Genomic DNA, 57,671 nt, shown 5'->3' on the forward strand with positions numbered 1-57,671 from the left:
GGACCGCCAGGCGCACGCAGAAGCCGCACCCCGCGAGCGGCTCGTCGGGCATGTTGAGGAGCGCGGCGAGCTCCGGGCTCGCGCCGAGCGGGTGCGCGATCCGCACCCGGCTCACCGCGCCCCACTCGAGCTGGTCGAGGGGCCGCCCGCCGTTCTCCTGCTTCACGGCGGTCATGGCCTTCTCCAGCGCCGCGAGGACGAACGCGTCCCATCCGCCTGCCGGCGCCGGCGCCAGATCGGCGGAGCGCGCGTGCGTGTCGAGGACGCGCTGGAGGGGCGTGTCGATGTCGGGCAGCGCGAGCTCGAGGTCCGGCTCCGCGGCGCGGCTCGCACCGAGCCACGCGGCGAACACGTCGTCGGCCAGGACGCGCCGGAACCGCACAAGGAGCGGCAGCCCGACGCTGGACACGTCCGCCCGGCCGTCCCACGCGGCCACCGCGCGCCGCGCCTCGGCGAGCGCCGGCCGCTTCGACACGGCCTCTCCGGTGAGCGCGCGCAGCGCGAGGTCGCGGTAGAAGCCGAAGAACTCGGCCCGCGTATCGAGCTGCAGCTGGAACAGGTCCGCCTCGGCGACCTGGCGCGCCTCGCGCAGGCGCTCGGTGATGCGGTAGGCGCGGTAGCCGTTCACGTAGTCGTGGCCGAGCACCGGCGCGCCCTCGCCGAGCGGCATGCGGTGGTTGGCGTTGACGATGAACCCCGACGGCGGATCGACGATGCGCGGCAACGTTGCGGGGGCCAGGTAGCCGTCCCAGCCGGCGCGCCCGTCGGCCCAGGAGACGCTGACCGAGCCGTCGAACCCGCGGCGCCGGGGCATGCGCCCTGTCACCGTCCACGCCACGCGGCCGGCTCGATCGGCCAAGAGGACGTTGCACCCGGGCCCGCCGGCGGCGCTCATCACGGCGACGGCATCGTCGACGCTCCGGACGCGATCCATCTCGAGGAGCCCGATGTCGACCCCCTCGGGATCGAGCGCCGTCCAGCGGATCGCGACAGGCGCTCCGAGGAGCGGCCGCGCCGCGACGGGCCCCCAGATCGTGCTGCGGACGGTGACGCTCGCGTCGGGCTCGCCGCGGACCTTGATCGTCTCCTGCGCGACGTCGAACCGCCTCCACCCGGAGGGCGTCCGGTACTCGCCCGGGCGCTCGGGGAGGGTCTCGAGCCGCACGAGGTCCATCACGTCGCCGAGGAGGCTTGTCAGCCCCCAGGCGACATGGCGGTTCGTCCCCACGATGACCACGGGCACGCCGGGCAGCACCACGCCCGCGACCTCGCGCTCGCCGTAGCGGAGCTCGGCGCGGTACCAGATGTTGGGCACGCCGAGCTGGAGGTGCATGTCGTTCGCCAGGATGGCGCGGCCGTCCCGCGTCCTCTTGCCGGCCACCGCCCAGCTGTTCGAGCCGATCGGCGCCTCGCCGGCGTCCTCGCTGAGCACGCGTCGGCTCGGCGGGCGCTCCTTCCGCTCCTTCCGGCCCTGCGCCACCAGCGCTCGCAGCGCCTCGGCCGGCAGCGGCGGAGGCGCGGCGGCCTGCGCGCCGAGCAGCGACCTCGTGTACGGGTCGACGCTCTCGAGCAGGAAGGGCATCACGCCCTTCGGGAGGCTCTGTGTCAGGACCGTTTGCGTCCGCTCGATGTCCTCGCTCTCGCTGAGGGCGTTGAACATCCCCAGCACGACGAGGACGCTGTCCTCGGGGCGCCACGGCTCGGGCCGATAGCCCAGCTTCTGGAACTCGACGGGCAGCGCCTCCGGGCTCCGGAGGTACGCGTTGACGCCCTCGGCGTACGCGTCGAGCGCGGCGCGCTGGCTCTCCGGCAGGCGCGCGAGGATCGCCGCCGCGGCTTGCGGGACGCCGAACTGGCGCTGCCGGGTATCGGCCTCCAGCAGGCCGCGCCCGAGGATCTCCGCGAGCCGCCCTCCGCTGCTCCGGCGGAGCAGGTCCATCTGGAACATCCTGTCGCGCGCCGTGATCAGGCCGAGGGCGCGGAGCGCGTCCTGCCGGGAGGCGGCGCGGATCGTGGGGATCCCCAGCCGATCGGACGTGACGGTGACGGTGTCCTCCAGGCCGGACAGCGTCGTCGCGTTGCCGGCGCGCTGCGCCGGGGCTCGGGTCACGCCCGGGGCTCTCTCCGCGCAGCCGGCGGCCGCCAGCGAGACGAGCGCCGAGGCGAGGAGTGATCGAATGTCACGCTTCATGCTTCATGCTCCGTTGCTCTGATGGCCTCATGGCCGCTGGCGCTGGGCTCCAGCGCGGCCTGCCGCTCGACGGGGAGGCGATGGAACTGCGCCGAGCGGGCCCGACCGCTTTCGTCGACACGGGGGCTCGCGGCGTGCTCTCTCGGCGCCGATCGCGGCTCGGCGGCGGTCGCGGGCAGCTCCGACAGGCGGCCGAAGTCGAGCCGCAGGCAGCGATCCGCGAGCGCGAAGTACTGGTCGTCGTGCGTGATGACGAGGGCCGTCTTGCCCCTCGCCCGGAGCTCGGGGAGCAGCTCCGTGTAGAAGAACCTCCGGAACTGGGGATCCTGGTCGGACGCCCACTCGTCGAACACGTAGAACGGCCGGTCCTCGAGGTAGGCGGTGATGAGGGCGAGGCGCTTGCGCTGCCCCTGCGACAGCCCGGTCACGCGGAGGGCGCCCTGCTCGACGCGCACCCTGTGATCGAGCTGCAGCCGCTCGAGGTAGCGCCGGGCGCGCTCGTCGAGGTCGGGGCCGTTCAGGCCGAGCAGCTGCTCGAAGAGGTGGAAGTCCGCGAAGACGACCGAGAAGAGCTGTCGATACCGATCGCGGCTCGCATCGTCCACGGCCGCGCCGTCGAGCCGGATCTCGCCGGACTCCGGCGCGTAGAGCCCGAGCAGCAGGAGGGACAGCGTCGTCTTGCCGCTGCCGTTGCCGCCGACGAGGTACACGATCTCGCCGGGCCGGAACGCCAGATCGATGGGCCCGAGCTGGAAGCTGCCTTCTTCCTTCTCCCGGTAATAACGGTGCGTGACGCTGGCCAGCTCGATTGACTCCCACGTCGCGCGCGCGCCCTCCGCGCCGCCTCCGCGCGGCGGCGCCGCGGCCTCGGGCGTCAGCGCGAGTCCGAGCTGGCTCGCCTTGTCGAGCGCGATGCTGGCGCGCCCGACGGACGGCAGGAGCTCGACGATCTGCGCGAACGGCGTCATCAGGAAGAGCATCGCCAGCACCACGCCGGAGCGCGCCGGCGTCGTCAGGCCTGCCCAGACGGGGAGGGCGAACAGGGCGATCCCGAGGACGGCGTAGAAGAGCAGCGTGCCCCAGCCCATCGCGACGGCGTATTCGGTCGTGCCCGCCACGAACGCCCGCTCGTACGTCGTGACGCTGCCGCCGAGGACATCGGACAGGAACGCCCTCCCGCGCCCGCGGTGCATCTTGAGCTCCTTGATCCCGCCCGTCAGCCCGCGGAAGTGCTGGAACAGGGCGTCGCTCGTCTCGCGGGCGAGCGTGAACGCGCGCATCGCGCGCCGCTGGTGCGTCCGGAAGAGCAGGGCGCCGAGCGCCATCGCGCCCAGCACGATCGCCAGCGCCGACCACGCGATCCGCCCGATATAGGCCAGGCAACCGAGGACGGTGGCCAGGTTGACGCACAGGAGGGGCAGGTGGATGTACGCCTGCGAGATCACGGCCGGATCGTCGTTGAGCGTCGCGAGCAGCCTGTGGGGGCCGACCTGCTCGATGTGGCGCAGCGGCGCTTCGAGGATGCGCTGGCTGAGCTGCACGCGGAGCTCGGCGATCAAGGCCTGTCCCAGCCGGGTCAGGAGCACCTGGGAGACGGCCCTGCTCAGCACGCCGGCGACGGCGAGCCCTGCGAAGGCCCAGGCGAGCTGCGCAGCGGGGCGGTCGTCCGCGGAGAGCGCCTCGTGGACGAGCGCGATGACGCCGGCGGCCGCGAGGCCGCTGATCACGCCGGCGGCGATGGCGAGCAGGAGGGACCGGCGGGACCGGCGCACGAGGAAGCCGAGCACGCTCACTTTCGTCCCTTCGCCTTCGAGCCGCCCGGCTCGCCGTCCGGGAGCGCCGGCGCCTTGGGGCCTCCGGCGCTGGGGAGCCGGCGCGCGGTCCGGGGCAGCGCGACCAGGGCCGGCTCGGGGCTCGCGGGCGCTTGCCCTCGGGCCTGCTGGACGCGCTCCACGAGCGCGGCAACGGTGGGCCGCTCGAGGAACTCGCGGAGCGACAGCTCCACCTGGAACGTCTCGCGGACGCGGTTGAGGATCTGCAGGGCGAGGAGCGACTCGCCGCCGAGGTCGTAGAAGCCCTTTCCGGGCTCGACGTGCTCGATGCCGAACGCCCGCGCCCAGATGGCCGTCACCTGCGCCGTCACCGCGTCGGGCGACAGGCCCTCGGCAGCGCCGGCGGCCACCTCCTCGGCCGCGGAGGTCCCGACCGAGGTTGAGGTCGAACCGACCGAGGTTGAGGTCGAACCGACCGAGGTTGAGGTCGAGCCGACCGAGGTTGAGGTCCCGACCGGGGTTGAGGTCGAACCGACCGAGGTTGAGGTCGAACCGACCGAGGTTGAGGTCGAGCCGACCGAGGTTGAGATCGCCCCCCTCGCTCCGGGGCGCTCCAGCCAGTACCGCTTTCGCTCGAACGGGGTCGCCGGCAGCGCGACGCGCCGCCGGTGCCGCCCCGCCTGCAGGCCTGCCCAGTCCACCGCACCGCCGGCCGCCCAGACCTGCCCGGCCGCGTCGAGCAGCGCCGCCCCCGCCGCGCCCTGGTGTGCAGGCTCCCGCCCCATGGGCATCGACGCGAGCGCCAGCGCCTCCCCCGCGAGCTGCCGGCTCAGCGCCGTGAGCGTCTGCCCCGGCCCGACCTCCAGGAAGATCCGCTCCGCCTTCTCCCGCAGCGTCCGCACGCCATCGGCGAAGCGGACCGTGCTGCGGAGGTGCCGGACCCAGTACTCCCGGTCCTGCGCCTCGGCCGCCGTGATCCATGTCCCGGTGACGTTCGAGACCCACGGGATGCGCGGCGTCCGCAGCGTGACCCTGCCCACCGCCTCGCGGAACGCCGCGAGGGCGCCGTCCATCAGGTGCGAGTGGAAGGCCCGCGCCGTGCGCAGCCGGCGCGCCTCGATCCCCCGGCCCGCGAGCTCCTGCTCGACCCGCTGGATCGCCGCCGCCCTTCCGGACAGCACGCACTGCCGCGGCCCGTTGACGGCGGCCAGCGCCACCTCGTCGCCGATCCAGCCCGCGATCTCCGCCTCAACCGCGGACACCGCGAGCATCGCGCCGTCCGGCGTCGCCTCCATCAGCCGCCCCCGCGCCGCCACCAGCGCCACGGCGTCCTCGAGCGACAGGCACCCCGCGAGGCAGGCGGCCACGTACTCGCCCACGCTGTGCCCGAGCATCGCGTCGGGCGTCACGCCCCACGCCATCCACAGCCGGGCGAGCGCGTACTCCACGACGAACAGCGCCGGCTGCGTCATCGACGTCCGATCGAGGCGCCGCGCGGCCTCCTCGACGTCCGCGGGCGCCGGGAACAGCAGCGTCCGGAGGTCCGTGCCCAGGTGGCGCTGCAGCAGCGAAGCGCAGGCGTCGACCTCGGCCCGGAACACGGGCTCCGTCTCGTAGAGATCGCGGCCCATGTCGGGGCGCTGGGTGCCCTGCCCGGGGAACAGGAACGCGATCGCCCGCGGTCCGGCCACCGGCCCGCCCGTGCGCACCGCGTCGCTGCGATCGCGCAGCGCGCGCGCGGCCTCCTCGCGCGAGCGGCACACCACCGCGCGGCGGTACCCGAACGCCCGGCGCCCGAGCTGCTGCGTGAACGCCACGTCGCCGAGCTCGAGATCGGCGTGGGTCTCGAGGTGCTCCGCGAGCGCGTCGGTCAGGCGCTCGAGCGACGCGCTCGACCGGGCCGACAGCACGAGCAGCTCGCACGGCCGGGGCGGGTCCGCCTCCGGCGGGGGCGGCGCCTCCTCGAGGACGACGTGCGCGTTCGTGCCGCCGATGCCGAAGGAGCTCACGCCGGCGCGGCGCGGGGCGCCGGGCGTCGACCACGCCGTGAGCTCGGCGGCCACGCGGAAGGGGCTGTTCTCCAGGTCGAGCGCGGGGTTCGGCGCGCGGAAGTGCAGGCTCGGCGGGATGCGCCCGCGGGCCACGGCGAGCGCCGCCTTGATCAGCCCGGTGACCCCTGCGGCCGCGTCCAGGTGCCCGACGTTGGTCTTCACCGAGCCGATCGCGCAGAAGCCCTTCCGGTCGGTCGTCGCGCGGAAGACCTGGGTCAGCGCGGCGATCTCGATCGGATCGCCGAGCGGCGTCCCGGTGCCGTGCGCCTCCACGTACGTGATGGAGCCCGCGTCCACGCCCGCGGCCGCGTGCGCCGCGCGGATCGCGCGCGCCTGCCCGTCGATGCGCGGCGCGGTGTACCCGACCTTGGCCCGGCCATCGTTGTTGACGGCCGATCCCTTGATCACCGCGATGATCGCGTCCCGATCCGCGATGGCGTCGTCGAGCCGCTTCAGGAGGACCACGCCGACGCCGCTGCCGCCGACGGTGCCGCGGGCGGCGGCGTCGAACGCGCGGCAGTGCCCGTCGGGCGACGCGATCGCGCCTTCCTGGTAGAGGTACCCGCTCTTCTGCGGGACGCTGACGGAGGCGCCGCCCGCCAGCGCCAGATCGCAGTCGCCGGTGAGCAGCCCCTGGCAGGCCAGATGCACGGCGACGAGCGACGTGGAGCAGGCCGTCTGCACGGCGATGCTCGGCCCTTCCAGGTTCAGCTTGTACGACACGCGGGTCGTGAGGAAGTCCTTGTCGAGCGCGAGCAGCGCCGCGATGTCGGCCGCCGATTGCAGGCGCGGCCCGTCGGGGAAGAGGTGGGGCAGGTACCCGCTCAGGCTCGATCCGGCGTAGACGCCGACCGGGCCGCCCGCGCGCTCCGGGTCGATCCCGGCGCTCTCGAACGCCTCCCACGCGCACTCCAGAAACAGCCGGTGCTGCGGATCCAGCGCCGCGGCCTCGCGCGGCGTGAACCCGAAGAGCTCCGCGTCGAACAGCTCGATGTCGTCGAGCACCGCGCGCGCCCGCACGTACTCGGGCCGCGCGATCAGCGCGGGGTCCACGCCCGCGCCGAGGAGCTCCTCGTCGGTGAGGATCGAGACCGACTCGACGCCCGCGCAGAGGTTTCGCCAGAACGCCGCCACGTCCGGCGCGCCCGGGAAGCGCCCGGCCATGCCGATGATCGCGATGTCCAGACCCGGGCGGGGCTCGCCGCCGATCGGTGTCGTCATTTCTTTGTCTCCAGTCCGCCGCGCCGCCGCGCGAAGATCTCCCCGCGCCGCTGCTGCGCGGCCCTCGCCCGCTCGCCGTCCGGCGCACCGCCCTGCGGCGCCGCCTCGGCGCCGGGATCCCGGCTCAACGCCGCCGCGAGCGAGGCGATCGTCGGGTGCTGGAACAGCACCAGCAGCCGCAGATCCCGGTCCACCGTGTCGCGCAGCCGGCTGTGGACCTTGGCCAGCAAGAGCGAGTGTCCGCCAAGATCGAAGAAGTTGTCGTGAATGCCGACCTGCGGGACCGACAGCACCTCTCGCCAGATCGCCGCGAGCGTGCGCTCCAGCTCGGTGCGCGGCGGCGTCGTGTCCCTGGCGGTCGCGGCGAGCGCCTCCGGCGGCGGCAGCGCGCGCCGGTCCACCTTGCCGTTCTGCGAGAGCGGCAATCGCTCCAGCACGAGGATCGGTGTCGGCACCATGTAGCCCGGGAGCGCCTTTGCGGCCCACGCCCGCAGCGCCTCCTGCTCCGGCGCCGTCCCGTCTCGCCCCGTCACGTAGCCGACGAGTCGCCTGTTGCCCGGCGAGTCCTCCCGCGCCACCACCACGGCCTCGCGCACGCCCTCGTGCTGCATCAGCACGCTCTCGATCTCGCCGAGCTCGATCCGGTATCCGCGGATCTTCACCTGGTGATCGAGCCGGCCCAGGTACTCCAGGGTCCCGTCCCCTCGCCACCGGCACGCGTCGCCTGTCCGGTACAGCCGCGCTCCCGCCTCCGCGCGGAACGGGTCTGGCACGAACCGCTCCGCCGTCAGCGCAGGGCGGTTCAGGTAGCCGCGCGCCACCCCTGCTCCTCCGATGTACAGCTCGCCGGAGACGCCCACGGGCACGGGCTCGAGCTTCCGGTCGAGCACGTAAAGCTGCGTGTTGGCGATGGGCCGGCCGATCGGCACCGAGGCCGCGTCTCCCTCGCCGCGACCCGCCTCATGGATGCAGCAGCCGACCACCGTCTCGGTCGGCCCGTACTCGTTGATCAGCCGCGTCTCGGGCGCGTTCTGCTGCCAGAACTGCAGCGTCGACCCGCTCAGCGCCTCTCCTCCGATCACGAACGCCCGTGTGCGCTGCGCCGCCTCTTCCGGCCTGACGAGGTGGTTGAGCACCGCCAGGTGCGCGGGCGTCAGCTTCACCAGGCTCAGGCCCTGTTGCTCGCAGAGCGCCCGGGCCAGCCCCTCGCCCTCCACCTCGCCTGCCAGGATCACCCGGCCGCCCGCGAGCAGCGGCGCGTAGAGCCCCGTGATCGTCAGATCGAACCCGATCGACGAGTGCACGAGCGCGCCTTGCCCCTCCGACACCCGGTACGCCTCCACGCACCAGCTCAGGTAATTGACAAGGCCCCGGTGCGGGATCATCACCCCCTTCGGTTTTCCCGTCGAACCCGAGGTGTAGATCACGTACGCCAGGCACTCCGGCGTCCCCCGGCGCTCTGGATTGCCGCCCGGCGCTCGCTCGATCCTCTCTCGCTGCGTGTCCAGGCACAGCGTCCTGGCTCCTCGCCCTTCCAGCCTCGCCGCGAGGTGCTGTTGCGTGAGCAGCACCGGCGCGCCGGTGTCCTCCACAATGAACTGGAGTCGATCGTCGGGGTAACTCGGGTCGAGCGGCACGTACGCGCCTCCCGCCTTGAGCACGCCCAGCATGCCCACCACCATGTCGATCGACCGCTCCACGCAGAGCCCCACCGGCACCTCGGGCCCCACGCCGAGCGACCGGAGGTGATGCGCGAGCTGGTTCGCTCGCCGGTTCAGCTCGCGGTAGGTCAGCGCCTCCGCGCCGGACACCACCGCCACCGCCTCCGGCGTCCTCTCCACCTGCGCCTCGATCAGCTCATGGGCGCAGCGATCCAGCGGCGCCTCGGCGTCCGTGGCGTTCCACCCGATCACGAGCTGCTCCCGCTCGGCCGCGTCCATCACCTGGAGATCGGCCAGGCGCACCTCCGGCCCGCCGGCGAGCCCGTCGAGGATCGCGAGCAGGTGCCGCCCCATCCGTGCGGCCGTGGCGCGATCGAAGAGATCGGTATTGTACTCCCACGCTCCCCGCGCACCCCCCTGCGCGTCCAGGGTGAGGCCGAGCGTCAGATCGAACTGGGCCGTGCCGGTGTCCACCCGCTGCACGCCGATCGTGAGGCCAGGGATCTCCGGCGCCTGCTCCGGCGCGGGATCCATGGCGATCATCACGTTGAACAGCGGCGTGTGGCTGAGGTTCCGCTCGAGCGAGAGCGCCTCGAGGACGCGCTCGAACGGCGCCTCCTGGTGCGCCTGCCCCTCCAGGACCGCCGCGCGGACGCGCGCGAGGAGCTCGGTCACGCTCGGATTGCCCGAGAGGTCGACCCGCAGCGCCAGCGTGTTGAGCAGGCACCCGACGACGCCCTCCAGCGCCGCCCGCGGCCGCGCGGTGACCGGCGTCCCGATGCACACGTCGCTCTGGCCCGTGTACCTGTGCAGCAGCGAGAAGAGCCCCGCCGCCACGATCGTGAACAGCGTCGCGCCCGTGCGCCGCCCGAGCGCGCTCAGCCGCGCCACGAGCTCCGGTGAGAGCGCGAGCTCCTCGCGCGCCCCAGCGTAGGTCTGGACTGGAGGCCTCGGTCGATCGGTGGGGAGCTCGAGGGGAGGCACAGGCCCCTTCAGCCGGTCGCGCCAGTACGAGAGCTCCTGTTCGCGCGCCGCCGCCCCTTCGTTCCGGCGCTGCCACAGCGCGTGATCCGCCTGCTGCAGCGCGAGCGGCGCGAGCGCCGGGGACCGCCCCGCGGCGAAGGCGCCATAGAGCAGCGAGAGCTCCCGCAGGAGCACGTTCATCGACCAGCCGTCCGCGATGAGGTGATGGCAAGTCACGGAGAGCACGTGCTCTCGCTCGCCCGTGCGGAGGAGCGCCCAGCGCACGGGCGGCGCCTCGGCGAGGTCGAACGCGCGCCGGGCCTCCTCGCGCAGGCGCGCTTGCAGCGCGGACTCCCGCGCTTCGTCTGCAAGAGCGCTCATGTCCTCCAGCGGCAGCGCGACCGGCGCGGGCGGCGCGATCCTCTGGACGGGCCTCCCTTCGACAGAGGGAAAGCTCGTGCGAAGGGCCTCGTGGCGCGCCGCGAGCTCCGTCACCGCCTTCTCGAGCGCCCCCGCGTCGAGGCCCCCGGCGAGCCGCACGGCCGCCGCGATGTGATAGACCGGCGCCCCCGCGACCAGCTGCTCCAGGAACCAGAGGCGCTCCTGCACGAGGGACAGCGGAAGCCGCTCCGGCCGCTCTACTGGCGCTACCGGCGCGCTCCCGCCCGCGGGCGCGCCGGCCTGCCTCGCCTCGATCCAGGCCGCGAGCGCCGCGACGGTCGCCGACTCGAAGAGCTGCGCCGGTCCCACGTCGATGCCGAGCGCCTCGCTCACCCGGCCGCTCACCTGCATGGCCCGCAGCGAATCGCCGCCCAGGCTCAGGAACTCCTCGCTCCGGCCGACCTGCGCGCGCCCCAGCACCTCGGCCCAGATGCCTGCCAGCGTCGTCTCCAGCGCCGTTTGCGGCGGCTCCGCGCTCTCGGCCTCGACGCGCGCGTCGAGCGCCGACTGCCACACCACATCCAGCGATCCCTCCAGGAACCGGCCGCGGCACGCCCTCCGCTGCACCTTGCCGCTCGTGGTCCGCGGCAGGCTCCCCGGCTTGATGAGCACCACCGCGTGGACCGCGACCTCGTGCCGATCGGCCACGGCGCGCTCGATCGCCGCCCCGAGCTCCGCCGGCTCCGCCGGCCCCGACGCGGGCGCGCGCCGCCCGAGCTCCTGGACGATGACGATGCGCTCCTCGCCGTCGACGTCCACCGAGAACGCCGCGCCCCCGCCGGCGCGGAGGCCCGGGTGGCTCTCCTCCGCGGTGAGCTCGATGTCCTGCGGGTAGAGGTTGCGCCCGCGGACGATGATCAGGTCCTTGAGCCGGCCCGTCACGTACAGCTCGCCGCGTGAGAAGAACCCGAGATCGCCCGTCCGCAGGAACGGCCCTCCTCCCGTCGAGAGCCGGGCCTCGAACGTCAGCGCCGTCTCCTCCGGCCGCTCCCAGTAGCCCTGGGCCACGCTCGCTCCGGCGACCCAGATCTCCCCGACGCGCTCGTCCTTGCAGGGCCTGAGCGTCTCCGGATCGACGATCCGCACCTCGTCGCCCGCGGGTGATCCCCCGCAGCCCACGAGGGACACACCGTCCTCCGGCCTGCGCGGCTCGAACGCCGCGTATCCCTGCGCCAGACCCGCGCGGTCGACGGCGCGCACGACGGGCGGCGCATCGGCCGCTCCGCCGGTCACGAGCAGCGTCGCCTCGGCCAGCCCGTAGCAGGGATAGAACGCGCCGCGCCGGAACCCTGCAGGCGCGAACGCCTCGGCGAAGCGGTCGAGCGTCGCCGCCCGGATCGGCTCGGCCCCGTTGAAGGCCACCTTCCATGAGCCGAGATCGAGACCTTCCCGCTGCTCCGGGGGGATCTTCCGGATGCACAGCTCGTAGGCGAAGTTCGGCCCGCCGCTCGTCGTGGCCCGGTAGCGGGAGATCGCCTCCAGCCAGCGCCGCGGCCTCATCAGGAAGTGCTCGGGCGCGAGCTGGATGCACGGCACGCCCACGTAGAGCGGCTGGAGGATGTTGCCGATGAGCCCCATGTCGTGGTGCGGCGGCAGCCACCCGACGATCACGCTCTCCTCGGTGTGCGCGAACGCGCGCTGGATCATCAGCTCGTTGCGCAGCAGGTTGCCGTGCGTGAGCACCACGCCCTTGGGCGTCCCGGTCGAGCCCGACGTGTACTGGAGGAACGCCACGGTCTCGGCGGTCACGCGCGGCGCTCGCCACGCGTCTTCCTGGCCGCCCCGGATCGTGTCGACGGCCATGCAGCGCAGGTGGCTCAGCTCGGCGAAGCTCGGGTCGTCGCGGAGCATCGTCACCGCGCCAAGGAACGCCTCGGTGGTGAGCACGACGCTCGGCCGGCAGTCGCGCACGATGGCCAGCACGCGCATCAGCCCGCTCTTGCGCTGCGGCAGCGGGACCGGCACCGCGACGAGCCCCGCGTAGAGGCAGCCGAAGAAGGCGGCGATGAAGTCGAGCCCCGGCGGCACCAGCAGGAGCGCGCGGTCACCCGCCCGCGCGCCGCCCTGGAGCTCCGCGGCGACCGCGCGCGCCCGCCGATCGAGCTCGCCGTACGTCATCGCGCGGGTGTCCGCCTCCCCGTCGACAAGGAAGGTGGTTGCGTGCCCCGACGGGCGCTGCTCCGCGCGGCGCTGGAGGAGCGCGACAAGCGTCGCAGGCTCGTTCGCGCCGCCGCCGCGCTCGTTGATCGCACGCCCAGGGGATCGGTTCGACTCCATCGCCACCTCAGCTCCAGACCGAAAAAGAAAGCCCGGTGAAAAGCAGTCGCGTTCACCAGGCCCCGGGCTTCGAGCCTGCTGACGCAGAGCGTCGCGAGCTCGAAATGCCTGACGGCTCCCTCAGCGACCGCGACACGCGCCTGTCGACGTGCTGATGAAAATGAAAATGATGATCAAGTTCTCAGAGGCGGTTGTATGGAATACCGATCCGACTGGTGTCAAGGCAAAAACCGACACCGGCCGGCGACGATGCGCGACGAGGGCGAGCGGAGCGGCGGACGGGGGCCGGCTCCGGGTGCCGGAGGAAGCTCTGTCGGGGCGTGGCCGGACGAGGAGCGGCCCGGTCAGCGGGGCGCTCCAGGTCCACCTCGGAGGGATCAAGTCACGGCCCGGAGGCGCACGGAGAATCCACCATAGATGGAATCTTGAGTTCTGGACGATGCGTCCCGGTCAACGAATGAAATTGAATTCTGTTTTCATCTTGGGTACCGAAAAGTTCGGACATGTTGGTCAGTTCGGTTCCCCAACCGCCGCGTCCCGAGCCGCGGGCCAGGTTCAAGGTGGACGCGGTGGCGCGAGGTGCTCTCGCGCTTCGAGGCCCACTTGCAGGCGTGTTGACCTTCCTGCTGCTCGGCCTGCAGGCACCGGCGCACGCTCAGGATGGAGGCGCGCCCGAGCGCGCGGGGGGGGACAGAGAGCCGCGCGTGGACGCGCCTGCCACCGGCTCGCCCGACCTGGAGCGCTCACCGCCCGGCGCTGAAGGCCCCCGGATCGAGCCGCCGCGGCTGCTCGAGCTCGCCGAGGCCGAGTACCCCCAGGAGGCCCGAGCGGCACGACGGGAGGGCAAGGTCGTGCTGAAGCTCCTGATCGATGCGACGGGGCGCGTGACCGAGGCCGAGGTCACGGGTCCAATCGGCGACGGCTTCGACGACGCCGCCCGCGCCGCGGCGCTCCGATCCCGCTTCACGCCGGCGCGCCGGGGCGGCACGCCGATCGCTGTACGGATCCTCTACAGCTACGAGTTCCGGCTCCCCGAGGAGCCCCCGGCCGAGCCCGCCTCCCCGGCGACAGGTGGAAGCCCGGTCGCGACAACGGGCACGGCGGCGACCACGCTCCCGCCGGCCACAGGGCCCGACCAGGCCAACAACAACGCAGCTCCTCCGCCGGCCACAGGGCCCGACCCGGCCAACAACAACGCAGCTCCTCCGCCGGCCACAGGGCCCGACCAGGCCAGCGACGCAGCGCCCGCCGAGGTGACCGTGCGCGGCGCCGCGATGGCCGAGCGCCTCCGGCAATCCGCGCAGGCGATCACCGTCATCGAGACCGAGCAGGCGCAGCGCAGAACCGCCGATCTGGGCGAGGTGCTCGCCCGCACCCAGGGCGTCGGCGTGCGGCGGAGCGCGGGGCTCGGCTCGTGGGCGCGGTTCTCGCTGAACGGCCTCACGGACGAACAGATCCGCTTCTTCATCGACGGCGTGCCGCTCGATCTCGCGGGCTACCCGTTCGGCGTCTCGAACGTGCCTGTGAACCTCGTCGAGCGCGTCGAGATCTACCGCGGCGTGGTGCCTGTGCGCTTCGGCGCCGACGCGCTGGGCGGAGCCGTCAACCTGGTGACCGATCGGGACGTCCGCGGCACCCACGGCGCGGCGTCCTACGAGGTCGGCTCTTACGACACCCACCGGCTCTCCCTCACGGCGAGGCACCTGCACGAGCCGAGCGGCTTCTTCACCCGCGTGAACGGCTTCTTCGATTACGCGAAGAACGACTATCCGGTCGACGTCGTGCTGGCGAACACAACGACCGGACGCGAGGACTCCGAGCCCACCCGTGTTCGCCGCTTCCACGACGCCTACCGGGCGGCGGGCGGGAGCGCCGAGCTCGGCTTCGTGAATCGGCCCTGGGCGCGGCGGCTGCTCCTGCGCGCCTTCGTCACCGACTACGACAAGGAGCATCAGCACAAGTTCGGCGTCATGAAGACGCCTTATGGCGAGGTCACGAACGGCGAGACCGTGCCGGGCGCGACGCTCCAGTACGAGCACGGGATCGGCCGAGGCGTCGCCCTCGAAGCGCTCCTCGGGTACACGTACGGGCGCGCCACCTTCCTCGATGTCAGCGAGTGCGTCTACGCCTGGTCAGGCCGCTGCATCAGCAAGCGCACCATCCCAGGCGAGGACGGGCCGCGCCCCCGGGACCGGGTGTTCCGGGAGCACAGCGGCCTCGGCCGCCTGAACCTCCGCTACCGGCCCCACCCGGAGCACGCGCTGCAGCTCTCCGTGTCTCCGACGTTCATCGCGCGCACGGCGGAAGAGCGCAGGTTGGACAACGACGACCGCGAGCAGCTCCGGGGCGGACACAGCCTGTTCACCTGGGTGCACGGCGTCGAGCATCAGCTCAACCTGTTCGACGATCGCCTGGAGAACAGCGCCTTCGTGAAGGACTACGTGCAGCTGCTCCGCATGAAGGGGCGCCTCCCGGGGCTCGACGGGCGCTTCGGCCGGCAAGAGCGCGACACCCATCGCATCGGCGTCGGGGATGGCCTTCGCTATCGCTTCTCCGAGTGGCTCTACGCCAAGGCGTCGTACGAGTGGGCGACGCGGCTCCCGCGGCCCGTCGAGGTGTTCGGCGACGGGGCGATGATCGTCCCCAACCTCGAGCTCAAGCCCGAGACGAGCCACAATGGAAACCTCGGATTCACGATCGACGCGTGCGACACCGCGTGGGGCGCGTGGCGGCTCGACGCGAACGGCTTTCTCCGCGCGGTCGAGCGGCTCATCGTGCTGAACAACCGCACGGACTCGATCCAGTACATCCACGTCTCGGGGGCCCGGTCGCTGGGCGTCGAGGCCGCCGCCGGCTGGACATCGCCGGGAGAGCACGTCGCCCTCGACGGCAACATCACCTACGACGATTTCCGCAAGACGTCGGACGAGGGGAACTTTGCTCGCTCCGAGGGCGAACGGATGCCGAACCGGCCGTGGCTCTTCGCCAACGGCTCGGCGCGCTTGCAGCTCCAGGAGATCGTCGCGCCGCGCGACGCGATCTCGCTCACCTGGGATACGCGCTACGTGCATCGGTTCTACCTCGGCTTCGAGAACTGGGGGCGGCCCGACTCCAAGGCCAAGGTGCCCTCGCAGCTCCTTCACTCGCTCGCGCTGACCTACGTCGCGCGTGACGCGCCGCGCACGGTGAGCTTCACCATCGAGGCGCACAACCTCACCAACGAACCGGCCTTCGATTTCTACGGTACCCAGCGACCCGGGCGGACGCTGTTCTCCAAGGCGACGCTGGAGATGTGATGACGACGATGTCGAGGCGAGCTCTCTCGCTCGCGCGACAGAAGGAGACTCAGATGCGTGGGATTCAGCGGAAGCAGCGGCCATCGAACCGGACGAGCGCGACGGCCTTCGCGCTCGTGCTCCTGACCGGCGCGCTCGGCGGCGGCTGCGCGGACGACGAGACGTCGAGCCCCGTCGAACAGGGCGGTACCGGTGGTGGCAGCAACGGCGGCGACGCGTTCGTCGTCGCCACACGCGTCTGGGACGACACCGCGACCAACTCTTACTTCCACGTGGTGTCGTCGCTCGAGGCAGGCACGCCGGTCGACCCGACCCAGGCGCTCGAGATCCCCGGATCGGCCAGGCTGTTTGCGTTCGAGGGGCAGGGCTGGTTCGGCATCGGTGACGGCCAGTCGCCGACGATCTCCCATTACACGCTCGGCAACGGCGACGCGCTCGTCAAGGGAGACGCGATCAGCCTCCAGCCCTTCGGCGTGCAGGACCTCTGGCAAACGAATTACATCATCTCTCCGACGAAGGCGTACCACCCGGATCGCGCTGGCGAGCAGATCGTCGTGTGGAACCCCACGACGATGGAGGTAGAGGGGACGATCCCGCTGCCGGACACCCACCGCGAGGGCCACCTGGCGGTGTACGGATATGGCTCGGTCCTGCGCGGCAAGACGCTGCTCTTCTCGGTGGGGTGGTTCGACTGGCAGACGACCGACACCATCGTCCCGGAGACAGGGCTCGTCGTGATCGACACCGAGACCGACACCGTCGTGCGCTTCGACGTCGACGACCGGTGCGCCGGGATCACGCAGTCCGTCGAGACGGCCTCCGGCGACGCTTACTTCGTGAGCTCGGCGCTCGCGGGAGCGTCCTATCACATCGAGCGGCTGGAGACCGAGCCCTGCGCGCTGCGCGTCCTGAAGGACGCAGACGCCTTCGACCCGGACTTCGCCCTGAGCCTGGGCGAGCTGGCCGGCGGTGCGATCGTGGGTGATCCCATCCCCGCGGGCGGGGACAGCCTCTTCCTCCGGGTGTTCGAGGAGAGCCTCGCCACGATCGACGAGGAGACCAAGACCTTTCAGATCACGAGCCAGCCGGCGTGGCGCTGGTGGCGGTGGGATACAGCGACGAACGAGGCCAAGGAGATCCAGGATCTGGCTCCCTCGCCCGCGAACGTCTCCTTCTTCGAGGTCGATGGCCGCGTCTTCACGATCGACGAGAAGAACGGCTCCACGGAGAGCACGCTGATCGAGCTCACGGCCGAGGGCGGCCCGAAGCTCGGCCTGACGGCGCCGGGGTACCTGCACGGTCTGGCGAAGGTGCGATGAGGACGAGCGGCGCGCGGCGCTCCGCGTGAGGGGACAAGGTGACTCGCGATGGCCAAGAAGCTCTCCCGCCATGCCTTCACGACCTTCTGGGACGTACACGCGTGGGTCGGCGTGATCGGTGGGCTCTTGCTCTATGTGATGTTCCTGTCGGGGGGGATCGCGCTCTTCCGGAGGCAGCTCGAGGTGTGGGAGGAGCCGTTGACCCAGCAGCGCTCCTCGATCGAGCAGGTGGGGCTCCAGGCCACGCTCGATCAGGGGCTCGCCGCCGCGGGGACGACGCCCGAGCAGCTCTGGCTCTATCCGCCGGAGGGCGGGCTGGGCGTCGCGCGGCTCCTCTACTTCTCGCAGGGTGAGCGGGTCTCGCGGTGGGTAGAGGAGCCGCTCGTGCCCGAGCGCGAGCGGCTGTCCGACTTCCTCTTCGAGCTGCACTACCTCTGGCACAGGGTCACCGGCGTGTGGCTCTTCTATGTGGCCGGCCTCCTGTGTGTCGCGCTCCTGCTCGCGCTCGCGACCGGCGTGCTCATCCACCTGAAGGATATCGTCCGGCAGTTTCATCAGTTCCGGCCGGACAAGACGCGCCGTGTCCTGTGGTCGGACATGCACAAGGTGCTCGGCGTGATGGGCCTGCCGTTTCAGGTCCTCTTCGCTTACACCGGCGCGTTCTTCGTGTTCCTGGGGTTGCTCGTGCCGGTGTTCACGAATCCCGTGCTCGGCGGAGACGCTGCTCGAGCGGACCAGGTGGCCTGGGGAGCGTCCTTTGCGGACGAGCCCGCGCGCGGGGCGCCCGCCCGCGGCCTGACGCTGGACGAGCACCTGACCCGCGCGCGCGCCGCCGCGCCCGGGCTCGTGCCGGAGGTGTTCTCTGTCCGGCACCACGGCCTCGACAGCGGGACCGTCGATATCCGCGGATCGATCGAGGGCGTCCCGTTCTCGCGCAGCATCGTGCGCCTGCGGGCCGTCGACGGCGCGGTCCTCTCGCTCGACGCGCCGGGCGCCGAGGGCGGGCGCAGCGGCGTGATTCGCTGGATCTATGGGCTCCATTTCGCGAATTTCGGCGGCGTCACGCTTCGCGTCCTGTTTTTCGCGCTCGCCCTGGCGACGTGCGCCACGATCCTCACCGGCAACTGGATCTGGCTCGCTCGACGGGAGGCGCGGCAAGAGCGCGTCGGCAACCGCCTCCTCGCGCGGCTCACCGTGGGCTTCGGCGCGGGGACCGTCGTCGCGATCGCGGCGCTGTTCCTCGTGAGCCGGGCATTCCCGCTCGACTGGAGCGGCCGTGTCGTAGCCGAGGAGCTCACGTTCCTCGTTGCGCTCGGGCTCTGCGTCGCCTGGGCGCTCGCCGCGCGGGACGGCGGGCGCCTCTGGTCACGCCAGCTCGGGCTCGCGGGGCTCTTGCTGCTGCCGGTCCCCGCGCTCGCGGCGCGCTGGTCGGGGGCGGGGCTCTTCGGCGCGGGGCCGAAGCTCGGCGCCGTCGTCGCCGTCGACGTCGCGCTCCTGCTGGCGGCCGCGGCGCTCTGCGCCTCGGCGTGGGCGCTTCGCCGGGCGAGCTCGCGACCCGAGGCGCGGCTCCTGCCGACGCGGGGCGCGCCGCCGCCCTCGCTGGCTCACGGCGGGGCAGGGCTCGTGGCCAGGCGGCAGACGGCGACCCATGGTTGAGACAGCGTCGGTCCTCTCGGCGTACCTCGCCTTCGCGCTGCTCCACGGGGCGCGGCCCGAGCGCCTGCCGTTCGGCGTCGCGGCGCGGCTGCGCGCGAGGCGCGAATGGCGCGCCTCGGCCCGGGCCCTGGCCGTCGCCTTCTTCTCGCTGTCGGTGTGGCTGTGGAGCCGAGCCGAGGCCGGCGCGGCGGCGCTCCTCGTGCCTTTCGCGGCGCTCCTCTGCTCCGCGAGCGCGTTCGTCCTGCTCGCGCCGGTCTGGCCGCGCGCCGTCTGGGGCCTCGCCCTCCTGTGTCCGCCGGCCATCGCCGCGCTCTCGCTCCTCGGAGCGCGCCATGGTTAGTCGCCACCTCGCCCGCCTCGCCCGGCTCGACGCCGCGCTGCGCGTGCTCGCGGCGCTGGTCGGGACGCTCCCGCTCGCCGTCCTGGCGAGCGTGTGTCTCGCGCGATTCGCGCCGTTCGCCGAGAGCACGCGGGCCGCCCTCGGTTTTTCGCTCGTGGTACCGCTCTGGCTCGCGGCGATGTGCTTCGCCTTCCTGGCCCGCAGCGCGGCCCGCGCGTGGGGGGTCTGCGCGGCGCTCGGCGCCGTATTGCTGGCCCTGGCCTACGTGGTGCCGCAATGACGGACGCGCGATCCTGGCGACCTCCTGGCGACCTCCTGGCGACCGGCGCTGGCCCGGCGCCTTCGGCGCCCCTCGTTCGTCGACGGTTCCCGGCCGATCCGAGCGCCAAGGGCCGAGCCTGACGGCCCGCTTCCCGCGCCGTCCGTCCCGCCCCCGCGAGATCCGTCGCCACCGGCATCCCCCTGCACGATCTTTTGTGCACGGCGACAACCTCTTTGGTATGTTGCCGCTCCCTCGCCGCCGCGCCGAGCGTCGACGAGCCAGCGTTCTTTCTATCGTCATGTATCGAGGTCCGCGCTGCTCCTGCGCTGAGCACGGGGCGGGCGGACCATCCTGGGTACCAGGAGAGGTGGCCGAGTGGCTGAAGGCACACGCTTGCTAAGCGTGCGATCGGGAAACTGATCCGCGGGTTCGAATCCCGCCCTCTCCGCCGCGAGAACGCTCAGCGCTACGCCCATCGTGCGGCGGCCTGAGCACCGCGAACACGCGAAACACGCGAACACAAACGGACGACCCGCGGCGATGCGGGCCGCGCTCGCTCGTGCCGCTGCGGTGCGCGACGCGTCGGCGGTCATCGCGCCGTCGCGGCCTCGCGCGGCCTCACACGGGACCGCATGGCCCTCGCGGCCGCGGCGCTCAGGCCGCCCTGGTCCTCAGCACCCGCGACTGAAGGAACTGGTAGATCGTCTTGATCGCGTCGAACGAGCCGACCGCGCTCTCCTTGATCACCTCGTTCACCGTGCGCGAGCCGTTGACAGCGCCGAGCACGAGCTGCTCGATGCGCGTCAGCTTGCCGGAGCCCACGCCGTCGAGCGCGACCTGGTCCACGACCACCACCTGGTCGAAGTTGATCGTCCCCTCCATGAGCCGCCACTCGTCGACGCGCCGGAACCCCTCGAGCACCAGCGCGGACACCGGGAGGCCGAGGTGCGCCTGCTCGACCTCGGGGCGGAACGGCTCGCGCGTGAACGAGAAGCGCCCGTACGGCCAGCGCAGCACCTCGTAGATGAGCTCGCTCGACTGCCGCTCCAGCACGGCGATGAGGTCGTCGTTCGTCGCGACGCCGGCCTCCACGAGCACCTGGCCGAGCAGCGCGTGCGGCCGCTTCGCGCGGAGCAGCGCCTCGAGCCGCTCCCGCGTCAGGAGCCCGCGCTCGATGAAGTAGCGCCCCAGCTTGAACTCGTCCGACGAGTTGCGCGCCTGCACCAGATCGATGAGCCCCTGGCGGAGCGAGATCGTGACCGACGCGCGGTTCGTGGTCACGCGAAGCACGCCCGTCTGCCGCTGCATCTGGAGCAGCTGGAGGATCTCGGCGAGCGGGATCGCGGAGACGTCGCCGCTCATCACCTCCTTCGCGTCCGCGGGCGTGTCGTCGAGATCGCGGAGCGTCAGGGTCAGCTTGGAGACCACCTCGCTCGTCATCACGCGGGCGACCGCCTGCATCACCGCGGCCTCGTTGGTCCGCGCCTCGAGCGAGAGGCTCATGATCGCCGGCGTCATCACCGTCGACAGCTGCTGCGCGAACTCCGCGCCGGCGCGCTGGCGCATGCTCCTGGCGAGGAGGCTCGGCCGCACGCTCTCGGCGATCGTGTCCTCGTCGGGCATCTTCGCGCCCTCGGGCACGGGCCGCGCGCGCCCCTCCGCCGCCTTCGAGAGCGCGCCCTCGATCACCGCGACGAGCGCGCGCGCGTCGAACGGCTTGGTGATCGCGTCGACGGCGCCGGTCTGCTGGACGAACTGCCCCCTGAGCTTGTCGCCCTTGGCGCTCATCAGGACCACGGGCACGTTGCGGTGCGACGGGTTCGAGCGGAGCTCCCGGCAGAAGGCGTAGCCGTTCATCCTCGGCATCACGAAATCGAGGAGGACGAGATCGTACTTCGGCCCCTTCTTGACCAGCTCGATCCCCGCGAGCCCGTCGCGCGCCACGGTCGGGTCGAACCCATTGCGAGCGAGGATGGCGCTGACGACCTTCAGGATGGTCGGGCTGTCATCGACAACGAGGACTCGCGCCGGGGAGGCCATGGCGAAGGATACAGGCCCTACCCTACCAGAAGTGCGCGGCCTGCAAACATAAAGGCCAACGCGACCGGCCGCGCGCGGCGAGGCAGAGCACAGCGCGCGCGGTCGCGGCGGCGGCGGTGGTGCGGCGGCGCGGCGAGGGGCCCGCCGCGCCGCCGCGCCACCGGAGGTGCGTCCGATCGCGCGCGTGCCCCCCCGGCCGGCATCAGGCGCCGGCGCTGCCGGTGCCCGTCGCGCCCTGCCGGGGGTCCGCTGCCGCGACCGCCGTCTTCACGTGAACCTCGGCGAGCTGCGCGGCGTCGACGATCACGGGCGCGCCCGTCATCTGATCAGTGCCCTGGTTGGTCTTCGGGAACGGGATGACGTCCCTGAGCGTCGGCGCGCCGCTGAGCAGCATCGCGACCCGGTCCATGCCGAGCGCGATGCCGCCGTGCGGGGGCGCGCCGCTGCGGAGCGCGTCCAGGAGGAACCCGAACTTGTCGCGCGCGTCGTTCTCGTCGATGCCCAGCGTCTTGAAGACGCGCGCCTGCACCTCGGGATCGTGCAGCCGGATCGAGCCGCCGCCGACCTCGAACCCGTTCAGCACGAGATCGTAACGGTAACACTCGACGCGCGCCGGATCGGTCTCGAGGAGCGGGACGTGCTCGTCGATCGGCCGCGTGAACGCGTGGTGCGCGGCGGCCCAGCGCCCCGTGTCCTCGTCGAACTCGAACAGAGGTGGGTTCGTCACCCAGAGGAACCTCCACTGGTCGCCATGCCCGTACTCCGGGATGAGCCCCATCTTCTTCGCGACGTCGATGCGGAGCTTCGCCATGACGGTGTGCACGACGGCTTCCTTGCCGAACTGGAAGCAGAGGACGTCGCCCGGCTTGGCGCCGAGCGCCTCGTTCAGCTTCTGCCGGAGCTCCGGCGTGATCGACTTCGTGAGGGGCGACTGCGTCCAGGAGCCGTCCTCGGCGAGCTTGGCGCGCGCGAGGCCGCGGAAGCCCTTCACGTCGCGGAGCCCGCGCTCGAGGTCCTCGGTCTGCTGGCGGGACAGGTTGGCGCTCGCCGGGATCACGAGCCCCTTCACGATCTCGGCCGGCAGGTCGCGCCGCAGCTTGCCCGACTTGAATTTCTCGGCGAGCTCGACCCAGAACGGCACCCCGCCGCCGTTGTGCTCGATGATGAGGTCCGTGAGGTCGGTGTGCTCGATCCCGAAGCGGAGGTCGGGCTTGTCGTTGCCGAAGCGGCGCATCGACTCGGCGTACGGCATGCGCGGGAAGCGTCCCGTCGGGTAGAGCTCGGTGAGGTCCTTGCCGAGGGCGGCCTTGAACACCGCGAAGACGAGCCCCTCCATCAGCCCGAAGACGTCGTCCTGGTTCACGAACGACAGCTCGACGTCGATCTGGGTGAACTCCGGCTGCCGGTCGATGCGCAGGTCCTCGTCCCGGAAGCACTTCACGATCTGGAAGTAGCGGTCGAAGCCCGCGACCATGAAGAGCTGCTTGTAGAGCTGCGGGCTCTCGGCGAGCGCGTAGAACTTGCCGGCCGAGGTCCGCGAGGGGACGAGGAAGTTGCGGGCCCCGCCCGGCGTGTACTTCACGAGGAAGGGCGTCTCGAGCTCGAGGCAGCCCTTGTCCGACAGGTAATTCCGCGTCGCCCGGTTGATCTCGTGGCGCATCCGCAGCGCCCGCTGGAGCGGGGCCCGGCGCAGGTCGAGGTACCGGTGCTGGAGGCGGATCTCCTCGCGCGTCTCGATCTCGTCCGCGATCTCGAACGGCGGCGTCTCCGCCCTGTTGAAGATCGTCGCCTCGGCGACCCAGACCTCGATGGCCCCCGTGTCGATCTTGTCGTTCACGTTGCCTTCTCGGCTGACCACGACGCCCCGGACGCCGACGACCCACTCGGACCGGGCCTTCTCGGCGGCGGCGTGCGCGTCGAGGAGGTCCTTCTCCTCCGCCTTCAGGCCATGCTTCCTGATCGCCTCGAGGTAGCTGCGATCGAACACGATCTGCGTCACGCCCGTGCGGTCGCGGAGGTCGATGAAGATGCAGCCGCCGTGATCGCGGCGCCGCGCGACCCAGCCGAACAGCACGACCTCCTTGCCGATGTCCGCCTCGCGCAGATCGCCGCAGCGGTGCGTCCTCTTGAGCTCATCGATGAAACGGGACACGAGACGACCTCCGATTTTCCGTGGAAGGGGCGACTCTAGCCCAGGTCGCCGCTCACCGCCTCTCCGTATCCTCCGCGCCCTGCGCGCGCGGATCGGCCTCGCGCGCGTTTTGGCGGCGGCGCTTCGGCGGCGGCGCGCGGCGCGGGCCACGCGCCGCCGCCGAGGCGCGCGCCGGGGTGCGCCGGAACTTGGCCCGGCCGCGGCCGATCTGGCATGGCCGCTCGGTGGGCTCCGGAGAGAAACGCTGCTGGCTCGATCGGTCGCTCGCCTTGCTTTCGGCCGCGCTGCCCTTCGGGCTGTCGCTGGCCCGCGCCGCCTCCTCGGGGCAATGGCGGGAAGATCTCACGGCCGTCCGGGATCTCGGCCTCGTCGCGGTCGGCGTGGGCGGCGGCCTGTCGACGGCGCTCTCGCAGGCGCTCAGCCTGCTCCCGCTGGGCTCCCGCACCTTCCGCACCGCCCTCGGATCGGCGCTCGCGCTCGCGCTCGCGTCGCGCCTGCTCTACGGGATGGTCCGCCGCCTCCTGCTGGAGTCCGCGCGGCCGGCGCCCCTCCCCGGGCTCGCGCTCTGGCGCAGGCTCCGCGGCGGCGCAGCCGAGGAGACCCCCGCCGGCGCGCGATCCGCGTCGGGCGCGCCCGCCGAGCCGGACCTGCTCGGCGGCGCCGTGAGCCCGCGGCTCGCCTCCGTGCTCTCCGCGATCGCCGTGCTGACGGCGGCCCTGTCGCCGACGTGGCAGCGCGAGGCGACGGTCGGCGGCGGCGCCATGGTCGCCACCTGCTGCGCGCTCGTGACGCTCGCGCTCGCGTCGACCTGCGCCGAGCAGGCGCGGCACGCCGGGCGCGCGTGGATCGCGCTCGGCGCGCTCCTCGGCGCCACGTTCGCCGAGAGCCCCCCCGCCGGTCTCGCCGCGCTCGCGGCCTCGTACGCGATGTTCCTCGCGCGCGGCGGCGCACAGCACGCGGGCGGGCGCCCCGCCGAGGCCTCGGCCGGCGGCCCGCCCCGGCGCCTGCTGGGCGCCGCCGCCGGCGCGGGGGCGCTCACGGCCGCGCTCCTGCTCGCGCCGCTCGCGCTCAGGCCCCTCGCGCCGCGCGCCTGGGCCGACATCGGCCGCGCGCTCACGGCCGGCAGCCTCGCCGCCCTCGACGTCGCGAGCGCCCGCACCACGGCGCTCGCCGCGTGGAGCCGCGAGATCGGCGTCGTCTCCCTGCTCATCGCCGCGGCCGGGCTCTCGTTCTCGCTCCTGCGCCCGCGCGCGCGGTGGCTCGTCGCGCCCTTCCTCGTCCTGCTCGCGCTCGACACCCTCCTGCCCGCGCGGGCTGCCGGCGTGCTCTCCGCGGATCCGCTCACCCCCCTGCGCTCGCTCGCGGTCGCCGCGATCGCCGTCGGATCGGCGCTCGGCGCGCACGCCGCGGTGCGGGCGCTGCTCCACACGCGCGTGCCGTTCTCGCGGAGCGGCGCGGCGCTGCTCGTCGTCTTCCAGCTGACGCTGGTCGCGCTGACGAGCGAGGAGGCGGGCTTCGCCGCCGATCGGAGCGAGCAGACGGCGGCCGAGGTCTGGACGGACGAGGCGTACGGGAGCCTCGATCCCGGCTCCGCGATCCTCGTGCGATCGCCGGCGATCACGTGGCGGGTGTGGGCGGCGCGGATCACGCGCGGCGAGCGGCCGGATGTCCTCGTGGTCCCGATCCCGCTGCTCGATCGCGGCCACGTCGCCGCGAGCCTGCTCGCCGACGAGCGCAAGCTCGCGCCGCTGCTGCGCGACTTCGCGCTCGCGGGCGAGCCCGGCGAGTTCGCCCTCTCCACGCTGGCCGACGTCCGGCCGCTCCACGTGGAGCTCGATCCGCGCTGGTCGAAGAGGCTGCTCGGCCACCTGAACGTCGCCGGCATCTGGCTCGAGTACGCCCCGCAGCCGCTCGGCGCCTCGGATCGCAAGCTCGCGACCGCGCAGTCGATCGCGCCGCTCCGGCGCGTGCTGGAGTCGCTCTCGATCGCCGCGGTGCCGGACACGTCGACGGCGGCCGTCCTCGCGTCCACGATGCGAAGCCAGTCGGACGTCGTGAGCCTTCTGGGCGAGCGCGTCGTGGCGCAGTCGTTCCTCGACCGGCTGGGCGAGCTCGCGCCCCAGGATCCGTTCATCTCCGGCGGCCCGAGCCGCCGCGCCGTCGCCGGCATCCGGCAGGCGTTCATCGCGAGGCGGCCTCTGCGCCGCCGTTGACGCGGCCCGCGCGGCTGGAGCGGCGCGCGCGGCGCAGCCCGCGTGGCCCGCGCCGCGGCCCCGGGCGCGCCGCTCGTCTTCCCCTCGTCTTGCCGGTCCCCGGCCGCGATCAGGGCGACGCGGCGAGCCCGCTGTCGCTCGCAGCGCGCGCCCGCCGCTCCGCCCCGCGCAGCGCCTTGACCCGCCGCTCGAAGTCGCGGCTGTCGTCCTCCGTGAGCGTCGCCCCGCCGAAGCGGGCGCGCAGGTAGACCTGCGTGAGCGTCAGGATCTCGCGCGCCAGCGGGTGATCCGCGAGCTCCAGCGCCTCGGCGTGGCGCAGCGGCGGCAGGCTGGGGGGGCGCGGCACGCCCTGGACGAGCATGGCGGCCTCCAGGCCCTCGTAGAGCGCGGTCGCCAGGATCGCGCTCGGCGTGCGGCCGGCGTCCGCGCGGCGCTCCTCGCGCCCGCGGCGCGTGCGGCGGAAGCGCCAGTAGAGCAGGCCGCCGCCCAGCGCGAGCGCGACGGCGGCGACGGCGAGGATCCGCGGGCGCGACAGCGAGAGATCGCTGCTCGATCCGGACCTCCGGTAGCGCGACGTCAGCGTCTGGAGCAGGCCCACCTGCTGGTTCAGGTCGTAGCCGACGACGTGCCTGTCCCAGCGCTGGCTCGTCGCCTCGATGAAATCGCGGAGGTACGCCCAGGCCCCGACCAGCTCGCTCTTCGGCGCCGCGTCGGCCGGCGGCGTCGGGTCGAACGTCATCCACCCCTCGCCGTCGAGGTACACCTCGACCCACGAGTGGGCGTCGCCCTGGCGCACCGCATAGAACCGGCCGAAGCGGTTGTAGGTGCCGCCGACGAAGCCCGTCACGTTGCGCGTCGGGACGTCCACCGCGCGCAGCAGGATGGCCATCGCGGTCGAGTAGAACTCGCAGTGCCCGCGCTTCGACTCGAACAGGAAGTGATCGAGCGGCTGCGGGTCCGCGCCCGACGGCGACGCGAGGTCGTACCGGTACTCCGTGCGCAGGTGCTCCTGGATCGCCCGCGCCCGGTCGGCCGGACGATCCACGCCTTGCGTCCACTGCTGCGCGAGCTCGACGACGCGCGACGGCAGATCCCTCGGGAGATCCAGGTAGCGCCGCCGCTCGGCCGCCGGCAGGCGCTGGAAGGTCGGCGCCCGCTTCCGCGACAGGAAGACGTCGTAGACAAGCCCGCGATCGTCCGTGGGCTGGTACCTGAGCTCCCCCTCCGGCCCGCGCTGGGCCATCGCGTTCGCGTCGACCCCGAGCTGCCCGCGGTGCTTGAGCCGGAGCCCCGTCGCGTTCGGCGGCAGGAAGATCACGGGCGGATCGATGGGCTCCAGATCGATGCGCATCACCGGGTCGACCGCCGGATCCGGGTACCGCTCGATCGGCACGAGCCCTCCGTCGCTCTCCGTGGGGCGCTTGAAGGTCTCGCTCTGCGTCCAGGTGCGGCCGTCGTACGCGTCGAGCGCGGTGCCGCGCAGGTGCATGGTGAGGCGCGGGGGCGGCGGCTCGGGGAGCTCGGGGATCTCGACCCGCATCGCCAGCTTGGGATCGCTGCGCAGCACGCCGACCGCGCCGAGGTCGACCTTGCCCGAGAAGCCGATCATCCGCCCGGTGTGGCCGCGGTTGAGCAGGAGCAGCGAGAGGCCGACGCGCGGGAAGATGACGAACAGGAGCGCGGTGAAGACGAAGATCGGGACGGAGAGCAGGCAGGTGACGGCCAGGAACGAGCGCCCGACGACCCGCCTCGAGCGCAGGATGCGCGGCACGTCCACGGGCAGCCCCGTCCGGTCGCGCGCCCCCTGCCGGTAGTTGCCCTCGACCTCGCGCCGCAGGTGGCTGAGCACGAGCGCGCCTGGGGCGACGACGAGCACCCCCAGGAAGCACAGCCCGTAGCCCATGCCGCCGCCGAGGACGGTGCCGGCGATGAGGTGCAGCAGCGCGAGCACGATGACCTGCTGGTCGTGCGCCGCCCCTTTGCGCGTCGCGAGCCGGATGATCTGCAGCGCGGCGGCGAACTCCACGAGCACGTCGAGCACGCTCGCGTCGGTGGCGACGATGCGGACCACCTGGACGGCGATGACCGCCAGCAGGATGCCCGTGTCGAGGTGGCGGAGCGCCGGGTGCCGCTGCCACGACTCGCGCACGACGAGCGCGAGCCCGAGGCTGATGAGGATCGCCCAGCTCACGTAGCGGTTGAACTGCCCGCTGGCGACGAGGGCGATGACGCCGAGCGCCGCGAGCGCGTCGGTCATGACCCGGTGCACCATCCCGAACCTCACGACGCGCTCCTCGGCGCGCCGGCGCGGCGCTCACCGCTGCTCGGGCTCGGGCTCGATCCCTGGCGCAGCGGCGCGCGGGCGCCGCGCTCGGGCGCCCGGCCGTCGTCGACCGCTTCGAGCAGCGCCAGGAAGCGGAGGATCGCGTCGGAGCCGATGTTGCGATCGCCGCGCACCCGCTCGCCCAGCGTCGTCGCGACGACCACGGCGTCGCCGCGCTTGATGTGGGCGACGGCGCGCGACGCCGCCTCGCGGATCCTCCGCTCCAAGGTCGGCGCGAACGCGTCGCCCTCCCCGGCGGGGCGCACCGTGTCGACGACGATCTGCACGTCCGGCCGCGTCTCGCGGGTGCGCTCGCGCAGCACCAGCTGGTCGCGCATCGTGCTCTTCTTCCAGTAGATGTCGCGCGGATCGTCCCCGTCGCGCATCGGCCGCAGGCCGAAGGTCTCGTCGCCGCCCCCGCGCCCGCTGAGGCTCGCGCCGCCCTCGCGCCGGCCCGCGTCCTCGACCGGGAGCCGGACCGGATCGACCGCGGGGTAGATGATGAGATCGCCCTCGGCCTCGACCTCCCGCGATTTCTCGAACAGCCCGAAGGGAAAGCGGGTCGCGATGCGGAACCCGGTGTGCCGGTCGCGGCCGCGCCTCGCCGGCGTCCGCCGGTACGCGGCCACCTGCGCGCTGGAGGGGCTGATCTTCAGGAAGAAGCAGCGCTTGTCGGCCGGCTGGCCGGCGCGCAGATCCTCGACCTCGATCGCGTACGACGGCACGCGCTTCTTGTGGTTGTAGACCTCGATCTCGACGAGGTGAGCCCGGCCCACCTGGGCGCGGGCCGGGAGCCGCCGGGTCACCGTGAGGTGCTGCAGCGACAGGTCGCTCATCACGCCGGAGACGACGATCAGCGACAGCAGCATCCCCAGCAGCAGGTAGAGGAGGTTGTTGCCCGTGTTGATCGCCGCGAAGCCGACGCCCAGCGTGATCCCGAGGTAGTACTTTCCTTCCCGGGTGAACTTGAGCTTCCGGGGCGGCCTGAGGAACAGCAGGAGCCTCGTCCACAACGACGCCTTGTCCCCGCGCGGGGGCAGCAGCGGCCGCTGCTCGACAAGCGGCCTGTCGCGCCTCGGCTTGCTCGGCCGGACGGCGCTCCGCGCCGCTGCGCCGGCGCGCTCGGCGCCGCGGGAGCTGCCGCTGAGTGATCCCCGCTCCCTGTCCTCTGCGCCCATCGCCCACCCCTCAGAGGGGGACCGGCACCCGCGCCACGAGGTCGCGCACTGCCGCCTCGCACTCGTCGCGGGTCGGCATGTAGCCCTCCGCGTGGGCCGAGAGCCGGACCCGGTGCGCCAGCACGGCCACCGCAAGGTTGTGGATGTCGTCCGCGATACAGTACGAGCGTCCGTAGAGGACCGCGCGCCCCCGGGCCGCGCGCGCCAGGTTCATGCCGGCGCGCGGCGATGCGCCCAGCGAGAGGGTCGGGCTCGATCGCGTGGCCGTGAGCACCGCCTGCAGGTAGGTCGCGAGCGACGAGTCGAGCTCGACGCGATCGACCTCGCGCTGCAGCGCGACGAGCTGGGCCGGATCGATGATCTGCGGCACGTTCCGCGCCCGGTCGGGCTCGCCGCCCTGGAGGAGCAGCCGCATCTCCACCTGGGGAGGCGGGTACCCGATCCGGATCCGCACCATGAACCGGTCGAGCTGCGACTCCGGCAGCGGAAACGTACCCGCGAAATCCTGCGGGTTCTGGGTCGCGAGCACGAAGAAGGGGTACGGCAGCGGCGTCGCCGTCCCCTCGATGGACACCTGCCCCTCGTTCATCGCCTCGAGCAGCGCCGACTGCGTCCGGGGGCTCGCCCGGTTGATCTCGTCGGCGAGCAGCACGTTCGCGAAGATCGGCCCCTGCCGGAAGACGAACTGCCCTAGCCGCTGGTCGAAGACGCTGACCCCGAGGACGTCGCTCGGCAGGAGATCGCTGGTGAACTGAACGCGACGGAGCTCGCCCCCCACGGCCTTGGCCAGCGCTCGGGCCAGCGTCGTCTTGCCGACGCCGGGTACGTCCTCGATGAGGACATGGCCCCGGGCGAGCAGCGCGATGAGCGCCAGCTCGACCGCCTCTGGCTTCCCTTCGAGGGCCTGCTCCACGGCAGAGCGAAGCTTCAGGAGAAGAGGCGAAGCTTCACGCGCGACCGAGAGCGCTGATGTCATCGGGGGCGATGGTAGCACGAGGTCACGGCCCGCCTGCGGGGATGCGCATTTTGCGTTCCACGAGCCGGGCTGGCGGGTGCGAACCCAGATTCGCGACCTCGCTGCGTGGCCGCCGGCCCGGGTGCGCTGCGCCACGTTCTTCCTGGTTCGTGGCCTGGAGGGGCTCCGGAGCTGCCGCTGGCGCTCGGTTTCGTCGATTTCGTCGGTTTCGGGCGCCGGCGCCCCCTGTGCTTTTAACTTGCCGCGGAATGGCCGGGACCTGTGCGCCCGAGTATGCTCCGCGCGCCGTGACCGCCTCGGGGCCCCTTTTTCGCAGCAGCGCCGCATCCCTCCCTGCTCAGGAGGCGCCCGGCGCCGATGCTCACCCGGATGCGGGCACGCCGGACGCGCCGGCGCCTGCCGAGCAGGGCGGCTCGCCCGCGTCGGTGAGCTCCGTCCCCGCCGGCAAGCCTCCGTCCTCGCCTCCGCGGAGCGCCGGCGCGCCGAGCTCCGGTCCGCCGGAGAGCGGGCCCCCCTCGGGCGGCTTGATCGCGCAGCCGCCCCTGTTGCCCGACTCCCCGAAGGGGACGCTGCTCTGGCGTGTGCGCGGGATGATCCGCGCGATGCGGCCCCACCAGTGGGTGAAGAACCTCTTCGTCCTCGCCCCCGTGGTGTTCGCCAAGCACCTGACCCACCCCTCGATCATCATGAGCGCGATCGGGGCCTTCGCGATCTTCTGCCTGCTCGCCGGCGCCGTCTACATCCTGAACGACATCGTCGACGTCGAGGCCGATCGGGTCCACCCGGTCAAGCGCTTCCGGCCGATCGCCTCGGGCCGCGTGCCCATCCCGGTCGCCAAGGCGATGGCGGTCGGCCTCGCGGTCATCGCGCTCGGCGCGAGCCTGCTCGGCCCGCCGCTCTTCGCGGTCGTCGCCGCCAGCTACTACGTCCTCAACGTCGCCTACTCGTTCCGGCTCAAGAAGATCGCCTACCTCGACGTCGGCTGCATCGCGGTCTTCTTCGTGCTGCGGGTGCTCGCCGGCGGCTTCGCGACGAGGACGCCGCTCTCCGGCTTCATGATCGCCTGCACCGCGCTGCTCGCGCTCTTCCTCGGCTTCGGCAAGCGCCGCCACGAGCTCGCCTCGGTCAACGCCTCGAAGCAGCGCGCGGCGCTCGACGGCTACTCGCCTTCCGCCCTGACGGCGGCGCTCGCCGTGACGGGCCTCGCCACCTTCGCCACCTACCTGGCGTACACGCTCGACCACGACACGCAGCGGTTCTTCCAGAACCCGTACCTCTGGCTCACGGCGATCCACCCGCTCTTCGGCGGGATCCGGTTCCTCCAGCTCGTGGCCGGCAGCGCGAAGTCGGAGAGCCCCACCCAGGAGATCCTCCGGGACACGCCCTTCGTGCTGAACGTCGTCATGTGGTCGGCCGAGGTGCTGGTGATCGTGTACCGCCTGAGGCCGTCCTGATGCTCGGCGCCGGACCGGAGCTCGCCCGGCCGGGGGCGGCCCCTGCCGGCGACAAGCCCACCGCGAAGAGCGATGCGCTGACCGATCTCGCGCTGACGATGCCGATCTTCGTCCTGTATCACCTCGGCGTCGCCTTCCTCCCCATCCGCAACGCGGCGGATCCGGTCACCGCCGAGCTCCGCGCGCTGGCCAAGCACAGCCTCCCGCTCTACGCGGGCCTCACCGTTGCCGTCGGCGCCGCGTTCGTCCTCGTCCTTTCCATCCTCGGCCGCGGCCACGCCCTCCAGACGAGGCGCTTCGCGCTGCTCGCCGCCGAAGGCGCGCTCTACGCCATCCTGATGCGCTTCGCCGGCTCCTATGTGGTCGGCTCCCTCCGGCTCGGCCCGCCCGCCGCGTCGAACGACATCTTCACCGGGGTCGTGATGTCGCTCGGCGCGGGCTTCTACGAGGAGATCGCCTTCCGTGTCGGCCTCTACGGGCTGGGCGCGCTCGGGATCAAGTTCTTCTTCGGCAAGGGGGTCCAGGGGGTGGTGCTGATGGTCGGCTGGGCGGTCGTGGCCGCCGCCGTCTTCTCCGGCTGGCACTATGTCGGGTCGCTTGGCGATCCCTGGAACCTCCCCTCCTTCGTGTTCCGCATGGTGTGCGGGCTCGTTCTCACGGCGATCTACGTCTTCCGCGGCTTCGCGCCGGCCGTCTGGACCCACGCGCTCTACGACGTCTGGGTCCTCGTGCTCCGCTGAGCCCGGGGCCGCCCCGAGCGCGCGGCGAGGGCGTGGGCGAGCGCGCGGCGGGCGCGGGGACGAGCCGCATCGCGATCGGCGGTCGTTTGGCGCTATGCTTCGCGCCTCGACGCATGCCGCTACCTCCCTTCCCGAAGCTCGCGCTCAAGCTGGTCCGGACGATCCCCTCGCTGGACGGTCCTGGTTTCCTCAACGTGCGACGCCAGGTGTTCCGCGTCGAGTTCCCGGACGGCTCTCTGAGCGACCCGTTCACCTACGACAGCGTCGATCGCACCCGCCTCGACGCGGTGGTGATCGCCCCGCACTACCGCGGCGCGGACGGGCGCCGTTACGTCTTCCTCCGCTCGGCGTTCCGGCCCCCGGCCGCGACCCGCCCGCCCGAGGCGTGGCCCATCCCGGAGGCGCCGACGCTCGGCGCGATCTGGGAGCTGCCCGCCGGGCTCGTCGAGCTCGACGAGCGGAGCCCGGAGGGCCTGCAGCGCTCGGCCGCGCGCGAGCTGCTCGAGGAGGTCGGCTTCGACGTGCCCCCGTCGGCGCTCCAGCCGCTCGGCCCGTCGACATTCCCGGCGCCGGGCATGGTGGGCGAGCGGCACTTCTTCTTTCATGTCGAGGTCGACCCGGCTCGCGAGGGGACGCCGCTCGAGGACGGCTCCCCCCTCGAGCGGTTCGCGGCCATCGCGGCGGTCCCGCTCGACGAGGCGATCGAGCTCACCCGCCGCGGCGTGATCGAGGACGCGAAGACGGAGGTGGCGCTCCGGCGCCTCGCGGAGCTCTGATGGCGGAACGATCCCCCACGCCCGCGCCGCGGCGTCCGCCCCGCGTCGCGCTCGTCGTGAAGCGCTCCGCCTGGAAGATCTACCGCGAGGAGCGGAAGGACCCGCGCATCACGCGGCTCATCGAGGCCGGCGACTCCGCGGTCGCGCGCCTCAAGGCGTCGCACGACGCGCACGAGCAGACCGTGCGCGAGGTCAAGGCGGCGCTCGACGACATCGGTGCCCAGATCGACGTCGTCGCCAGCGCGGCGCAGTCCTTCGACGCCGGCGAGCTCGACCTCGTGATCACGGTCGGCGGCGACGGGACGCTCCTCAGCGCGTCCCACAACGTCGGCGACGTGCCGATCCTCGGCATCAACAGCGCGCCGGGCCACTCCGTCGGCTTCTTCTGCGGCGCGACGAGCCGCGACGCGGCGGACGCGATCGCGGGGGCGCTGAGCGGCTCGCTCCGCAGCACCGTGCTCACCCGCATGCAGGTCACGGTGAACGACAAGCTCGCCACGGGCCGCGTCCTGAACGACGCGCTCTTCTGCCACGTCTCCCCCGCGGCCACGTCGCGTTACGTGCTCCGGCTCGGCCGGGTCGAGGAGGAGCAGAAGTCGAGCGGCTTCTGGATCGGCCCCGCGGCCGGATCCACGGCCGCGCAGCGCTCCGCGGGCGGGCGCGTCCTGCCGCTCACGTCGAAGCGGCTCCAGCTCGTCGTCCGCGAGCCCTACACCCCTCACGGCGAGGAGTACCGCCTCCGTCACGCCCTGATCCAGCCGGGCGCCTCGCTCGTCGTGCGCAGCAAGACGCACGACGCGAAGCTCTTCTTCGACGGGCCTATCCACTCGGTGAGCGTCGGCTTCGGCGACGTCATCGAGTTCACGCAGGCGCCCCAGTCGCTGACGATCCTGGGCCTCTCCGCCAAGAGGAAGTGGGGCGCGGGCTCGGCGGCGAGCCGCCGCTAGCGCTCGGTGATCGCGCGGCCGTCCCCCGCGTGCGCGCGCCGGCGCGAGGCGCGCCGCGGGGTCGCGGGCCTCGATCGAGCGGGGCCTCGGCTCGCCCACCCGCCCGAACGCGCGCGATCTCGGGCGTGGGCGCGCCGAGCAGGGCCGTCGGCCGAGGAGGCTCGACCCGGAGAGGGCGCCGGGCGACCAGGATCGCCTTCAACGGAAGGGGTTCGGGTGATCTCCTACGTCGAGCGCCCGGCATCCGACCTCCCTCGCGGCGGGCGCGCGAGGCCTGAAGAAGCGGCGATTTGGGCTGTTTTCCCGCGGATTTGACGGCCCGTGCCAGGGCCCCCCGGCCCTCCCTCCGGCGGAGCGACGCGCCCCCCGGGGCATGAAACCCCTTCTTTTGTAGCTCCGATCGACGATTCGACACTGGATCTGCGGCGGCCGTTGTGGTTCCTTTGGCCCGCAAGAGGGCACAAACCTCAGGAGGAATGAACATGGCGGCCAAGAAGGCGGATGGGAAGAAGAGCACGTCGCTCAGCAAGAGCGCGCTGATCAACGCGGTGGTCGAGGCCAACGAGAACGAGATCTCGCGCAAGCAGGTCAAGGCGATCCTCGAGTCGCTGACCGACATCGCGTACAAGGAGCTCAAGAAGAACGGCATCTTCACGATGCCCGGCTTCGCGAAGTTCCGCGTCGTCAAGAAGCCCGCGACGAAGGCGCGCGAGGGGATCAACCCCTTCACGAAGCAGCCGATGACGTTCGCGGCCAAGCCGGCCAGCAAGTCGGTCCGCGCCCGCCCCATCAAGGCGATCAAGGACTCGCTCTCCTGAGCCTCTCCGGCTCGCGGGAGGGCTCCGCTGCGCGGCGGAGGCCCGCGGCGGCCCCCTCGCCGGGGTCCACCCATCGCTGAGGGCGAGGGCGGCTGGCCCCGCGCTGCCCCTGCGGTAGCATGGTGCGGCTGCTTTGCCGCACATGACGCTCGCCGTCCGACTCTTCCGCGCGCTGCTCGCGTTCTCGGTCATCCTGACGAGCTACCTCATCCAGCTGGGGCTCGCGCGGGTGTTCGCGAGGCGCCTCGGGCGCGGCTCGCCTGCGGGTGAGCCGCCTGGCTGGCTCGTCGCGCGCCGCGCCCGCGTCGATCAGAACAACGCCCGGCGCCTGCTGCGCGTCATGCTCCAGCTGCGGGGCGTCTTCATCAAGCTCGGCCAGGTGCTGTCCATCATGGGCGGCTTCTTGCCTCGCGCTTACGGCAAGGAGCTCGAGCAGCTCCAGGACCAGGTGCCGCCGCACCCGTTCAGCGACCTCGAGGCCGCGCTGCGCGCGAGCTTCGGCCGCTCGGCGGGCGAGCTGTTCGCGTCGATCGAGCGCGCGCCGCTCGCGGCCGCGTCGCTGGGGCAGGTCCACGTCGCGCGCCTCCGCGACGGCCGCAAGGTCGCGGTCAAGTTCCTCTACCCCGGCATCCGCGGGATCATCGCCGTCGACCTGCGCGTCCTGCGCCTCGCGATCCTCGTCTACAAGCGGTTCGTCCCGGTGGGGCACATCGAGCGGGTGCACGAGTCGCTGGTCGATCTGCTCCGCCGGGAGACCGACTACCTGCACGAGGCCGCGTGCATGGAGCGGATGGCGCAGAACTTCGAGGGGGACGCGGGCATCGCGTTCCCGGAGGTCGTCCACGAGCTCACGACGCGCGACGTGCTCACGATGACCTTCATGGAAGGCATCAAGATCACCCGCCTCGACGCGCTCCGGAGCGCGGGCGTCGAGCCCTCGGACGTGGCGCTCAGGCTCGTGCAGGCCTTCTACAAGATGCTCTTCGCGGATCGCTTCTTCCACGCCGATCCGCACCCGGGGAACTTCCTTGTCGCCGCGCGGAGCGCGGAGGAGGGCGGCGGCTTTCGCCTCGTCGTCCTCGACTTCGGCGCGAGCTGCGAGGCCCGGGACGAGCTCATCGACGGGCTCCTCGACATCCTGAAGGGCATCTTCGCGCAGGACGACGCGGCGGTCGTGCGCGGCTTCCGGAGGATGGGCTTCGTCGCGCCCGGGGGAAACGACGCGCTCCTCGAGAGGACCGTGAAGACCTACTTCGCGAAGCTGCTCAAGATCCAGGATCGCACGCCGGCGGCGCTGATGCGCGCCCGCCCCGAGCAGCTGGAGCGGCTCGCGGACCCCGAGCTGGAGCGCGGTGAGCTCCAGGAGCTGATGCGGTCGTTCGAGTACCCGGAGGACTGGTTCTATGTCGAGCGCGCCTGCGTGCTGCTCTTCTGGCTGGCCGCCCAGATCGATCCCCACCTCGATACGATGGCGGCCGGCTTTCCGTACCTGATGCCGCTGATGGCGGAGCGCGAGGCCAAGGCCGGGTCCGACGGATCGGGCCCGGCGCCGCGCCGCTCGCCTGCGGATTGACCCAAGGCCCATCGACACGCGCACCACGCGCACCACGCGCACCACGCGTTTCGTGCGCGTTTCGCAGCTGTTTCGTCTGCGCCTTTCGCCCGCGCGCTACCGTGTTGGGAGGGGGCTGAAGCGCGGGCCGGGGCGGCTCAGCCCGAGCCGCGCCAGGAAGGGCGCATAACTCGAGTCCCGATCTGCCATGATCTCCGCGAGCCTGATCTTGACTGCGGCGATCCCTGCCCCTTCAAGGCGTCGGTAATTGTCCTCGGCGGGGTCGACCGCAGGCTCGACGCCTGCCCCCGCGAGGACGGTCCCAGTATGGTTCAGCCCCTCTGGAATCGTTTGTACAAACGGGTCTGGCGCGTGTCGGAGGAGACCGACGAGCCGGTGCGAGTTCGTCTCGTCCCCCGCCATCTCGGGGTGGAACGCGGCCAGTACCGGCGCGGGGCTGAAGCGCCGCCGCAGCTGTTCACCCAGGCGCGATGCGAAGCGCTCGAACTGGGGCGACGGAGTATGGATGCACGGGAGAACCAGGTGCACCACCGCGGAGTCGGCCTCCTCCATGGCCGCCAGCGCCGTCTCCAGGACGGGCTCGCGATCGAGCAGGACGTAAAAGCGACCGAATCCGGTTGCGGCGTCGCGCATGAACGGGCAGAGCCGGTAGTGAGCGACGACCTCGTCGGCGTAACGCCCGTGGACTCGGCGCACCTCGGCCGCAAACCGAGGCGCCTCTGGGTGGTGGGCCAGCTCCCCCCGCACGACCGGCTCGCTCAAATGCATCACCTCATTTTCTCGGGGAAGCATTCTTCCCTCGGCCCGTGATAGCTTACGCCGCGCTGCGGCGGAAGGAGGAGGCGTGCAGGAGACCGCGAAGTTAACGCTGAAGAAGAACGGTGGGGAGCAGACGATCGAGTTGCCTGTGATCACGGGCACCGAGGGGGAGAAGGCGATCGACGTCGCGTCCCTTCGTTCGAAGACCGGGTACGTTTGCATCGACCCGGCCTTCGTCAACACGGCCTCGACCACGAGCTCCATCACGTTCCTCGATGGGGAGAAGGGCATCCTCCGCTACCGCGGCATCCCGATCGAGCAGCTCGGCGAGAAGTCGACCTTCGTGGAGACCTCGTACCTCCTGATCTACGGCAAGCTGCCGAGCAAGAGCGAGCTGTCCCGGTTCTCCACGCTGCTCACCCGGCACTCGCTGATCCACGAGGACATGAAGCGCTTCTTCGACGGCTACCCGTCGACGGCGCACCCGATGGCGATCCTCTCCGCGATGGTGCTCTCCCTGTCGAGCTACTACCCGGAAGCGATCGACGTGAAGAACACCGAGCACCTCGACATCACCATCGCGAGGCTGCTCTCCAAGGTGCGCACGATCGCCGCGTTCTCGTACAAGAAGTCGATCGGCCAGCCGTTCGTCTACCCGCACAACTCGCTCTCGTACTGCGCGAACTTCCTCAACATGATGTTCTCGGTCCCGGCGGAGCCGTACGAGATCGACGAGGACATCGTGAAGGTGCTGAACCTGCTCCTGATCCTGCACGCCGATCACGAGCAGAACTGCTCGACGTCGACGGTGCGCCTCGTCGGGAGCTCGAAGGCGAACCTCTTCGCCTCGGTCGCCGCTGGCATCTGTGCGCTCTGGGGCCCGCTCCACGGCGGCGCGAACCAGGAGGTCGTGACGATGCTCGAGGCGATCCGCTCGGACGGCGGCGACGTCTCGAAGTTCGTCAAGCTCGCGAAGGACAAGACCTCGAACTTCCGCCTGATGGGCTTCGGCCACCGCGTGTACAAGAACTACGATCCGCGCGCCGTCCTCATCAAGGCGGCCGCCGACAAGATCCTGGCGAAGCTCGGCATCAAGGATCCGCTGCTCGACATCGCGCAGCGCCTCGAGGAGACCGCGCTGAAGGATCCGTACTTCGTCGAGCGGAAGCTCTACCCGAACGTCGACTTCTACAGCGGCATCATCTACCGCGCGCTCGGCTTCCCCACGAACATGTTCACCGTCATGTTCGCGCTCGGGCGCCTCCCCGGCTGGATCGCCCACTGGAAGGAGATGAACGACGACCCGACCGGCAAGATCGGCCGTCCGCGGCAGATCTACACCGGCGAGAACGCCGTCGACTACACGCCGCTCGACGAGCGCGAGTGACCGCGGCGGGGCCCAGCGGCCCCGCCCGCACCTTCCACCGACGATCCCCCTCACCGCGATGAGCGCGCCCCTGGCGGCGCGCTCGCGGCCCGTCAGCGGCTCATCTCATCAGCAGCAGGACGACGATCACCGCCACGATGACGCCCGTGACGAGCGAGGCGCCGCCGACGAGCAGGAGCAGCTTGCCCGTCGACAGCTGCGAGAGCGACGCGCCAGCGCGGGAGGGCGCCGACGGGTTGTCGTCGAGCGTTCGCTCCGGTCGGCTCATCGAATGCGAATGGCGAGGGGCCGCGGCCGGCTCCACCACGGTCGGCTGCGGGCGCGCGCTCGGTGAACCGCCGGCATGCAGCGGAGGCGCCGGCTGAGATATGGGCTGGCCGGCGCGGATCCGCCCCTCGATGACGGCCTGCGCGTACGGAGGCAGCGCGCCTGCGCGTACAGCGCGGACGTCTGCGCGCATGGTCTCGGCGTTCGGGTAGCGATGGAACTTGATGAACGCCAGCGAGCGATCGACCACGGCAGCGACGGCGGGCGAGATCCCGGGCGCGACCGAGGCGAGCGGCGGCGCGGCCTCGGTCGCGGCGGCGATGACCTCCATGGCCTCCGTCACCTCGCCGTGCACCTGTCGGCCCGAGAGCAGCCGGAACATCGTCGCCCCGAGCCCGAAGAGGTCGGTGCGCCCGTCGATATCGTGGATGAGCCCAGTCGCTTGCTCCGGCGCCATGTACGTCGCCGTGCCCATGATCATGCCCGTCTTGGTCGCGGTCTTCTCGGGCAGGCCGGTGAGCCCGTCGACGACGCGCGCGATGCCGAAGTCGAGCATGCGCACGCGCCCGTCGTTGCCGAGGTGGATGTTCTCGGGCTTGAGATCGCGGTGCACGACGCCGCGCGCGTGCGCGATCGCCAGCGTCTCGAGCACCTGGTCGGCGAGCGCGAGCACCTCGCCGACCGGCATCGTCCCTGTGCGGGCCATCCGATCGAAGAGCGTCTCCCCCTGGAGCGCCTCCATCGTGAGGTAGGCGAGGCCCTCCTGCGTCTCGCCGGAGCCGAGCATGCGCACCACGCCGGGCACCGCGTCCGCCCCGCCGAGCGTGTTGCCGATGAACCCCTCACGGAGGAAGCGCTTCCGCACCTCGGTGATCGCGTTGAGCTCCGGGTGCAGCACCTTGAGCGCGACCTGAGAGCCGTCCGCCGCACGCCCGAGCAGCACGCTCCCCATGCCGCCGGTGCCGAGCACCCGCTCGATCCACCACGTCCCGGCGAACGTCTTGCCGACCCAGTGCTCCGCGTCGTCGTCGTACACGAGAGGCGCCCTCTTTCGACCAGCGGCCATCCGAGGAGAGAGATCTCAGCGGCGAAGCCACTGGTAGGCCGCTCCGCAGCGGGCGCGCAAGCTAATTGATGGAGGTCGTGCCGAAACGCGGGTCGTCGTCAAGCCGCTCGGCCGCTGCCTTGAGCCCGGAGGCGACGCCCCGGAACGCGTCCGCTGGCATGCGAAACGTCACGCCAGGGCCGATGAGTGTCACGTGCACGGTGCCACACCCGCACCTGGTGATGCGCGTCGCCTCGTTCGAGGCGAGCTCGGTGTGTGGACCGCATTTGTTGGGCGCCGCCATGGTTGAACCTCTCCCACATCCTAGCAGCACCGGCCAGCGCTCGGCCACGACACCCCGGCGCCCGACGGAACCCTGCCCGCCCCGTGACGCGATCGCCCTGAAATTGCGCAGCCGTGTATATCTCTTCTCCTCATCGCTGCGCGATTGCCTGGAGGGACTCATGGCTGTTCGATGCCTGACGCTTGGTTTGCTTCCCGTCGTCCTGGGGGCCGTGGCCTGCGTTGACGGGGGCGGGGACGTGACGCCCGTGCCGGTCGACGAGTCGCTGCTGGATGTGCCGCCGGTCGGCCAGGGCTTCCAGATGCAGACCGAGGAGACCGAGGTGCCGGCGGGGGTCGAGCAGCAGGACTGCTACTTCTTCAAGGTCAGCGAGCTCGCCGCGTCGAACGGGCTGGACCCGAACAAGCCCGTGAACCTCCACCGCGTGCAGATCGCGCAGCGCGACGGCTCGCACCACATGAACATCTTCCGCGTGAAGACCGTGAAGGGGCTGGGGCCGGAGGGCGGGCGCATCCAGAAGAACCAGAACGGGGTGGGGGAGTGCTTCAAGAGCCCCAACTGGGCCGACTGGCCGCTCATCGCGAACTCCCAGCAGAACGGCCAGGTCGACTGGGAGTTCCCCGAGGGCGTCGCGAACGTCCTCGCCCCCGACGAGTGGCTGATGCTGCAGACGCATTACGTGAATGCGACGTCGCAGAAGACCCCCGAGGCGGTCGGCCGCGTCCGGGTGAACTTCTGGGCGCTGCCCGACGCCGAGGTCAAGGCCGAGATGGGCACCGTCTTCGCGACCAAGCAATCCATCCGTGTCTGTCAGTCGAACCCGACGCCGACGTTCGAGGGCTCGTGTCAGATCAACAGCCCCTCTCCCGTGAGGATCATCGGCGCCAACGGCCATTTCCACAGCCGAGGTACGCGGTTCGACATGTATGCATGGGACGGCAAGACCATCGGTACGCCTCCGGCCTCGGATCGCTTCTACACATCAAACGCGTGGGACGACCCGCCGATGCTCATCGCGCCGGAGCTCGACAGGGAGCTCCCGACGAACGGCGGCGTCTGGTACGGATGCACCTTCGAGTGGCAGCAGCCGGACCCGTCCGTGGGGTGCAAGGGCCTCGACGACTACGACGTGGCCAAGAACGGGACCGCCGAAGAGTCGCTCGATTGCTGCTACACGTTCGGGCCGATCGTCGAGAAGAACGAGCACTGCAACATCTTCGTCTATTACTATCCGAAGCAGGACGACGTGTTCTGCAACTGAGCCTCTCGTGGCGGCGCGCCAGGCGGACGCGGGTGGCCGACATCGGCGGCGCGCCGGCAGGACCTCTCCAGGCTGGTCTTCTATCCCATGCGCACCTGCTTTCACTCCATGGCACTGGCGGCGCTCGGCGCGGTCGCCCTCGCCGGCTGCCCCGACGACCCCGCGAGGCCTCCTGAGCAGGAGCCGCCGGCGTGGCGCGTGCTGCTCGACGAAGACGATCTCGACCGAGCGGTCCTTTCGATCTGGGGGACGGCGCCCGACGACGTGTTCGCCGTCGGGGGGCCGCTCGGCAACACGGGCCTCAGGGCGCTCGCGCTGCACTACGACGGGGAGACGTGGCGCGAGCTCCCGGCGGGCGGGGATGCGACCTTCTGGTGGGTGGCCGGCTCCGGTCCGCAGGACGTCTGGATGGTCGGCGAGCGCGGCCGCGCCACGCGGTGGGACGGAGCGACGTTCACCGAGCACGAGACGGGGACAGAGGCGACGCTGTGGGGCGTGATCGCGTTTTCACCCGACGATGCCTGGGCCGTCGTCGGCATGCCCGGCAGCGGCGCGGACGTAGAGAAGGACATCGTCCTGCGCTGGGACGGCAGCGCATGGTCGCGAGAGCCGCTGCCGGTGGCGACCGGCCGGGCGCTCTACAAGGTATGGGGTGAATCTTCCGAGGATCTCTACGCCGTCGGCGAGTTCGGCGTGATCTGGCACCGCTCGGGCTCGACCTGGGAATTGCAATCCGATCCGCCGATCGCGCAAGGCACCCTGTTCACGGCCGCCGGCTGCAGCCGTGAAGAGGTATACGCGGTCGGCGGGAGAGACGTGCTCCGCTCGGACGGCGCGTCGTGGCGCCGGCTCGAGATAGAGCTCACGAACGACGTGAACGGCGTCGCCTGCGGCCGCCCCGGGGAGGTCGCGATCGTCGGTTATGGGGGACTCAAGCAGCGCCTCGTCGACGGGGCCTGGATCGATGAGTTCACCAAGGAACCCTACGCGGATCTCCACGCCGTCTGGGCCGACGGGGAAGGGGCCTTCTGGGCGGTCGGCGGGGACTTCCTTAGCCAGCCGACACCCGGCAGAGCCCGCAAGGGCGTGGTGGCGCGCTACGGAACAGGGCAAATCGCCGACACTGTGAGCCGCTGATCACCACGTCGCAGGTGTCCTCACCTGCCCGGACATGCCCTTCGTGTGGCAGGGCGCATCATGGGACCGTGAACGCGGAGATACGCTGTGGCCGAGCGGTCACGAGCAGCGAGACTTTTTTCTTGGGAAATGCTTCAAAGGGTGGCGCTGGTCGTCCGATTGCAACACCTGCGGAGACCACACGCGGAACCCGCGCTCTGAACCCAGGAGAATTGGCATGCGACGGACCATTGCTCAGCTTTTTGTGAGTGCCTTTACTTTTGCGATCCCTCTGGCCATCGCCTCGTCGGCGTCGGCGGCGCCCGGCCCGGAGGCCTGTGGAAATATCCAGCTCGCGGCGAGCGCAAACTGCGAGTTCCGCACCTCGGGCGGCTGCGAGGTGAGCTGCAAGCCGGTCAACCTCACGGCGGCGTGCGCCGGGAAGTGCGAGGGCCAGTGCAACGCCAGCGCGACCGCCGACTGCAACGTCGACTGCTCCGCGGATTGCTCTGCCAAGTGCGAAGTCGATCCCGGGAAATTCGACTGCAGGGCGAGCTGCTCGGCGAGCTGCTCGGCGGATTGCAGCGGCAAGTGTTCGGCGAGCGCCAACTCCAGCGGCTCGCAGGCGGAGTGCGAGGGGGCCTGCAAGGCGAGCTGCGACGGCGAGTGCGGCGCGAGCTGCGAGGTGACGCCGCCGAGCGCGGATTGCCAGGCAAAATGCGACGCGAGCTGCGAGGGCGAGTGCAAGGCCGAGGCGAACTTCGACTGCGACATCGACTGCAATGCGGACTGCACGGTCGATCTCCAGGGCGGGTGTGAGGCGAAGTGCTCGGAGCCGGAAGGCGCCCTGTTCTGCAACGGTCAGTATGTCGACGTCGTCGGGAGCCTCCAGGACTGCCTGGATTACCTGAGCACGCTCGAGATCGAGGTGAACGCCCACGCAGAGGCCGAGGCCAGCGTCTCCTGCGCCGCCGCGCCGGGGTCCTCCTCCGCGCCGTTCGCGGGCACCGGGCTCGCGGCGCTCGTCGCCGGCGTGGGCGTGGCCGCCGCGCGCCGCCGCAAGCGGTCCTGAGCGAGACCCGGCATTCCAGACGGCGCGTGCCGGAGGTGGATCCGGCGCGCGCCGTCTGCGCATCCTCGCGTCCTGAACGAATCCCCCATGCCGGGTCGCCTCGCGCGGCCTGGCCCGGCGCTCTCCGGCAGCGTAGTAGATTCGCGCCCACCCTGATGACCCTGCTCCGTCGTTCGAAGCCGCGCTGGGCGCTCGCCCTCGCGCTGCTCGCAGGCTGCGAGGCGCGCACGCCGCCCGCGCCGCACCCGGCGGCGCCCGCGGCCTCGGGCGCGCCGGCCGTCGCCAGCGCGAGCGCCGCGCCGCAGGCCGCGAGCGCCGCGGCGGCGTCCACGGCCGACGCCGCGGCGCCGGAGCCGACCCCGCCGGAGCCGCCGATCGCGCTCGCCTCGGGCGGGCCGCGGGCCGTGCGCGGCGACGCCGGGCTCGTGACCTCGGTCGAGGAGAACGCGACGCGCGCGGGCGCGGACGTGCTGCGGCGGGGCGGCAACGCGGTCGACGCCGCGGTCGCCGTGGCGTTCGCGCTGGCGGTGACCCACCCGAGCGCGGGCAACATCGGCGGCGGCGGCTTCATGCTGGTCCGCCTCGCGAACGGCGAGACGCAGGCGATCGACTTCCGCGAGGCCGCGCCCGCGTCGGTGACCACCGAGTCGAACATGGCGATGGTGCGGGCCGGCGCGCACGGCTATGCGTCCGCTGGCGTCCCGGGCTCCGTCGCCGGCCTCGCCCTGGCCCACGAGCGGTTCGGCACCCGCCCGTTCGCCGAGCTCCTGGCCCCGGCGATCTCCCTCGCGCGCAAGGGGCACCGCCTCGGCGCGCGTCAGGCGCTGACGCTGCGCTGGGCGTGGCCGCGGCTGAAGGCCGATCGGGCCGCGAGCGCCATCTGGGGGCGGGGCAAGGCGCCGGTCGCCCAGGGCGAGCTGGTGCGGCAGCTCGATCTCGCCCGCACCCTGGAGACGCTCGCCGCGGAGGGGCCGCGCGCGTTCTACGAGGGCTCCATCGCCGGGAAGATCGCCGGCGCGATGCGCGAGCACGGCGGCCACATCAGCGAGAACGACCTGCGCGCCTACCAGGCGAAGTGGCGCGCGCCCCTCCGGTTCTCGTACCGCGGCTTCACCGTCGACACGATGCCGCCCCCCTCGATGGGCGGCGTCGCGCTCGCGGAGATGATGCTCACGCTCGAGCGGCTGAAGGCGCACGAGGCGCCCGTCGACTCGGGGCTGTCGCTGCACCTGTTCGTCGAGGCGGCGAAGCGGGCGTACGCCGATCGCCGCAAGGTGAGCGCCGACCCCGATTTCGTCGCGCCCGAGACGGCGCAGCTGCTCTCGCAGCTCCTCGACGGGGCCTACCTGATGCGCCGCAGGCCGCCCGTGGACCCGGAGCGGGCCACGCCGGCGGGCGACATCGCGGCGCCTCTGGGCCCCGTCGCGCAGGAGTCCCCGCAGACGACGCACTTCTCGGTGATCGACGCGCAGGGCAACGCGGTCTCGTGCACGACCACCCTGTCGGCGAGCTTCGGCGCGAGGATCGTGATCCCCGGCACGGGCATCCTGCTCGCCAACGCGATGGGCGCGTTCTCCGAGACGGGGATCAACGCGGTGGCGCCGGGCAAGCGCATGGCGAGCTCGATGACGCCCACCATCGTGAGCCGCGGCGACAAGGTCGCGCTCGTCCTCGGATCTCCCGGCGGTGACACGATCCCGAACACCGTCGCGCAGGTCCTCCGCAACCTGGTCGATCACGGGATGACCATCGACGAGGCGGTCCGCCACGCGCGCATCCACCACCAGTGGATGCCGGATCGCGTGCGCGTCGAGCGGCTGACGCCGCCGCCGCAGGCCGCCCTCGACGACCTCGCGCGGCGAGGGCACGCCCTCGTGATGGACCCGATGCCGATCGGCGACGCGAACAACCTCCTCGTCGATGCGGCCGGCGTCGCGTGGGGCTACGCGGACACGCGCGAAGGGGGCAAGGCCGAGGGCGTCAGCGCGCCCGACAAGCTCGACCCGGCGGCGCAGGCCGACGCGCAGTCATCGTCGAGCGCGCGGTAGCCCGCGCGGGGCATCGAGCGGCCGGTAGGTCCGCGCGGGGCATCGAGCGGCCGGTAGGTCCGCGCGGGGCATCGAGCGGCCGGTAGGTCCGCGCGGGGCATCGAGCGGCCGGTAGGTCCGCGCGGGGCATCGAGCGGCCGGTAGGTCCGCGCACAGGCGTCGAGCGCGCGGTCGTCCGCCGCGCGCCTCCGCGTCAGCGCAGCCTGGGGTCGTAGTTGGCCGCGTCGGCGTCGTCGTCCTCCTTGGGGCGCACGACGACGACCGGGCACGGCGCGTTCCGCGCGATCCGATCGGCCGTCGAGCCGCCGAAGAGCCGCTGCAGGCGCGACTGAGGGTGCGTGGCCACGACGATGAGATCGGCGCTGAGCTCCCGGGCGAGCGAGACGATCGCCCTGTCCGGCCGGCCCGTTCGGAAGTGCATCGCCATCAGCCGGGCCTGGCCGTCCGCGAACCGGTGCTGGAGCACGCGGAGCGACGGCGGAGACGATGCGCCCGGCGTCGTCACGTCGCGCACTGCAGGGGCGACCTGCCGCGGGCCGACGACCACGGCGTGGATCTCCGTCTCGCCGCGGAGCGCCGCCAGATCGAAGGCGAAGCGCCACGCCCGCCCGCCCGGCTCGGACAGGTCCATCGCGACCACCACGATGTACGACTTCAGCCGGCGACCCGCGCGCACGCTCGCGCGGGCCGGCTCGCTCGCGGGCGCCGGCTCACTCACGACAGCCGGCGCGCCCGCAGCGGCGGCCGCGCCGCCGGCGCGCCCCGCCGGCTCGCGGCGCCCAGGCTCGGCCCGCGGGGCGGCCGGCGCCTGGCCGATGGCGCTCGGCTCGCTCGCCCCTGCGGGCAGCGTCTCTGGCGGCGCGTCGCCCGCCGCGTGCGGCGTGCGGGCGAACGACCTGCCCTGATCGGCGCGCGCAGGCGCCGGTGCTTCGGTTGGCATCGCGCCAACGTTCGCCGCGCGCCGCACGTCCGCAAGCGCCCCGCCCGACGGCGCGGCCCGCGCGCGGCGTGGCGCGCGCAGGCGAGCAGCGCGAGCCGGCCCCTGCGCGGCGTGGCGCGCGCAGGCGAGCAGCGCGAGCCGGCCCCTGCGCGGCGTGGCGCGCGCAGGCGAGCAGCGCGAGCCGGCCAGCGCGCGCCCGGACCTCCCGGGACCACTCCATCCTTGACGCACCCTCCAGACCTTCGCAGCGTCCCGCCCATGATCCCCCGCTACACTCCTGTTGAATTCGAAGAGCTCTGGTCGCCCGCCACCCGATTCTCGACCTGGCTAGAGGTGGAGCTCGCCGCGTGCGAGGCGATGGAGGCCGAAGGGCTCGTGCCCGCCGGCATCGCGGAGGGGATCCGCGCGAAGCAGCTGACGCTCGATCCGGTCCGGATCGATGCGATCGAGCGCACGGTCAAGCACGACGTCATCGCCTTCCTGACGCACGTCGAGGAGCTCGCGGGCGAGGGCGCGCGGTGGCTGCACCGGGGGATGACCTCGAGCGACGTGCTCGACACGAGCCTCGCGGTGCTGCTCGTCCGCGCGACGGACCTGCTCTCGGCGCGGCTCGACAAGCTCTGCAGCGCGCTCGCGCGGCGCGCGGACGAGCACCGGCGCACCCCGATGATCGGCAGGAGCCACGGCATCGCCGCCGAGCCGATCACGTTCGGCCTGGCGCTCGCCGGCCACCTCGCGGAGATGAAGCGCGGCAGGGCGCGCCTGCTCGCGGCGCGCCAGGCGATCGCGGTGGGGAAGATCGCCGGCGCCGTCGGGACGTACGCGCACCTGTCGCCGCGCATCGAGGAGCGCGCGCTCGCCGCCCTGGGCCTGCGCCCCGAGACGGTCTCGACCCAGGTCGTCGCGCGCGACCGCCACGCCGAGCTCTTCACCGCGCTCTCGCTCATCGCGGCGGGCATCGAGCGGCTCGCGACCAACGTGCGGCACTGGCAGCGCACCGAGGTCCGCGAGGCGGAGGAGCGCTTCACCGTGGGCCAGAAGGGATCGAGCGCGATGCCCCACAAGCGCAACCCCATCCTCAGCGAGAACCTGTGCGGCCTCGCGCGCATCGTGCGCGCGGCCGTGATCCCGGCGCTCGAGAACGTGCCGCTGTGGCACGAGCGCGACATCTCGCACTCGTCGGTCGAGCGGATGATCGCGCCCGACGCGACCTCGACGCTCGGGTTCATGCTCGACCGCGCCGCCGGGCTCGTCGAGGGGCTCGTCGTCTACCCCGAGAAGCTGCGCGAGAACCTCGATCGCACGGGCGAGCTCTTCTTCAGCGAGGCGGTGCTCCTGGCGCTCGTCCAGAAGGGCAGGCCGCGGCAGGCGGCCTACGAGCTGGTGCAGCGCTGCGCGATGCGCGCGATCGCGGGCGAGGGTCGCTTCCGCGACAACCTCGCCGCCGACGCCGACGTCGCGGCGCTGCTCGCCCCGGACGAAATCGCGCGCTGCTTCGACCTCGACCACGCGCTCTCGCACGTGGACACGATCATCGATCGCGCGCTCCGCGACTGACCTGCGGCGTTGACCTGCGCGGGCCGGTTTGACAGGCTCGGCCCGTCATGGCCGCACCCGCACTCACACCTGTCCGCTGGCGCCGGCTCGCGCTGCTCGCGCCGCTCGCGGCGCTCGCCGCCTGCAGCGGGAGCGCCTCGGCGCCGCCTTCGTCTCTCGGCGCGGCGCCCCCTCCGGCCGCGGCGCCCCCTCAGGCTGCGGCGAGCGCCGAGCCCGCGCGGCCGGCAGAGGCGCCGCGCGAGCCGTTCACCGCGCTGCGCGATCGGATCCTGCGCGAGTGGGTCGCGGACGAGCCCGCCTTCGCGCGCTCGCGCGGGCTGCACGAGCAAGACGGCAAGGTCACCGACTACGCCGCCGAGGCCATAGAGCGGCGGCTCGCGCGCCTCGAGCGCGACCGCGCGGCGCTCGCCGCCGTCGACGCCGCGGCGCTCTCTCCGGACGACGCGCTCGACCGCGCGCTGCTCCTCCAGCAGATCGACCTCAAGCTCTTCAACGGGAGGGACCTCGAGGAGTGGCGCCGGCGGCCGCAGTTCTACGGCGATCTGTTCGGCGTGAACCAGTACCTCGATCGCGCGTACGCGCCGCTGCCCGAGCGCGCGCGGCGCCTCCTCGAGCACGAGAAGGCGGCGCTGGCCCAGGCGCCGCGCATCCTCGAGAACCTCGCGAGCCCGATGCCGAAGCCGGTGATCGAGGTCGCCGTGAAGATCTTCCGGGGCTACGCCGAGTACCTGCGCGGCGACGTCGTCAAGCTGCTCAAGGGCGTGGGCGACCCCGCGTTCCAGGCCGATTTCGAGGAGACGAACGCCGCGCTCGCCGCCGCGGCGGAGAAGCTCGCCGAGCACCTCGCGAAGGTCGAGCTGCCGAAGGGCGACGCGAGCCACGTGCTCGGGGAGGCGCGTTACAGGAAGCTCCTTCTCGCGCAGGAGGGGCTCTCGATGCCGCTCGCCGAGTTCAAGAAGATGGGCGAGGACGACCTCGCGGCGAACAAGGCGGCGTACCAGGAGCTCGCCAGGAAGGTGAAGGCCTCCCGGCCGAAGGCGGAGCAGCTCCTCGCCGAGGCGACGCGGATGATGGAGTCGGCGCGCAAGTTCATCGTCGACAAGGAGATCGTGAGCCTCCCGTCCGACGAGCGGGCGATCGTGAAGGAAACGCCGCCCTACATGCGCTGGAACGCCGCCTTCCTCGACGCGCCGGGGCCGTTCGATCGGAAGGGGCTCGAGGCGTTCTACTACATCACGAAGCCGGACCCCTCCTGGCCCCGCAAGGAGCAGGAGGAGTACGTGATGCTGCGGGGCACGCTGCTCTCGACGACCGTGCACGAGGTCTACCCGGGGCACTTCGTCCAGGGCCTGTGGGAGAGCCGGGCGCCGACGGACGCGCAGAAGATGTTCGGGAGCTACTCGTTCGTGGAGGGCTGGGCCCACTACGTCGAGCAGATGATGATCGAGCAAGGGTTCGGCAAGGAGGACCCGCAGAGCCGCCTCGGCCAGCTCGCGGACGCGCTGCTGCGCAACTGCCGGGTGGTCGTGTCGCTCGGGGTGCACGCCGAGGGCATGAGCCTCGACGAGGCCGAGCGCCGCTTCGTCGACGACTGCTTCCAGGACCGCGCGACGGCGCGGGAGCAGGCGGTGCGCGCGACGTTCGACCCCGGCTACTTTGCCTACACGCTCGGCAAGCTCGAGATCCTGAAGCTCCGCGAGGAGGCGAAGGCGGCCCTGGGCCCGGCGTTCTCGCTGCGCCGCTTCCACGACGCGCTCCTCTCGCACGGCTCGCCGCCGCTGCCGCTCGTCCGCGAGCGCGTGCTCGCCGAGCTCGGGGCGCCGGCGAGGAAACAGCCTTGACGAAGGCCTCGTTCTAGGGCGCCCAGCGCGTCGGCCGCGCCTTCAGCGTGCGCACGTCCATCGCGTCGCACCACGCCTCGAAGCGGTCGCGCGGCACGCCGCGGAAGCGCAGGTCGTCGAGGCCCTCCGCGAGCGGCACGTCGGTCCGGAGCGTCGCCAGCGTCCGGTAGAGCAGCGCGTCCTCACGCTGCTCGACCAGCGCGCGCGCGATCCGGTCCGCGCCGCGCACCGCCACCGACCACGCGGCCGGGTCGTCCGGGATCTGCTCGAGGTGCCCGTACGCGCCGAGCAGCGCGGCCGCCGTCCGCTCGCCGATGCCCGGAAGGCCAGGGATGCCGTCGGCGTCGTCCCCCGTGAGCGCGAGGAAGTCCGGGATGCTCTCCGGCGCCACGCCCCGCGCGGCGCGCATCGCCGCCTCGTCGATGACCTTCTCCTTCCGGCGGTCGACCTGCACGACCCGATCGCCGGCGAGGCACTGCCCGAAGTCCTTGTCCGGGCTGAGGATGCGCACCTGCTCCACCGCGCCACGGAACCGCGCCGCCGCCGTCGCGAGCGCGTCGTCCGCCTCGAACGCGTCCATCGACCAGACGAGGACGCCGAGCGCGCGCACCGCCTCCTCGACCGGATCGAACTGCCGGCGCAGCTCGGGATCCATCCCCTCGTCGCTCTTGTACCCGGCGAACAGGTCGTTCCTGAACGAGCGGATCGGGTTGTCGAACGCGACCGCGAGGTGCGTGACCTCCTCGTCCACGTGGTGCAGGAGCGCGAGGAGCGAGGCGACGACGCCCACCGTCGCCTTCGCGTCCCAGCCGCCGGGCGCGCGGTGCCCGGGCCGCTTGGAGTAGTGGGCGCGGAAGAGCTCGTAGGTGCCGTCGATGAGGTGCAGCCGCACGGTGGCTCCTCCCGCGGGCGCGCTAGAGCGTCACGTCGGCCATGAAGATCGGCGGGGTGTGCAGGGCCAGGATCTCCGGCGCGGGCGGGGCCGACTGCTTCGCCATCCGGAGCGCCTCGTCCATCGTGCGCGCCGTCTCCCAGCCGAGCAGCTGCGGGATGTACTCGTTGTCGGCGCCGACCACGATCATCCGGCCGATGTGCTGCCGCCCCGCCTCGCCCCAGTACCACATGAAGAACGGGTGGGTCGGGTGGTACGCGTGCCCGAAGCGGTACATCTCGATGTAGGCCGGGTTCTCCGAGAACTTCTTCTCGTACCGCTTGTGCAGCTCCATCGCGTCCCGCGTCTCCGGCAGGAGCCGGTGCACGAACTCGATGTACGGGGCGTGGTGCTCGTTGTCGAACAGGTCGGTGCAGGGGTGGAGGATGATCATCGTCCCCCCCTTCTTGAGCATCGGCGCGCCGCGGTAGAGGTTGAACAGGTACCCGTTCGCCATCACCTGCACGAGCAGCGGGTTCAGGAACGAGTTCACGTTGTACGGGCTGATGTACGGGATGCCCGTGATCAGGATGTCGGCCTGGCCCGTGACCGGGACGAGGTACTGGTCGAAGCTGCGCTTCAGCGTGTGCTCGTGGACGGCCTCCGTCTCGCCGGCGAACACCCCGGTCACCCCGAACGGCGACGGGACGCGCTGGAAGATCGCCTGGCGCGCGGGCTGCGGCACCTTGGAGAGCGTGAAGCGGAGGGCGCGCAGCGCGCTCTTCTCGCCCGCGCTGAGGTCGTCCTCGTTCTTCGCGAGGAACTCGAGCGGGCGATCGAACATGCGGTTGTTGATCGTCGTCTCGATCGTGAAGACGTTGAGCTTCTTGTTGGCCAGCCGGCCCATGCGCTCGACGCTCGTGTGCAGCGCGGAGCTCTTCGGATCCATGTACGAGTAGCAGTCGCGCATCACCCGCGGGTTGTGGTGCGCGCGCAGGCTCCGGTACCCGCACAGGCCGACGGCGACCGACTTGTGCCCGCCGTCCATCGGCACGAGGTTGAGGTTCACGTAGATCACGAGGTCGCTGTCGACCGCGCGCTTGTTGAGCTCGACCTCCTCGCCGACGTCGGTCGTGCCGACGTACTTCATGTTGGCGACGTTCTCGGCGTCGTGGTTGTAGAGCCTCTTCGGCCAGTAGGCGTTGAAGATCCGGTCGCCGACGATGTGGCGGACCTCCCAGTCCTTCATGCGCCGGTGGACGCTCGTGGCGATGATGATCTCCACGTCGTCGACGCCGTAGTCGGCGAGCAGGTCGAGCACGATCGTGAGCACCCGCTCGCGGATGTCGGGGCGCTTCATCTGGGGCAGCGGCAGCGAGATGTCGTCCACCGCGATCGTGACCTTCATCCCCGGGCGGAGCTTCGCGTAGAGCGGCTCCGAGTTGTACGGGTGGTTGATCGCGTAGCGGATCGCGGCGTCGACGTCCTTCAGCGGCTCCAGGGGCGGCTTCGCGTAGAGCACCCGGGTGCCGGTGGGCAGGTCGACCTCGACCAGCTGGTCGCCTGAGAAGAGCACCCGGGGGGCGCTGCGGCTGTCTAGCGTGACGACGCAAGGATGGCTCATGGGACCTTCAGAGCAGGGGGGTGCGACGTGTTGGGCTGGGGGTGGCCTCCCGCCGTCCGGGGGAGGCAGGGGTCATGCGGCGAGGTGGAGGATCGGCCAGTGGTACGCCTGCGCGAGCATCTTGAGCTTGCGGTCCGGGTTCACCGCCGCCGGGTAGCCGACGACCGAGAGCATCGGGACGTCCGAGTAGCTGTCCGAGTAGGCGAAGCACTCGTCGAGGTCGTGCCCGTGCGCGTGGGCGTGCTCGCGGATGAGCCGCGCCTTCTCGGGCCCGGCCACCACCGGGCGCAGGAGCTTGCCCGTCGCGAACCGATCCTTCACCTCGAGGCGGTTCGCGATGATGCCCGTCGCGCCGAGGTGATCGGCGAGCAGCTGCATCAGGAAATCCAGCGCGCCGGAGACGAGGACGACGTCGTGGCCCTTGTCGAGGCTGCACTTCACGAGGTCCCGCGCCTTCGCGTAGATGGCCGGCTTGAGCACCTTCGCGAACGCCTCCTCCGCGAGCGCCACGAGGCGATCCTCGGAGACGCCCTCGAACGAGCTGAAGAGCAGCTCGTTGAAGAGGCGCCGATCCTGCAGCTCCGCCATCGCCATCCACGGCGCCTTCACGAGGGCGCGGCCGAGCTTCGCGAGGCTGTGCATCGGCGTCGGCTGGTTCATCATGTAGAACACCGTCGGGTGCACGAGGTTCGTCGTGACCAGGGTGCCGTCTACGTCGAAGTAGCTCGCCGGCATGCGGGGCAAATCTCCCTGCATGCCGTTTGAGTCAAGATCGAGCTGCCGCGAACCGGAGTTCGCAGGCGATCGTCACGCCGCGTCGAGGTGCCACGCCGCGTCGACGTGCTCGCGCGGGCCGTCGACCATCACGCCGCGAACAGGCGCTCGTACCGGTCGTCGAGGTCGACGCCGCCGTCGGTGTCTCCCCGGTCCACCGGGTTGATCCCGCAGTACTCGACGCTCGCCAGGTGGCGCCAGCGCCCGGCGCGCTCGGGCTCGTCCGGCAGCACCGGCGTCGTGCAGGGGAAGCAGCCGATGGTGCGGAAGCCCATCCCGTGCAGCGGGTTCTCGATCGCGTCCTCGTGCGCGGCGAAGTACGCGTCGAGCTCCTCGCCGGCCAGCGACGCGAAGGGGTGGACGCGGAGCGTGTTGTTCGCGGGGTCGAGGCCGAACGGCGCGACGTTGGCGCGGGCGCCGCCCTCGCCCCGCCGCAGCGCCGCGACGAGCGCGTCGTAGCGGCCCCGGATGGCGCTCAGCGGGGCCGATTTGCGGAGGTCGCAGCAGCGCTCCTGGCCCTCCTTCGAGAGGTAGAGCAGCCCTTCGTCGCGCGTCTGCTGCGCGAAGGTGCGCTCGGGCGAGAGCGTGACGACGCGCAGGTTCGGGTGGGTCCGCGCGAGCGCGTCGCGCGTGGCGAGCGTCTCGGCGTGGAGCACGCCGGTGTCGACGAAGACCACGTCGAAGGAGAGCCCGGCGCGATCGGCCATGTGGCACAGCGCGGTCCCGGCGCGCTGCATGCTGCTCATGATGGCCGCGCGCGGGCCGAAGGACTCGCGGACGAAACGGAGGAGCTCCACGGGTGACGCGCCCTGGAAGCGTCGGTTCAGCGGTTCGAGGTGTCGCTCGGTGATGCGCATGAGCGATGCATAGCAGAGCCCGTTTCCTTGATCCGGGTTGCCTTCGCCTGAGCTTGCGCGTAACTCCGCTGGCGAGGAATGATCAGCGTCCATCAAGCCTCAGAAGCGGGCGTGCTCGGCCATGACCTGCCGGAGCTCGAGCGCCGGCGCTTCCTGTTCGTGACCGGCAAGGGAGGCGTCGGGAAGACGACGATCTCGGGGGCCCTCGCCCTCGCCTTCGCGGCCCGCGGAAAGCGCGTGCTCGTCGCGATGTGCCACACGAAGGAGCGGCTCTCCGCCATCCTCGGCTCGAAGCCGATCGGCCCCGAGGTGATGCAGGTCGGCCAGCGCGTGTGGGCGGTGAACATCTCGCCGGACAGGGCCCTCCGGGAGTACGGCGAGATGGTCCTGAAGATGCGCGCGGCGGCCGATCTCGTCTTCGACAACAAGTACACGCGCACCTTCTTCCGCGCGGTGCCCGGGCTGTTCGAGTGGGCGATGCTCGGCAAGGCGTGGTTCCACACGACGGAGCTGCTCCCGGACGGCTCCAACCGCTTCGACGTGGTCCTGCTCGACGCGCCCGCGACGGGGCACGGGGTGGACATGCTGCGGGTGCCGAAGGTGATCCTCGACGTGGCGCCGCCGGGCATCCTGCGCCGGGACGCCGAGGCGGCGTGGGCGATGTTCAGGGATCCCGCGCGGAGCGGGGTCGTCGTGGTGACGCTGCCGGAGGAGATGCCGGCCACGGAGACCGTCGAGCTCGTGGCGGAGGTCCAGGGCGACCTTGGCCTGCCCGTTCACCGGGTGATCATCAACGGCGTGCTGCCGGCGCTGTTCTCGCCCGAGGAGCAGCGGGCGCTCCTCGTCGACCCGGCGCGCCTCGACATCCAGGCGCCGGCGCGCGCCGCGGACACCGTCGAGAGCGCCTTCGTGGCGGGCGCGCGGCGGGCGATCCGCGAGTCGGTGCAGCGCGAGAGCCTGGCCCGCCTGCGCCGCGATCTCGACCTGCCCACCGTGATGCTGCCGTTCCTCTTCGACGAGGCCTCCACGGTCGCCGGCACGCGGATGCTGGCCGAGCGGCTCTGACGGAGGCCGATGCCGGCGGCCCTGCTGCGAGCGAGCCCGCTGCTCCGCGATGGACGCGCGCTGCTCGACGCCGATCGCCTCGTCCACGCGGGGGTCGCCGATCGGCGCGCGAGCTTCGAGCTCGCCTTCACGGCGATGCCGCCCCACGCGGGCTTCCTCGTGGTCGCTGGCGTAGAGGCGGCGCTCGAGGCGCTCGCCGTGGACGGAGCGCGCTTCGACGCGGCGGCGGTCTCCGCGGCGCGCGCGGCGTGCGGCCTGAGCGACGCGCTCGAGGAGCGGCTCGCCGGCGCGCCGATCTCTGTCGACATCGACGCGATGCCCGACGGGACGATCGCCTTCCCTGGGACGCCCGTCGCCTCGGTGGAGGGGCCGTTCGTCGAGGCGCTGCTCGTCGGCGCGCTGCTCGTCCCGGCGCTCCGCCGCGGCACGGCCGCGGCGACGCGGGCCGCGCGGCTCCACATCGCGGCGGGCGGCGGCGACATCGTCGACGGGTCGTCGGCGAGCGCGCCGTTCGCCGACGAGGCGCTCGCGCTCGCCCGCGCGGCGCACGTGGGCGGCGCCGCGGCGACGACGAGCGCGCTCGCGGCCACGGCGCTCGGCATCCCGTTCCGCTGCCAGGCGGGGATCGACCTCGGCGAGCTCGCGCCGCCGCCGTCCCCGCTCGAGGGCAGCTGGCCCTGGTACGCCGATCGGATGGTCGACCTCGGGGGCCAAGACGAGGAGGCGCTGCTCCTCGAGGCGAGGCGCGTGGGCGCGAGCGCGGGCGGCTGGGTCGCGTCGGGGCTCGCGGAGTCCGCCGAGGGGCTGCCGGCGGCGCGCTGCGAGCTCGTGGCGCTCGAGGAGTCGGGCGCGTGGGCGCTCCGGCAGGGCACGAGCGATCGCGGCGACGTGATCGCGGGGCGGAAGATGGTGGCGCGCTACTACGACGAGGCGGGGCGCGCGGCCTTCGACGTGATCCACCTCGCGCACGAGCGGATGCTGGCGCCGCGCGCGCTCGGGGCCGCGAGGCTCGCCCCGCTCGCGCGCGCGGCGATGCGCGGCGGGCGCGCGCTGGAGTCGCCCGAGCCGGCGAGCGCCGGGCGCGAGCGCTCCCTGGCGGCGCGCCAGCTGCTGCCGGACGCGGTCGCGCTCCTGCGCGCGCCGGCGAGGTACCCGGTGCAGTTCTCGCCGGCGCTGATCGCGCTGCGGGAGCCGGATCCGCCGGGGGTGCTGCGGTAGTTTCCTGGCGAGCTCGAGGTCTCGCTGAGCTGACCGGCCCGCAGGGACGGAGCTCGTCGCCGGAGGTGTAGATGGGTGTCGCGGCCATCAGCGCGCGAATCGCAGCGACGTCGCCTATCCCCATCAGCAACTCGACGCTGGTGCTTCACCGCCCTGCCGCGCCTCGTCGACATGGGCGTTCGCCGGCCTGGCCGACTACTCGGAGACCTTGATCAGCAGCTTTCCGATCTTGTTCGGCTGGAAGAGCATCGCGAGCGCATCCGGGGCGTTCTCGAGGCCTTCCACCACGCGCTCGCGCCAGGTGATCTTGCCCTCCTTGATCCAGCCGTAGATCTTCTCGAAGGCCTCGGGGAAGCGCGCTTGATGATCGAGGATGACGAAGCCTTGCACCCGGAGCCGCTGCATCAGGATGAGCGGGAAGCGCACAGGGCCCGGGCGGGGCTGCTTGTCGTTGTAGGTCGAGATGAGGCCACAGAGCGTGACCCTGCCGAAGAGGTTCATCTTGTCGAGCACGGTGTCGAGGATGTCGCCGCCCACGTTCTCGAAATCGATGTCGACACCATTCGGACACGCGCGAGCGAGCGCCGCCGCGACATCCTCGGTGCGGTAATTGATGCAGGCGTCGAAGCCGAGCTCCTCGGTCACATAGCGGCACCCGGCGTCGCTGCCGGCGATGCCCACCACGCGACAGCCGGCGATCTTGCCCATCTGGCCGACCAGGGAGCCCACGGAGCCGGCGGCGGCGGACACGACGATGGTCTCGCCGGGCCTCGGCTGCGCGATATCGAAGAGGCCGACGTAAGCGGTGAAGCCGCCGGTGATGTGAAGGGGGCAGAGGAAGGCGCCGAGCGGGACGTCCAGCGCGGGCAAGCGCGTGAGGGCGAGTTCGCCTGGAGCCGCGACGTTGTAGTCCTGCCAGCCGAGGAGGCCGGACACGAAGTCTCCCGCGTTATAGTCGGGGTGACGGGAGCGCTCGACGACGCCGACGCCGACCGCGCGCATCACCTCGTCCTGGTTCACGGGCG

General features: G+C 72.0%; 39 protein-coding genes and 1 tRNA gene (2 of these 40 running past the window's edge). 22 read left to right on the forward strand and 18 right to left on the reverse strand.

The window, feature by feature from the left end:
• The 4 genes in view from WMF29_RS43645 to WMF29_RS43660 are tightly spaced (each overlapping or abutting the next) and all read right to left on the reverse strand, a layout consistent with a single transcriptional unit that may run on beyond the window.
• On the reverse strand, positions 1-2,191 hold the 5' portion of the coding sequence (locus tag WMF29_RS43645) for a penicillin acylase family protein (protein ID WP_437325954.1). The gene continues 203 nt to the left of window position 1, outside the view; 2,191 of the gene's 2,394 nt are visible here — the first part of the coding sequence; the start codon lies at positions 2,189-2,191; its stop codon lies beyond the left edge, outside the window.
• Positions 2,188-3,984 carry a cyclic peptide export ABC transporter gene (locus tag WMF29_RS43650; protein WP_437325955.1) on the reverse strand — a complete coding sequence of 599 codons (1,797 nt, stop codon included), beginning with the start codon at positions 3,982-3,984 and terminating at the stop codon, positions 2,188-2,190. Before WMF29_RS43650 ends, WMF29_RS43645 begins: the two co-directional genes overlap by 4 nt.
• Positions 3,981-7,235 (reverse strand): type I polyketide synthase, encoded by a 3,255-nt coding sequence (locus WMF29_RS43655; RefSeq protein WP_437325956.1) that lies wholly within the window; start codon positions 7,233-7,235, stop codon positions 3,981-3,983. The genes WMF29_RS43650 and WMF29_RS43655 overlap by 4 nt, the downstream gene beginning before the upstream one ends.
• The gene (locus WMF29_RS43660; protein ID WP_437325957.1) at positions 7,232-12,577 is read right to left on the reverse strand and encodes an amino acid adenylation domain-containing protein; all 5,346 of its coding nucleotides are present in this window, start codon (positions 12,575-12,577) and stop codon (positions 7,232-7,234) included. Before WMF29_RS43660 ends, WMF29_RS43655 begins: the two co-directional genes overlap by 4 nt.
• Before the next feature lie 611 nt (positions 12,578-13,188).
• Here WMF29_RS43660 and mxcH point away from each other — a divergent pair.
• The 6 genes from mxcH (at position 13,189) to WMF29_RS43690 (ending at position 19,898) form a co-directional block, all read left to right on the forward strand.
• Entirely contained in the window at positions 13,189-15,873 is a 2,685-nt protein-coding gene (gene mxcH / locus WMF29_RS43665; RefSeq protein WP_437325958.1) for a TonB-dependent siderophore myxochelin receptor MxcH, read from the forward strand.
• Positions 15,874-15,926: 53 nt separating this feature from the next.
• The gene (locus WMF29_RS43670) at positions 15,927-17,192 is read left to right on the forward strand and encodes a hypothetical protein (protein ID WP_437325959.1); all 1,266 of its coding nucleotides are present in this window, start codon (positions 15,927-15,929) and stop codon (positions 17,190-17,192) included.
• Positions 17,193-17,240: 48 nt separating this feature from the next.
• Positions 17,241-18,848: a PepSY-associated TM helix domain-containing protein gene (locus WMF29_RS43675; protein ID WP_437325960.1), complete on the forward strand. Its 1,608-nt coding sequence runs from the start codon at positions 17,241-17,243 to the stop codon at positions 18,846-18,848.
• On the forward strand, positions 18,841-19,188 hold the full coding sequence (locus tag WMF29_RS43680; RefSeq protein WP_437325961.1) for a hypothetical protein: 348 nt from the start codon (positions 18,841-18,843) through the stop codon (positions 19,186-19,188). Before WMF29_RS43675 ends, WMF29_RS43680 begins: the two co-directional genes overlap by 8 nt.
• Positions 19,181-19,468, forward strand: a complete 288-nt coding sequence (locus WMF29_RS43685; protein ID WP_437325962.1) for a hypothetical protein — start codon at positions 19,181-19,183, stop codon at positions 19,466-19,468. Before WMF29_RS43680 ends, WMF29_RS43685 begins: the two co-directional genes overlap by 8 nt.
• A 343-nt stretch (positions 19,469-19,811) precedes the next feature.
• A tRNA-Ser gene (locus WMF29_RS43690) sits at positions 19,812-19,898 on the forward strand.
• Positions 19,899-20,104: 206 nt separating this feature from the next.
• Here WMF29_RS43690 and WMF29_RS43695 read toward each other — a convergent pair.
• A complete protein-coding gene (locus WMF29_RS43695) occupies positions 20,105-21,490 on the reverse strand; it encodes a DUF4388 domain-containing protein (RefSeq protein ID WP_437325963.1) in 1,386 nt (461 codons plus the stop codon).
• A gap of 202 nt (positions 21,491-21,692) precedes the next feature.
• Positions 21,693-23,642, reverse strand: a complete 1,950-nt coding sequence (aspS, locus tag WMF29_RS43700; protein WP_437325964.1) for an aspartate--tRNA ligase — start codon at positions 23,640-23,642, stop codon at positions 21,693-21,695.
• Positions 23,643-23,911: 269 nt separating this feature from the next.
• Between aspS and WMF29_RS43705 the strand changes: the two genes are divergently transcribed.
• Positions 23,912-25,855: a hypothetical protein gene (locus WMF29_RS43705; RefSeq protein WP_437325965.1), complete on the forward strand. Its 1,944-nt coding sequence runs from the start codon at positions 23,912-23,914 to the stop codon at positions 25,853-25,855.
• Positions 25,856-25,964: 109 nt separating this feature from the next.
• Here WMF29_RS43705 and WMF29_RS43710 read toward each other — a convergent pair whose 3' ends face one another.
• The 3 genes from WMF29_RS43710 to WMF29_RS43720 are packed head-to-tail and all read right to left on the reverse strand — an operon-like array spanning position 25,965 to position 30,332.
• On the reverse strand, positions 25,965-28,139 hold the full coding sequence (locus WMF29_RS43710) for a transglutaminaseTgpA domain-containing protein (RefSeq protein ID WP_437325966.1): 2,175 nt from the start codon (positions 28,137-28,139) through the stop codon (positions 25,965-25,967).
• On the reverse strand, positions 28,136-29,356 hold the full coding sequence (locus WMF29_RS43715) for a DUF58 domain-containing protein (RefSeq protein ID WP_437325967.1): 1,221 nt from the start codon (positions 29,354-29,356) through the stop codon (positions 28,136-28,138). Before WMF29_RS43715 ends, WMF29_RS43710 begins: the two co-directional genes overlap by 4 nt.
• A gap of 10 nt (positions 29,357-29,366) precedes the next feature.
• Positions 29,367-30,332, reverse strand: a complete 966-nt coding sequence (locus WMF29_RS43720) for an AAA family ATPase (RefSeq protein WP_044967114.1) — start codon at positions 30,330-30,332, stop codon at positions 29,367-29,369.
• 287 nt (positions 30,333-30,619) lie between these two features.
• Between WMF29_RS43720 and WMF29_RS43725 the strand changes: the two genes are divergently transcribed.
• The 6 genes from WMF29_RS43725 to WMF29_RS43750 all read left to right on the forward strand — a co-directional run bounded on the left by WMF29_RS43725 (position 30,620) and on the right by WMF29_RS43750 (position 36,640).
• Complete coding sequence (locus WMF29_RS43725; RefSeq protein WP_437325968.1) at positions 30,620-31,786, forward strand: decaprenyl-phosphate phosphoribosyltransferase; 1,167 nt, start codon at positions 30,620-30,622, stop codon at positions 31,784-31,786.
• Positions 31,786-32,526: a CPBP family glutamic-type intramembrane protease gene (locus WMF29_RS43730; protein WP_272101855.1), complete on the forward strand. Its 741-nt coding sequence runs from the start codon at positions 31,786-31,788 to the stop codon at positions 32,524-32,526. The genes WMF29_RS43725 and WMF29_RS43730 overlap by 1 nt, the downstream gene beginning before the upstream one ends.
• Before the next feature lie 113 nt (positions 32,527-32,639).
• The gene (locus WMF29_RS43735; RefSeq protein WP_437325969.1) at positions 32,640-33,302 is read left to right on the forward strand and encodes an NUDIX hydrolase; all 663 of its coding nucleotides are present in this window, start codon (positions 32,640-32,642) and stop codon (positions 33,300-33,302) included.
• Positions 33,302-34,249, forward strand: coding sequence for an NAD(+)/NADH kinase (locus WMF29_RS43740; protein ID WP_437325970.1), 948 nt, complete (start codon positions 33,302-33,304; stop codon positions 34,247-34,249). The genes WMF29_RS43735 and WMF29_RS43740 overlap by 1 nt, the downstream gene beginning before the upstream one ends.
• A gap of 482 nt (positions 34,250-34,731) precedes the next feature.
• Complete coding sequence (locus WMF29_RS43745; RefSeq protein ID WP_012240887.1) at positions 34,732-35,067, forward strand: HU family DNA-binding protein; 336 nt, start codon at positions 34,732-34,734, stop codon at positions 35,065-35,067.
• A gap of 142 nt (positions 35,068-35,209) precedes the next feature.
• Positions 35,210-36,640: an ABC1 kinase family protein gene (locus WMF29_RS43750; RefSeq protein ID WP_437325971.1), complete on the forward strand. Its 1,431-nt coding sequence runs from the start codon at positions 35,210-35,212 to the stop codon at positions 36,638-36,640.
• A gap of 96 nt (positions 36,641-36,736) precedes the next feature.
• Here the strand turns inward: WMF29_RS43750 and WMF29_RS43755 are convergent, their stop codons facing one another.
• Positions 36,737-37,408: a hypothetical protein gene (locus WMF29_RS43755; protein ID WP_437325972.1), complete on the reverse strand. Its 672-nt coding sequence runs from the start codon at positions 37,406-37,408 to the stop codon at positions 36,737-36,739.
• A gap of 76 nt (positions 37,409-37,484) precedes the next feature.
• Here WMF29_RS43755 and WMF29_RS43760 point away from each other — a divergent pair, with 76 nt between their 5' ends.
• Positions 37,485-38,786 (forward strand): citrate synthase, encoded by a 1,302-nt coding sequence (locus WMF29_RS43760; protein ID WP_012240890.1) that lies wholly within the window; start codon positions 37,485-37,487, stop codon positions 38,784-38,786.
• A 100-nt stretch (positions 38,787-38,886) separates the two neighbouring features.
• Here WMF29_RS43760 and WMF29_RS43765 read toward each other — a convergent pair whose 3' ends face one another.
• Both WMF29_RS43765 and WMF29_RS43770 read right to left on the reverse strand, forming a co-directional pair.
• Positions 38,887-40,089, reverse strand: a complete 1,203-nt coding sequence (locus WMF29_RS43765; RefSeq protein ID WP_437325973.1) for a protein kinase domain-containing protein — start codon at positions 40,087-40,089, stop codon at positions 38,887-38,889.
• 91 nt (positions 40,090-40,180) lie between these two features.
• Positions 40,181-40,402: a hypothetical protein gene (locus WMF29_RS43770; RefSeq protein ID WP_272101848.1), complete on the reverse strand. Its 222-nt coding sequence runs from the start codon at positions 40,400-40,402 to the stop codon at positions 40,181-40,183.
• Between the two features lie 160 nt (positions 40,403-40,562).
• Between WMF29_RS43770 and WMF29_RS43775 the strand changes: the two genes are divergently transcribed.
• The 4 genes from WMF29_RS43775 (at position 40,563) to ggt (ending at position 45,899) form a co-directional block, all read left to right on the forward strand.
• Positions 40,563-41,663 (forward strand): hypothetical protein, encoded by a 1,101-nt coding sequence (locus tag WMF29_RS43775; protein WP_437325974.1) that lies wholly within the window; start codon positions 40,563-40,565, stop codon positions 41,661-41,663.
• 108 nt (positions 41,664-41,771) lie between these two features.
• Complete coding sequence (locus tag WMF29_RS43780; RefSeq protein ID WP_437325975.1) at positions 41,772-42,800, forward strand: WD40/YVTN/BNR-like repeat-containing protein; 1,029 nt, start codon at positions 41,772-41,774, stop codon at positions 42,798-42,800.
• A 244-nt stretch (positions 42,801-43,044) separates the two neighbouring features.
• The gene (locus WMF29_RS43785; RefSeq protein ID WP_437325976.1) at positions 43,045-43,851 is read left to right on the forward strand and encodes a hypothetical protein; all 807 of its coding nucleotides are present in this window, start codon (positions 43,045-43,047) and stop codon (positions 43,849-43,851) included.
• A gap of 155 nt (positions 43,852-44,006) precedes the next feature.
• Entirely contained in the window at positions 44,007-45,899 is a 1,893-nt protein-coding gene (gene ggt, locus WMF29_RS43790) for a gamma-glutamyltransferase (RefSeq protein WP_437325977.1), read from the forward strand.
• Positions 45,900-46,092: 193 nt separating this feature from the next.
• On the opposite strand, the gene WMF29_RS43795 is transcribed toward ggt, so the two are convergent.
• Positions 46,093-46,839 (reverse strand): universal stress protein, encoded by a 747-nt coding sequence (locus WMF29_RS43795; protein WP_437325978.1) that lies wholly within the window; start codon positions 46,837-46,839, stop codon positions 46,093-46,095.
• A 258-nt stretch (positions 46,840-47,097) separates the two neighbouring features.
• On the opposite strand from WMF29_RS43795, the gene purB reads away from it, so the two are divergent.
• Both purB and WMF29_RS43805 read left to right on the forward strand, forming a co-directional pair.
• Entirely contained in the window at positions 47,098-48,396 is a 1,299-nt protein-coding gene (gene purB, locus WMF29_RS43800) for an adenylosuccinate lyase (protein WP_437325979.1), read from the forward strand.
• A 47-nt stretch (positions 48,397-48,443) separates the two neighbouring features.
• Positions 48,444-50,237 carry a DUF885 domain-containing protein gene (locus WMF29_RS43805; RefSeq protein ID WP_437325980.1) on the forward strand — a complete coding sequence of 598 codons (1,794 nt, stop codon included), beginning with the start codon at positions 48,444-48,446 and terminating at the stop codon, positions 50,235-50,237.
• Between the two features lie 13 nt (positions 50,238-50,250).
• Here the strand turns inward: WMF29_RS43805 and WMF29_RS43810 are convergent, their stop codons facing one another.
• The 4 genes from WMF29_RS43810 to WMF29_RS43825 form a co-directional block, all read right to left on the reverse strand.
• Entirely contained in the window at positions 50,251-51,129 is an 879-nt protein-coding gene (locus tag WMF29_RS43810; protein ID WP_437325981.1) for a 5'-3' exonuclease, read from the reverse strand.
• Between the two features lie 22 nt (positions 51,130-51,151).
• Complete coding sequence (locus tag WMF29_RS43815; protein WP_437325982.1) at positions 51,152-52,732, reverse strand: lactate racemase domain-containing protein; 1,581 nt, start codon at positions 52,730-52,732, stop codon at positions 51,152-51,154.
• A 72-nt stretch (positions 52,733-52,804) separates the two neighbouring features.
• The gene (locus WMF29_RS43820) at positions 52,805-53,467 is read right to left on the reverse strand and encodes an HAD family hydrolase (protein ID WP_272101838.1); all 663 of its coding nucleotides are present in this window, start codon (positions 53,465-53,467) and stop codon (positions 52,805-52,807) included.
• A 128-nt stretch (positions 53,468-53,595) separates the two neighbouring features.
• Positions 53,596-54,363 carry a phosphoadenylyl-sulfate reductase gene (locus WMF29_RS43825; protein ID WP_437325983.1) on the reverse strand — a complete coding sequence of 256 codons (768 nt, stop codon included), beginning with the start codon at positions 54,361-54,363 and terminating at the stop codon, positions 53,596-53,598.
• Between the two features lie 111 nt (positions 54,364-54,474).
• Between WMF29_RS43825 and WMF29_RS43830 the strand changes: the two genes are divergently transcribed.
• A complete protein-coding gene (locus tag WMF29_RS43830; protein WP_437325984.1) occupies positions 54,475-55,428 on the forward strand; it encodes an ArsA family ATPase in 954 nt (317 codons plus the stop codon).
• 9 nt (positions 55,429-55,437) lie between these two features.
• Positions 55,438-56,646, forward strand: a complete 1,209-nt coding sequence (locus WMF29_RS43835; protein WP_437325985.1) for a hypothetical protein — start codon at positions 55,438-55,440, stop codon at positions 56,644-56,646.
• Positions 56,647-56,841: 195 nt separating this feature from the next.
• On the opposite strand, the gene WMF29_RS43840 is transcribed toward WMF29_RS43835, so the two are convergent.
• Positions 56,842-57,671, reverse strand: partial view of an NADP-dependent oxidoreductase gene (locus tag WMF29_RS43840; RefSeq protein ID WP_437325986.1) — the 3' portion only. 196 nt of this gene lie beyond the right edge of the window; 830 of the gene's 1,026 nt are visible here — the last part of the coding sequence; its start codon lies off the right edge, out of view; its stop codon occupies positions 56,842-56,844.

Source organism: Sorangium sp. So ce381 (genome assembly GCF_051473845.1).
In the GTDB taxonomy this organism is placed as follows: Bacteria; Myxococcota_A; Polyangia; order Polyangiales; family Polyangiaceae; genus Sorangium; species Sorangium atrum.

What these genes read in the sequence shown, in the direction of transcription:
- WMF29_RS43720 (WP_044967114.1), bottom strand. Translation starts at nt 30,332, where the DNA reads ATGACATCAGCGCTCTCGGTCGCGCGTGAAGCTTCGCCTCTTCTCCTG.
- WMF29_RS43745 (WP_012240887.1), top strand. Translation starts at nt 34,732, where the DNA reads ATGGCGGCCAAGAAGGCGGATGGGAAGAAGAGCACGTCGCTCAGCAAG.
- WMF29_RS43670 (WP_437325959.1), top strand. Translation starts at nt 15,927, where the DNA reads ATGCGTGGGATTCAGCGGAAGCAGCGGCCATCGAACCGGACGAGCGCG.
- WMF29_RS43685 (WP_437325962.1), top strand. Translation starts at nt 19,181, where the DNA reads ATGGTTAGTCGCCACCTCGCCCGCCTCGCCCGGCTCGACGCCGCGCTG.
- WMF29_RS43815 (WP_437325982.1), bottom strand. Translation starts at nt 52,732, where the DNA reads ATGAGCCATCCTTGCGTCGTCACGCTAGACAGCCGCAGCGCCCCCCGG.
- WMF29_RS43675 (WP_437325960.1), top strand. Translation starts at nt 17,241, where the DNA reads ATGGCCAAGAAGCTCTCCCGCCATGCCTTCACGACCTTCTGGGACGTA.
- WMF29_RS43805 (WP_437325980.1), top strand. Translation starts at nt 48,444, where the DNA reads ATGGCCGCACCCGCACTCACACCTGTCCGCTGGCGCCGGCTCGCGCTG.
- WMF29_RS43750 (WP_437325971.1), top strand. Translation starts at nt 35,210, where the DNA reads ATGACGCTCGCCGTCCGACTCTTCCGCGCGCTGCTCGCGTTCTCGGTC.
- WMF29_RS43795 (WP_437325978.1), bottom strand. Translation starts at nt 46,839, where the DNA reads ATGCCAACCGAAGCACCGGCGCCTGCGCGCGCCGATCAGGGCAGGTCG.
- WMF29_RS43820 (WP_272101838.1), bottom strand. Translation starts at nt 53,467, where the DNA reads ATGCCGGCGAGCTACTTCGACGTAGACGGCACCCTGGTCACGACGAAC.
- WMF29_RS43730 (WP_272101855.1), top strand. Translation starts at nt 31,786, where the DNA reads ATGCTCGGCGCCGGACCGGAGCTCGCCCGGCCGGGGGCGGCCCCTGCC.
- WMF29_RS43780 (WP_437325975.1), top strand. Translation starts at nt 41,772, where the DNA reads ATGGCACTGGCGGCGCTCGGCGCGGTCGCCCTCGCCGGCTGCCCCGAC.
- WMF29_RS43775 (WP_437325974.1), top strand. Translation starts at nt 40,563, where the DNA reads ATGGCTGTTCGATGCCTGACGCTTGGTTTGCTTCCCGTCGTCCTGGGG.
- WMF29_RS43770 (WP_272101848.1), bottom strand. Translation starts at nt 40,402, where the DNA reads ATGGCGGCGCCCAACAAATGCGGTCCACACACCGAGCTCGCCTCGAAC.
- WMF29_RS43655 (WP_437325956.1), bottom strand. Translation starts at nt 7,235, where the DNA reads ATGACGACACCGATCGGCGGCGAGCCCCGCCCGGGTCTGGACATCGCG.
- WMF29_RS43660 (WP_437325957.1), bottom strand. Translation starts at nt 12,577, where the DNA reads ATGGAGTCGAACCGATCCCCTGGGCGTGCGATCAACGAGCGCGGCGGC.
- WMF29_RS43755 (WP_437325972.1), bottom strand. Translation starts at nt 37,408, where the DNA reads ATGCATTTGAGCGAGCCGGTCGTGCGGGGGGAGCTGGCCCACCACCCA.
- purB (WP_437325979.1), top strand. Translation starts at nt 47,098, where the DNA reads ATGATCCCCCGCTACACTCCTGTTGAATTCGAAGAGCTCTGGTCGCCC.
- WMF29_RS43680 (WP_437325961.1), top strand. Translation starts at nt 18,841, where the DNA reads ATGGTTGAGACAGCGTCGGTCCTCTCGGCGTACCTCGCCTTCGCGCTG.
- WMF29_RS43835 (WP_437325985.1), top strand. Translation starts at nt 55,438, where the DNA reads ATGCCGGCGGCCCTGCTGCGAGCGAGCCCGCTGCTCCGCGATGGACGC.
- WMF29_RS43715 (WP_437325967.1), bottom strand. Translation starts at nt 29,356, where the DNA reads ATGGGCGCAGAGGACAGGGAGCGGGGATCACTCAGCGGCAGCTCCCGC.
- WMF29_RS43735 (WP_437325969.1), top strand. Translation starts at nt 32,640, where the DNA reads ATGCCGCTACCTCCCTTCCCGAAGCTCGCGCTCAAGCTGGTCCGGACG.
- ggt (WP_437325977.1), top strand. Translation starts at nt 44,007, where the DNA reads ATGACCCTGCTCCGTCGTTCGAAGCCGCGCTGGGCGCTCGCCCTCGCG.
- WMF29_RS43825 (WP_437325983.1), bottom strand. Translation starts at nt 54,363, where the DNA reads ATGCGCATCACCGAGCGACACCTCGAACCGCTGAACCGACGCTTCCAG.
- WMF29_RS43740 (WP_437325970.1), top strand. Translation starts at nt 33,302, where the DNA reads ATGGCGGAACGATCCCCCACGCCCGCGCCGCGGCGTCCGCCCCGCGTC.
- WMF29_RS43695 (WP_437325963.1), bottom strand. Translation starts at nt 21,490, where the DNA reads ATGGCCTCCCCGGCGCGAGTCCTCGTTGTCGATGACAGCCCGACCATC.